The sequence below is a fragment of the Agrococcus sp. TF02-05 genome (genome assembly GCF_017565345.1).
Taxonomy (GTDB): domain Bacteria; phylum Actinomycetota; class Actinomycetes; order Actinomycetales; family Microbacteriaceae; genus Agrococcus; species Agrococcus pavilionensis.
On sequence record NZ_JAGEKO010000014.1, the window covers coordinates 1 to 54,363 of the forward strand.

Annotated in this window: 57 protein-coding genes, 1 pseudogene and 1 riboswitch (1 of these 59 only partly in view); of the genes and pseudogenes, 29 read left to right on the plus strand and 29 right to left on the minus strand. The window is 72.0% G+C overall.

Annotation, left to right across the window (positions count from 1 at the left end; all coding sequences use genetic code 11):
• Positions 1 to 737: glycosyltransferase family 2 protein (locus JQT67_RS12720; protein WP_208065127.1), on the plus strand; the 737-nt coding region annotated here is incomplete at its 5' end.
• A 125-nt stretch (positions 738 to 862) separates the two neighbouring features.
• Entirely contained in the window at positions 863 to 2,122 is a 1,260-nt protein-coding gene (gene nhaA / locus JQT67_RS12725) for a Na+/H+ antiporter NhaA (protein ID WP_208065128.1), read from the plus strand.
• A gap of 9 nt (positions 2,123 to 2,131) precedes the next feature.
• Here the strand turns inward: nhaA and JQT67_RS12730 are convergent, their stop codons facing one another.
• From JQT67_RS12730 to JQT67_RS12755, 6 genes are all read right to left on the minus strand, one after another.
• Positions 2,132 to 2,812, minus strand: a complete 681-nt coding sequence (locus JQT67_RS12730) for a DNA alkylation repair protein (RefSeq protein ID WP_208065129.1) — start codon at positions 2,810 to 2,812, stop codon at positions 2,132 to 2,134.
• 83 nt (positions 2,813 to 2,895) lie between these two features.
• A complete protein-coding gene (locus tag JQT67_RS12735; RefSeq protein ID WP_021010317.1) occupies positions 2,896 to 3,903 on the minus strand; it encodes a cation diffusion facilitator family transporter in 1,008 nt (335 codons plus the stop codon).
• Positions 3,900 to 4,364, minus strand: coding sequence for a transporter substrate-binding domain-containing protein (locus tag JQT67_RS12740; RefSeq protein WP_243756022.1), 465 nt, complete (start codon positions 4,362 to 4,364; stop codon positions 3,900 to 3,902). The genes JQT67_RS12735 and JQT67_RS12740 overlap by 4 nt, the downstream gene beginning before the upstream one ends.
• Positions 4,365 to 4,428: 64 nt before the next feature.
• Positions 4,429 to 4,995, minus strand: a complete 567-nt coding sequence (locus JQT67_RS12745; protein ID WP_208065131.1) for a hypothetical protein — start codon at positions 4,993 to 4,995, stop codon at positions 4,429 to 4,431.
• Positions 4,996 to 5,024: 29 nt separating this feature from the next.
• Complete coding sequence (locus tag JQT67_RS12750) at positions 5,025 to 6,173, minus strand: zinc-dependent alcohol dehydrogenase (RefSeq protein ID WP_208065132.1); 1,149 nt, start codon at positions 6,171 to 6,173, stop codon at positions 5,025 to 5,027.
• Between the two features lie 78 nt (positions 6,174 to 6,251).
• On the minus strand, positions 6,252 to 6,779 hold the full coding sequence (locus JQT67_RS12755; RefSeq protein ID WP_208065133.1) for an HNH endonuclease: 528 nt from the start codon (positions 6,777 to 6,779) through the stop codon (positions 6,252 to 6,254).
• Between the two features lie 163 nt (positions 6,780 to 6,942).
• Between JQT67_RS12755 and mgtE the strand changes: the two genes are divergently transcribed.
• Positions 6,943 to 8,316 carry a magnesium transporter gene (gene mgtE, locus JQT67_RS12760; RefSeq protein WP_208065134.1) on the plus strand — a complete coding sequence of 458 codons (1,374 nt, stop codon included), beginning with the start codon at positions 6,943 to 6,945 and terminating at the stop codon, positions 8,314 to 8,316.
• 11 nt (positions 8,317 to 8,327) lie between these two features.
• On the opposite strand, the gene JQT67_RS12765 is transcribed toward mgtE, so the two are convergent.
• From JQT67_RS12765 to JQT67_RS12800, 8 genes are all read right to left on the minus strand, one after another.
• Positions 8,328 to 9,830, minus strand: a complete 1,503-nt coding sequence (locus JQT67_RS12765) for a SulP family inorganic anion transporter (protein WP_208065135.1) — start codon at positions 9,828 to 9,830, stop codon at positions 8,328 to 8,330.
• 113 nt (positions 9,831 to 9,943) lie between these two features.
• Positions 9,944 to 10,153, minus strand: a complete 210-nt coding sequence (locus tag JQT67_RS12770) for a hypothetical protein (protein ID WP_208065136.1) — start codon at positions 10,151 to 10,153, stop codon at positions 9,944 to 9,946.
• Positions 10,154 to 10,240: 87 nt separating this feature from the next.
• Positions 10,241 to 11,362: an alanine dehydrogenase gene (gene ald, locus JQT67_RS12775; RefSeq protein WP_208065137.1), complete on the minus strand. Its 1,122-nt coding sequence runs from the start codon at positions 11,360 to 11,362 to the stop codon at positions 10,241 to 10,243.
• Between the two features lie 19 nt (positions 11,363 to 11,381).
• Positions 11,382 to 12,860 carry an NAD-dependent succinate-semialdehyde dehydrogenase gene (locus JQT67_RS12780; RefSeq protein ID WP_208065138.1) on the minus strand — a complete coding sequence of 493 codons (1,479 nt, stop codon included), beginning with the start codon at positions 12,858 to 12,860 and terminating at the stop codon, positions 11,382 to 11,384.
• Positions 12,857 to 14,155 (minus strand): aspartate aminotransferase family protein, encoded by a 1,299-nt coding sequence (locus tag JQT67_RS12785; protein WP_208065139.1) that lies wholly within the window; start codon positions 14,153 to 14,155, stop codon positions 12,857 to 12,859. Before JQT67_RS12785 ends, JQT67_RS12780 begins: the two co-directional genes overlap by 4 nt.
• Before the next feature lie 108 nt (positions 14,156 to 14,263).
• Positions 14,264 to 15,160 (minus strand): LysR family transcriptional regulator, encoded by an 897-nt coding sequence (locus tag JQT67_RS12790; RefSeq protein ID WP_208065140.1) that lies wholly within the window; start codon positions 15,158 to 15,160, stop codon positions 14,264 to 14,266.
• Between the two features lie 40 nt (positions 15,161 to 15,200).
• Positions 15,201 to 15,974 (minus strand): FadR/GntR family transcriptional regulator, encoded by a 774-nt coding sequence (locus tag JQT67_RS12795; protein ID WP_208065141.1) that lies wholly within the window; start codon positions 15,972 to 15,974, stop codon positions 15,201 to 15,203.
• Positions 15,975 to 16,061: 87 nt separating this feature from the next.
• Positions 16,062 to 17,405 carry an MFS transporter gene (locus tag JQT67_RS12800; RefSeq protein ID WP_208065142.1) on the minus strand — a complete coding sequence of 448 codons (1,344 nt, stop codon included), beginning with the start codon at positions 17,403 to 17,405 and terminating at the stop codon, positions 16,062 to 16,064.
• 152 nt (positions 17,406 to 17,557) lie between these two features.
• On the opposite strand from JQT67_RS12800, the gene JQT67_RS12805 reads away from it, so the two are divergent.
• From JQT67_RS12805 to JQT67_RS12820, 4 genes and pseudogenes are all read left to right on the plus strand, one after another.
• Entirely contained in the window at positions 17,558 to 19,195 is a 1,638-nt protein-coding gene (locus tag JQT67_RS12805) for an amidohydrolase (protein ID WP_208065143.1), read from the plus strand.
• Positions 19,196 to 19,221: 26 nt separating this feature from the next.
• Entirely contained in the window at positions 19,222 to 19,980 is a 759-nt protein-coding gene (locus JQT67_RS12810) for an SDR family NAD(P)-dependent oxidoreductase (protein ID WP_208065144.1), read from the plus strand.
• Between the two features lie 72 nt (positions 19,981 to 20,052).
• The gene (locus JQT67_RS12815; protein WP_208065145.1) at positions 20,053 to 21,783 is read left to right on the plus strand and encodes a nuclease-related domain-containing DEAD/DEAH box helicase; all 1,731 of its coding nucleotides are present in this window, start codon (positions 20,053 to 20,055) and stop codon (positions 21,781 to 21,783) included.
• Between the two features lie 81 nt (positions 21,784 to 21,864).
• Positions 21,865 to 22,209, plus strand: a pseudogene (locus tag JQT67_RS12820) (RidA family protein); the annotation flags it as partial.
• 39 nt (positions 22,210 to 22,248) lie between these two features.
• On the opposite strand, the gene JQT67_RS12825 reads toward JQT67_RS12820, so the two are convergent.
• Positions 22,249 to 23,022, minus strand: coding sequence for a hypothetical protein (locus JQT67_RS12825; protein ID WP_208065146.1), 774 nt, complete (start codon positions 23,020 to 23,022; stop codon positions 22,249 to 22,251).
• A gap of 131 nt (positions 23,023 to 23,153) precedes the next feature.
• Positions 23,154 to 23,241, plus strand: a riboswitch (SAM riboswitch).
• 90 nt (positions 23,242 to 23,331) lie between these two features.
• On the opposite strand from JQT67_RS12825, the gene JQT67_RS12830 reads away from it, so the two are divergent.
• From JQT67_RS12830 to dcm, 3 genes are all read left to right on the plus strand, one after another.
• Complete coding sequence (locus JQT67_RS12830; RefSeq protein ID WP_208065147.1) at positions 23,332 to 24,729, plus strand: MFS transporter; 1,398 nt, start codon at positions 23,332 to 23,334, stop codon at positions 24,727 to 24,729.
• The gene (locus JQT67_RS12835; protein WP_208065148.1) at positions 24,726 to 26,135 is read left to right on the plus strand and encodes an LLM class flavin-dependent oxidoreductase; all 1,410 of its coding nucleotides are present in this window, start codon (positions 24,726 to 24,728) and stop codon (positions 26,133 to 26,135) included. Before JQT67_RS12830 ends, JQT67_RS12835 begins: the two co-directional genes overlap by 4 nt.
• Positions 26,136 to 26,298: 163 nt before the next feature.
• Positions 26,299 to 27,525, plus strand: a complete 1,227-nt coding sequence (gene dcm, locus JQT67_RS12840; RefSeq protein ID WP_208065149.1) for a DNA cytosine methyltransferase — start codon at positions 26,299 to 26,301, stop codon at positions 27,523 to 27,525.
• Here the strand turns inward: dcm and JQT67_RS12845 are convergent.
• Both JQT67_RS12845 and JQT67_RS12850 read right to left on the minus strand, forming a co-directional pair.
• Positions 27,465 to 28,184, minus strand: coding sequence for a SinI family restriction endonuclease (locus JQT67_RS12845; RefSeq protein ID WP_208065150.1), 720 nt, complete (start codon positions 28,182 to 28,184; stop codon positions 27,465 to 27,467). The two genes, dcm and JQT67_RS12845, sit on opposite strands and share 61 nt — an antisense overlap.
• Before the next feature lie 174 nt (positions 28,185 to 28,358).
• Positions 28,359 to 29,273 (minus strand): hypothetical protein, encoded by a 915-nt coding sequence (locus JQT67_RS12850; RefSeq protein WP_208065151.1) that lies wholly within the window; start codon positions 29,271 to 29,273, stop codon positions 28,359 to 28,361.
• Positions 29,274 to 29,518: 245 nt separating this feature from the next.
• Here JQT67_RS12850 and JQT67_RS12855 point away from each other — a divergent pair, with 245 nt between their 5' ends.
• The 5 genes from JQT67_RS12855 to JQT67_RS12875 all read left to right on the plus strand — a co-directional run bounded on the left by JQT67_RS12855 (position 29,519) and on the right by JQT67_RS12875 (position 35,316).
• Positions 29,519 to 30,505, plus strand: a complete 987-nt coding sequence (locus JQT67_RS12855; protein WP_208065152.1) for a methionine ABC transporter ATP-binding protein — start codon at positions 29,519 to 29,521, stop codon at positions 30,503 to 30,505.
• Positions 30,502 to 31,314, plus strand: a complete 813-nt coding sequence (locus JQT67_RS12860) for a methionine ABC transporter permease (RefSeq protein WP_021010282.1) — start codon at positions 30,502 to 30,504, stop codon at positions 31,312 to 31,314. The genes JQT67_RS12855 and JQT67_RS12860 overlap by 4 nt, the downstream gene beginning before the upstream one ends.
• Positions 31,315 to 31,323: 9 nt before the next feature.
• The gene (locus JQT67_RS12865; protein ID WP_208065153.1) at positions 31,324 to 32,148 is read left to right on the plus strand and encodes a MetQ/NlpA family ABC transporter substrate-binding protein; all 825 of its coding nucleotides are present in this window, start codon (positions 31,324 to 31,326) and stop codon (positions 32,146 to 32,148) included.
• A gap of 160 nt (positions 32,149 to 32,308) precedes the next feature.
• The gene (locus JQT67_RS12870; RefSeq protein ID WP_208065154.1) at positions 32,309 to 34,003 is read left to right on the plus strand and encodes an HNH endonuclease signature motif containing protein; all 1,695 of its coding nucleotides are present in this window, start codon (positions 32,309 to 32,311) and stop codon (positions 34,001 to 34,003) included.
• Between the two features lie 86 nt (positions 34,004 to 34,089).
• Positions 34,090 to 35,316: an MFS transporter gene (locus JQT67_RS12875; protein WP_208065155.1), complete on the plus strand. Its 1,227-nt coding sequence runs from the start codon at positions 34,090 to 34,092 to the stop codon at positions 35,314 to 35,316.
• Between the two features lie 15 nt (positions 35,317 to 35,331).
• Here JQT67_RS12875 and JQT67_RS12880 read toward each other — a convergent pair whose 3' ends face one another.
• Both JQT67_RS12880 and JQT67_RS12885 read right to left on the minus strand, forming a co-directional pair.
• Positions 35,332 to 35,718 (minus strand): hypothetical protein, encoded by a 387-nt coding sequence (locus tag JQT67_RS12880; RefSeq protein WP_208065156.1) that lies wholly within the window; start codon positions 35,716 to 35,718, stop codon positions 35,332 to 35,334.
• A gap of 123 nt (positions 35,719 to 35,841) precedes the next feature.
• Positions 35,842 to 36,039 (minus strand): hypothetical protein, encoded by a 198-nt coding sequence (locus JQT67_RS12885; RefSeq protein WP_021009661.1) that lies wholly within the window; start codon positions 36,037 to 36,039, stop codon positions 35,842 to 35,844.
• Between the two features lie 390 nt (positions 36,040 to 36,429).
• Between JQT67_RS12885 and JQT67_RS12890 the strand changes: the two genes are divergently transcribed.
• On the plus strand, positions 36,430 to 37,716 hold the full coding sequence (locus JQT67_RS12890; protein ID WP_208065157.1) for a sensor histidine kinase: 1,287 nt from the start codon (positions 36,430 to 36,432) through the stop codon (positions 37,714 to 37,716).
• Between the two features lie 9 nt (positions 37,717 to 37,725).
• Here JQT67_RS12890 and JQT67_RS12895 read toward each other — a convergent pair whose 3' ends face one another.
• Positions 37,726 to 38,712 carry a cell wall-binding repeat-containing protein gene (locus JQT67_RS12895; protein ID WP_208065158.1) on the minus strand — a complete coding sequence of 329 codons (987 nt, stop codon included), beginning with the start codon at positions 38,710 to 38,712 and terminating at the stop codon, positions 37,726 to 37,728.
• Here JQT67_RS12895 and JQT67_RS12900 point away from each other — a divergent pair.
• Positions 38,702 to 39,382, plus strand: coding sequence for a response regulator transcription factor (locus tag JQT67_RS12900; RefSeq protein WP_208065159.1), 681 nt, complete (start codon positions 38,702 to 38,704; stop codon positions 39,380 to 39,382). The genes JQT67_RS12895 and JQT67_RS12900 overlap by 11 nt on opposite strands.
• Complete coding sequence (locus tag JQT67_RS12905; protein ID WP_208065160.1) at positions 39,375 to 39,743, plus strand: DUF2834 domain-containing protein; 369 nt, start codon at positions 39,375 to 39,377, stop codon at positions 39,741 to 39,743. The genes JQT67_RS12900 and JQT67_RS12905 overlap by 8 nt, the downstream gene beginning before the upstream one ends.
• 6 nt (positions 39,744 to 39,749) lie before the next feature.
• Here the strand turns inward: JQT67_RS12905 and JQT67_RS12910 are convergent, their stop codons facing one another.
• Positions 39,750 to 40,097, minus strand: coding sequence for a metalloregulator ArsR/SmtB family transcription factor (locus tag JQT67_RS12910; RefSeq protein ID WP_208065161.1), 348 nt, complete (start codon positions 40,095 to 40,097; stop codon positions 39,750 to 39,752).
• A gap of 206 nt (positions 40,098 to 40,303) precedes the next feature.
• Between JQT67_RS12910 and JQT67_RS12915 the strand changes: the two genes are divergently transcribed.
• Complete coding sequence (locus JQT67_RS12915; protein ID WP_208065162.1) at positions 40,304 to 40,714, plus strand: arsenate reductase ArsC; 411 nt, start codon at positions 40,304 to 40,306, stop codon at positions 40,712 to 40,714.
• Here JQT67_RS12915 and JQT67_RS12920 read toward each other — a convergent pair.
• Positions 40,706 to 41,584 carry a DUF72 domain-containing protein gene (locus JQT67_RS12920; protein WP_208065163.1) on the minus strand — a complete coding sequence of 293 codons (879 nt, stop codon included), beginning with the start codon at positions 41,582 to 41,584 and terminating at the stop codon, positions 40,706 to 40,708. The two genes, JQT67_RS12915 and JQT67_RS12920, sit on opposite strands and share 9 nt — an antisense overlap.
• A 108-nt stretch (positions 41,585 to 41,692) precedes the next feature.
• On the opposite strand from JQT67_RS12920, the gene JQT67_RS12925 reads away from it, so the two are divergent.
• The 8 genes from JQT67_RS12925 (at position 41,693) to JQT67_RS12960 (ending at position 47,808) form a co-directional block, all read left to right on the plus strand.
• Positions 41,693 to 42,043 (plus strand): metalloregulator ArsR/SmtB family transcription factor, encoded by a 351-nt coding sequence (locus tag JQT67_RS12925; RefSeq protein ID WP_307864338.1) that lies wholly within the window; start codon positions 41,693 to 41,695, stop codon positions 42,041 to 42,043.
• Positions 42,044 to 42,084: 41 nt separating this feature from the next.
• Positions 42,085 to 42,555 carry an SRPBCC domain-containing protein gene (locus tag JQT67_RS12930; protein ID WP_208065164.1) on the plus strand — a complete coding sequence of 157 codons (471 nt, stop codon included), beginning with the start codon at positions 42,085 to 42,087 and terminating at the stop codon, positions 42,553 to 42,555.
• A complete protein-coding gene (locus JQT67_RS12935) occupies positions 42,552 to 43,367 on the plus strand; it encodes an MBL fold metallo-hydrolase (protein WP_208065165.1) in 816 nt (271 codons plus the stop codon). Before JQT67_RS12930 ends, JQT67_RS12935 begins: the two co-directional genes overlap by 4 nt.
• A gap of 187 nt (positions 43,368 to 43,554) precedes the next feature.
• Positions 43,555 to 44,436 (plus strand): ABC transporter ATP-binding protein, encoded by an 882-nt coding sequence (locus JQT67_RS12940; protein ID WP_208065166.1) that lies wholly within the window; start codon positions 43,555 to 43,557, stop codon positions 44,434 to 44,436.
• Positions 44,433 to 45,578 carry an ABC transporter permease gene (locus JQT67_RS12945; protein ID WP_208065167.1) on the plus strand — a complete coding sequence of 382 codons (1,146 nt, stop codon included), beginning with the start codon at positions 44,433 to 44,435 and terminating at the stop codon, positions 45,576 to 45,578. Before JQT67_RS12940 ends, JQT67_RS12945 begins: the two co-directional genes overlap by 4 nt.
• Positions 45,579 to 45,800: 222 nt before the next feature.
• Positions 45,801 to 46,160, plus strand: a complete 360-nt coding sequence (locus JQT67_RS12950) for a GntR family transcriptional regulator (protein WP_026372818.1) — start codon at positions 45,801 to 45,803, stop codon at positions 46,158 to 46,160.
• A complete protein-coding gene (locus tag JQT67_RS12955) occupies positions 46,157 to 47,056 on the plus strand; it encodes an ABC transporter ATP-binding protein (RefSeq protein WP_208065168.1) in 900 nt (299 codons plus the stop codon). Before JQT67_RS12950 ends, JQT67_RS12955 begins: the two co-directional genes overlap by 4 nt.
• Before the next feature lie 11 nt (positions 47,057 to 47,067).
• Positions 47,068 to 47,808 (plus strand): hypothetical protein, encoded by a 741-nt coding sequence (locus JQT67_RS12960; protein WP_021009645.1) that lies wholly within the window; start codon positions 47,068 to 47,070, stop codon positions 47,806 to 47,808.
• A gap of 75 nt (positions 47,809 to 47,883) precedes the next feature.
• Here JQT67_RS12960 and JQT67_RS12965 read toward each other — a convergent pair whose 3' ends face one another.
• The 4 genes from JQT67_RS12965 to JQT67_RS12980 form a co-directional block, all read right to left on the minus strand.
• A complete protein-coding gene (locus JQT67_RS12965) occupies positions 47,884 to 48,066 on the minus strand; it encodes a hypothetical protein (protein ID WP_021009644.1) in 183 nt (60 codons plus the stop codon).
• A 124-nt stretch (positions 48,067 to 48,190) separates the two neighbouring features.
• A complete protein-coding gene (locus JQT67_RS12970; protein WP_208065169.1) occupies positions 48,191 to 48,472 on the minus strand; it encodes a hypothetical protein in 282 nt (93 codons plus the stop codon).
• A 106-nt stretch (positions 48,473 to 48,578) separates the two neighbouring features.
• A complete protein-coding gene (locus JQT67_RS12975) occupies positions 48,579 to 49,928 on the minus strand; it encodes a deoxyribodipyrimidine photo-lyase (RefSeq protein ID WP_208065170.1) in 1,350 nt (449 codons plus the stop codon).
• A 10-nt stretch (positions 49,929 to 49,938) separates the two neighbouring features.
• On the minus strand, positions 49,939 to 50,181 hold the full coding sequence (locus JQT67_RS12980; protein WP_208065171.1) for a hypothetical protein: 243 nt from the start codon (positions 50,179 to 50,181) through the stop codon (positions 49,939 to 49,941).
• A 129-nt stretch (positions 50,182 to 50,310) separates the two neighbouring features.
• On the opposite strand from JQT67_RS12980, the gene JQT67_RS12985 reads away from it, so the two are divergent.
• A complete protein-coding gene (locus JQT67_RS12985; RefSeq protein ID WP_208065188.1) occupies positions 50,311 to 51,369 on the plus strand; it encodes a low specificity L-threonine aldolase in 1,059 nt (352 codons plus the stop codon).
• Between the two features lie 57 nt (positions 51,370 to 51,426).
• On the opposite strand, the gene JQT67_RS12990 is transcribed toward JQT67_RS12985, so the two are convergent.
• Genes JQT67_RS12990 through JQT67_RS13000 form a run of 3 tightly spaced genes read right to left on the minus strand, consistent with a single transcriptional unit; the run spans position 51,427 to position 53,665 of the window.
• The gene (locus JQT67_RS12990) at positions 51,427 to 52,101 is read right to left on the minus strand and encodes a DUF3618 domain-containing protein (RefSeq protein ID WP_208065172.1); all 675 of its coding nucleotides are present in this window, start codon (positions 52,099 to 52,101) and stop codon (positions 51,427 to 51,429) included.
• Positions 52,098 to 52,568 carry a phage holin family protein gene (locus tag JQT67_RS12995; protein ID WP_307864340.1) on the minus strand — a complete coding sequence of 157 codons (471 nt, stop codon included), beginning with the start codon at positions 52,566 to 52,568 and terminating at the stop codon, positions 52,098 to 52,100. The genes JQT67_RS12990 and JQT67_RS12995 overlap by 4 nt, the downstream gene beginning before the upstream one ends.
• Positions 52,565 to 53,665, minus strand: coding sequence for a hypothetical protein (locus tag JQT67_RS13000; RefSeq protein ID WP_208065173.1), 1,101 nt, complete (start codon positions 53,663 to 53,665; stop codon positions 52,565 to 52,567). Before JQT67_RS13000 ends, JQT67_RS12995 begins: the two co-directional genes overlap by 4 nt.
• 166 nt (positions 53,666 to 53,831) lie before the next feature.
• Here JQT67_RS13000 and JQT67_RS13005 point away from each other — a divergent pair, with 166 nt between their 5' ends.
• A protein-coding gene (locus JQT67_RS13005) for a YdeI family protein (protein WP_208065174.1) crosses the window boundary here: on the plus strand, positions 53,832 to 54,363 show its 5' portion. Its footprint extends 173 nt past the window's final position; the window shows 532 of its 705 coding nt (coding positions 1–532); it begins with the start codon at positions 53,832 to 53,834; its stop codon lies beyond the right edge, outside the window.

Below are 54,363 nucleotides of genomic sequence, written 5' to 3' on the forward strand. Positions count from 1 at the left end.
TCTCGCTCGAGGGCATCCGCCGCATCCTCGAGATGAGCGACGAGAACCGCGAGCTGCGCGGCGACGTGCGCGCGCTCGAGTCGGCACTGGCGGATGCGGTGCGTCGCCTCGGGCAAGCGGGCATCGTCGCGCCCCAGAACCACTTCCGGCCGCTGCCGTGGCACGCGCGCTGGGACACCGCGCGCTCGCTCATCAACCGGGCGCTCGGCTCCGACTACCCCGGGACGCTCGTCGTGCGGCGCGAGCTCGCCGCCGGCGGCTACCGCGGCGACGTGCTGTTCGAGAACCTCGAGCTGCTGCGCACGGTCGAGGCGCGCGGCGGCCGCATCGAGTGGGCGAAGGACCTCTTCGTCGAGCGCCGCCCGCCGACGGCCGCGCACTTCCGGTCGCAGCGCATCCGCCAGGCGTACGACTCGTTCGCGCAGCCGGCGCGGCTCGCAGCGGAGCTCGCGCTGCTGCCGGCACTGCTGCTGCAGGCGCGACGCCCGCGCGGCTACCTGCTGTGGGCTGCGGTCGCAGTCGCCGTCGCCGAGCGCGGCCGCCGCATCGACGGCGGTCGGCACAGCTACCCGCGCACCAACGCGCTGTGGGCACCCGCGTGGGTCGCGGAGCGCGCCGTCACCGCGTGGCTCGCGCTCGGCTGGCGGGTGCTCGGCGGTGTGCCGTACGCCGGCGGCCGCTTGCGCGTCGCCGCGTCGTCGCGGCGGGCGCTGCGGCACGACGCTCACCGCAGCTAGCGCGGGACGCTCGACGCGCTTCCAGCCCGCGGGAGCGCGCTTGGCGTACCCTCGTAGGCGGTGTGCCGGGAAGCCTGGTCGGCGTGCCGCCGGGCACGAGGCTCGGTGGCGTCGAGAGGAGCCCCGTGGAGCCCACCCGCACCCCGACCGGCGCGCGGCGCGCGCGCCTCGCGCAAGCGCTGCGACTCGAGACGACGAGCGGTGTGCTGCTGCTGGTCGCCGCTGCCGCCGCACTCGTCTGGGCGAACTCGCCGTGGCGCGAGTCGTACGCATCCCTCATGGAGCTGCGCGTCGGCCCTGCTGCGCTGCACCTCGACCTGAGCGTCGCCGCGTGGGCGGCGGATGGGCTGCTCGCCGTCTTCTTCTACGTCGTCGGCGTCGAGCTCAAGCACGAGATCGTCGCGGGGAGCCTCCGCGATCCCAAGCGCGCGGCCGTGCCCGTGCTGGCCGCGATCGGCGGCATGGCGCTGCCGGCGGCCGTCTACGTCGGCATCGTCCTGGCTGCCGGCGACCCCGCGGCGCTCAGCGGCTGGGCGATTCCCGCCGCGACCGACATCGCGTTCGCGCTCGCGGTGCTCGCGATCTTCGGTCGCGGGCTGCCGGTCGGCCTGCGCACCTTCCTGCTGACGCTCGCGGTGGTCGACGACCTGCTCGCGATCGTCGTGATCGCCGTCTTCTACACCGCGGCCGTGCAGCTGTTCGCGCTGCTCGGCGCGGCCCTCGCCGTCACGGCGTTCGCGCTGCTCGTGCGCAGCCGGTTCGACTCGCCGTGGGTGCTGATCCCCATCGGGCTCGTGGCGTGGTGGCTCATGCATGAGTCGGGCGTGCACGCCACGATCGCGGGCGTGCTGCTCGGCGCGACCGTGCCGGCGGAGCGCCTCTACGGCGAGCGCGATCCCCGCACGCACCAGCACGAGGCGGCGGTGCGGCCGTGGTCGACGGCGATCGCGCTGCCCGTCTTCGCCTTCTGCTCCGCCGGCGTCTCGATCGCCGGCGGAGGCGGCATCGCGGAGCTCGCGGCGCAGCCGGTGCTGCTCGCGGTCGCTGCCGGGCTCGTCGTCGGCAAGCTGCTCGGCGTGCTCGGCGTCACCGCGCTCGTGACCCGCGTGACGCCGCTGCGGCTGCCCGACGGCATCGGCATCCGCGACCTGCTGCCCGTCGCCCTGCTCACTGGCATCGGCTTCACCGTCTCGCTGCTCATCACCGAGCTGTCCTTCGACGACGCCGGCCGCACCGACGCGGCGAAGCTCGCCGTGCTCGTCGGCTCCGGCATCGCGGCGCTGCTCGCCGCGCCGCTCCTGCGCTGGGATGCGCGCCGCGCGCGCAGCGCAGACGAGAACCGCGACGGCGTGCCCGACGCGCGGCAGGCGCGCATCGGCGACTGAGCCGGTCGGTCAGCGAGCGGCGCCCGCCGCCTCCTGCCGTCGCACGATCTCGGCGATCCAGGTCGGCGCGAACGGCGACGTGCAGTTCGGCGGCGTCGGGTAGTCCTTCAGCACCTCGAGCCGCTCGCCGATCGCGAGCGCCCGCGCGCGGTGCTCCGGATGCGCGATGCCGATCTGCGCGAGCGTCGTGTTCATCTCCCACTGCAGCCGGTCGGGCGCATCCCGCATCTCCGCCTCGATCGCGTCGAGCAGCCCGTCGAGGTCGAGACCGTCGCGGCGCTTGACGACCCGGTCGCTCGTCAGTGCCCAGCCCGCGCTCGCGACCACCGCATCCGGGTCGTCGAGCCACGCGAGTCGCAGCGGCTCGGCCTCCGGATGCTTCTTCACGACGTAGTTCACGAGCCAGTCGTGCACCTTGCGGGCGCGCGCCTCGCGCAGCATGCGGTCGAGCTCGTCGCGCGAGAACGACTTCGGGCGGCAGATGAGCAGCGCGAGGAGCCGCGCGGCGGTGTCGTCCGTCGCCCACAGCTCGAGCGCGAGCTCGTGCTGCGTCTTCAGCCGCTTCGCGATCGCCCGCAGCTTCGACAGGTTGACGCCGTGGTCGTCGCCGTGGCGCTCGTTGACCTCGCGCATGCGCGGGTCGTCGAGGGCGGCGAGCTCGGCGAGCAGCTCGGGGACGGTGTCGGTCATCGGGGCTCCTCCGCGGACAGCCTAGGACGGATGCGCGGATGCCTCGCGGGCGGTTCCGACTCGAAGGACGACCAACGGCGGCCTCAGCGGTTGCGCTCCGACTGGTGGTCGGCGCCGGCGCCACCGACCTCTTCGGGCAGCTCGTCGATCGGCACGAGCACGATGTCCTGGATCTTCCAGTCGAGGTCGATGCAGCCGTCGCGCGCGTCGAGCAGCTGCTGCATCGTCGGGTGCATGCCGTGCCGGGGCACGACGAACGACTCGACGTGGAACACGTGCCCCTGGTCGCGCACGCGCGAGCCGGCCTCCGCGACCCACGGGAGCCCGCGCAGGTAGTCGTCGATCTCGGCGGCATCGGGATGCGGCTTCCCGTCGTCGAAGGTCGTCGCGCGGGTATCCATCAGGTCGGTGATCGCCGCCTTCATGTTCTTCACGCCGTCCCAGAGGATGCTCACCGAGATGAAGAGGGCGGCCGCCGAGTCGGCCCACCAGAGCCCGAGCCCGATGCCCGCGACGCCGACGATCGAGCCGGCCGCGGTCATCCAGTCGGCCTTGTTCATGTCGGCGTCGGCGTAGAGCACCTTGTCGTGCAGCTCCTCGGCGAGCTGCATCTTCACCTTGCCGAACCAGATCGGCAGCGGGATGGTGAGCGCCATCACGCCCATCATGAGCCAGCCGAGCCAGAGCTGCTGCCCGAAGATCACGACCGTGCCGATCGGCGGGTGCTCCGCCATGAGCAGTCCCGAGACCGAGTCGTAGATGAGGAAGCCGCCCATCGCGAAGAGCGCGACACCGGCGACGAGGTGCGCGACCCCGACCGAGCGGTGGAAGCCGTAGGGGTACTTCCTCGTCGGCGTCTTGTTGACGAGCCGCACGGCGAGCAGGAAGGCGAACGGCGGCGCGAGCGAGAGGAGGTCCTCGATCCAGGCGGCCTTCATCGCCTGCGAGCCGCCCATCACGAGGCCGACGGCGGTGATGGCGACGGCGAGGAAGCCGATCGTCGCCCACTCGATGCGGATGGCGCGCTGGAGCGCCCGCTGCTGCCGCTCGGGCAGCTCGGTGCGACCGAAGCGATCGGTGCGAGCCTTCATGCGCCCGTCTCCTCGTGCAGGAACGTCTCGAGCTCGACGAGGAACGCGTTCTCGCCCATCGGCACGATCATGACGTGCTGCTCGGTGCTGCCGTCGGCGGTCTGCGCCTCGACGTAGGGCCGCGTGGTCGCGCCGTGCTCGGCCCACGGGGTGTCGTGCAGGAAGCCGCCGATCACGAGGTCGAGCTCGCCCTGCTCGAGCGCGTCGAGCAGCTCGGCCTCGCTCCCCGTCGTCCAGGCGATGTCGGCGTCGAGCCGCTCGGCGAACTCCTCGACCAGCGCGGGCTCCGAGCCGGTGGGCTCGTCGACGCCGTCGAGCTCGACGTAGGGGCGGTGCTCCGTTGCACCGACGCGCAGCACATCCCCCCGCACCCGCTCGAGCGTGCCCTCCGGATCGTTCGGGTACTGGATGCCGCACCCGGTCAGCGCGACCGCCGCGACCGCCGCGCTCGCGAGCGCCAACCGGATCCTCACCATGATCCGGACAGTAGCCCCGCAGTCGTAAAGCATGCTGGGGCGGGCGCACCTACCGCCGACGACGCAGCGCCCGCACTCCGGCCGCCGCACCGAGCCCGACGAGCACCCACGGCCCGGCGACGAGGATCGGGTCGATCCACTGGTGGTTGACGTCGGCGCGCTTCCGTCCGACGCGCGCCGTGAGCCCGTGCCGCAGCTCGCTCACGACGCCGGTCTCGGTGATGGGGTTGTCGGGGCGCAGGGTCGCGAGCGAGCGCACGTGCGCGCCCCACGCATCCACTCGGTCGCCCGCGATGAGGAGCAGCCAGTGGGCCGCGCGGCCCTCGCTGAAGCGGTCGTAGGCGAAGCGCCGGATGGCGCCCGAGACGCCGTGCAGCGGCGCGGAGGTGCCGAACACCGGCGGGAGCATGCCGTGCTCGATCGAGCGCTCGCGCGGCTGGTCGCCCTCCGGCTGCCGCTCGGGGAAGTCCCAATGGGCGCCGGTCGCGCCCGGGTCGAAGCGCTCGCGCGGCACCGAGGGCCGATCGGCGGGGTCGAGGTCGACGCCCCAGCCGGGGATGCGGGCGCGCAGCTCCTCGCGGCTCGGGGGCTCGGGCTTGTTCGCGGTGTAGGGCATGACAGCTCCTGCTCGGTGCTTCCTCGTACTCAGCGCTCGCCGACGACGACGAGCGGCTTGATGCAGTCGTCGAGCTTCGACGAGAAGATGTGGTAGCCCTCGGCGATGTGCTCGAGGGGGATGCGGTGGGTCACGATGTCGCTCGGCTTCAGGTGGCCGGCCTGGATGTGCTCGAACAGCCGCGGCCACTGGCGCTTCATCGGCGCCTGGTTCATGCGCAGCGTGAGCCCCTTGTTCATCGCGTCGCCGAACTTCACGGCGCTGAAGATCGGGCCGTAGGCGCCCATGACCGAGACCGTCGCGCCCTTCCGCACGGAGTCGATCGCCCAGTTGAGCGCGATCGGCGAGCCGCCCTGCAGCTTGAGCTTCGCGGCGGTGACGTGCTGGAGGAAGCTGCCGTCGGCCTCCGCCCCGACCGCATCGATCGCGACGTCGGCGCCGAACCAGTCCGTGATCTGCTTGAGGTGCACGACGATGTCGTCGTACTCGGTGAAGTTGTAGGTCTCGGCGTGTGCGAAGGTGCGGGCCTTCTCGAGCCGGTAGTCGAGGTGATCGATGACGATCACGCGGCCGGCGCCCATGAACCAGGCCGACTTCGCGGCGTAGAGGCCGACCGGGCCCGCGCCGAACACCACGACGGTGTCGCCCTCGCCGATGTCGCCCAGCTGGGCTCCGAAGTAGCCGGTCGAGAGCGCATCCGTCAGCATCACGGCGTCCTCGTCGTCGAGCCACTCGGGGATGACCGTCGGGCTGACGTCGGCGAAGGGCACGCGCACGAACTCGGCCTGCCCGCCGTCGTAGCCGCCGGTGGTGTGCGAGTAGCCGTAGAGCGCACCGACCGCGGTCGCGTTGGGGTTGACGTTGTGGCAGTTCGAGTAGAGCCCGCGCGCGCAGTAGAAGCACGAGCCGCAGTAGATGTTGGCCGGCACCATCACGCGGTCGCCGACCTTGAGGCTCTGCACCGAGGGGCCGACCTCGTCGACGACGCCGATGAACTCGTGCCCGAAGGTGGTGCCGACCCGGGTGTCGGGCATCATGCCGTGGTAGAGGTGCAGGTCGGAGCCGCAGATCGCGCCGAGCTGCACGCGGATGATCGCGTCGTTCGGGTGCTCGATCTTCGGCTTGGGCTTCTCCTCGACGCGCACCTTGTAAGGCCCGCGGTAGACCATCGCTCGCATCGGCTCGCCTCCTGAGGATCGGTGAGCCAGCGTCGCAGGGCCCCGCGCGCGCTTCAAGGCGTGGCGGCTGGGAATCCCTCACCGGTCGGTGGTCCTCGAGCGGATGCGTCGGCGAGGCTCCGGTGCGCGGGGCACGTGCCGCGCCGCGCGCTCCTCCTCGCTCATCCGTGCGAGCACGCGCACGTCGGCGCCCTCCGGGAAGTACCCGCGGCGGCTGCGCTCGAGCCGCAGGATGTACCACCAGGCCGGCACGCGCGCGGCCTTCGAGCGGTTGTGCGCCGCGCACAGCGCCTGCGCGTTGCGCTCGACCGTGGGGCCGCCGCGCGACCACGGGATGATGTGGTCGACCTGCGTCGCCCGAGCGCCGCAGCGCCCGACGAGGAAGAAGAGCGCCGCCTCGCAGCGACCGCCGGCGCGCTCGAGCACCGCAGCGCGAGGGCCGAAGCGGAACGTGCGCCACGGGTCGCGGCGAGGCGTGAGCGGAGCTCGCGTGAGCAGCGGCATCCGCAGCACCGCGACCGCGACGATCGCGCCGATGATCCACCACGTGTGCGGCGCGAGCCACTCGATCGACAGCTCGAGCACCTGCCATGCGATCGCGTCCACCGCATCCCCTCACCGCGTCCGGACCTCGGTGTCGCGCGCACTCCATCATGGCCGCTCACCGGCACCCCAGCCGAACCGCCCGTAGACTGCATCGGGCCCCGCGGCAGGCGCCGCGCAGCGCGCTCGCCGCGGTCGGCTCCGTGACGTGACGAGGAGGGGCGCGATGGCTGGATCCGAGTCGGTCCGCAGCGACGACGCATCGACCCGTCGACTCCGCCGCCTCGCGCGGGACGGGAAGCTGACGGCGCTTGCAGAGGACGCCGCCGCGATGCCCGCCCGCGAGCTGGTCGCCGTGCTCGAGCGGCTCTCCTTCCGCGACCGCGCGGTGGTCTTCCGGGTGCTGCCCAAGTCGCTCGCGATCGAGGTGTTCGACCGGCTCGACCCCGCGGTGCAGGCCGACGTCGTGCAGGGGCTGCACGAGGTCGAGGTCACCGACGTGTTCGGCGAGCTCGACCCGGAGGACCGCGCGGTGCTGCTCGACGAGCTCCCCGCGTCGGTCGCCAGCCGCCTCGTGCGAGCGCTGCCCGACGACGAGCGGACGCGCACGTCGGTCGTGCTCGGCTACCCGGCGCGCTCGATCGGTCGCCACATGAGCTCCGAGATCATCGTGCTGCGCGCCGACGACCCTGTGGCCGAAGCGCTCGTGCGCGTGCGAGCGCGCCTCGCCGACGCCGAGACCGTCTACACGATGCTCGCGGTCGACGACGAGCGGCGGCTCATCGGCACCGTCGCGCTGCGCGACGTGCTCGGCGCCGCAGAGGACTCGCCAATCGCGAGCATCATGCGGCCCGCCGACCTCGAGGCCGATGCCGCGACCGTCACGGAATCGGCGGAGCTCGCCGCTCGCCGCTGCGCCGACCGGAAGCTGCTCGCGCTGCCGATCGTCGACGCGGAGGGGCGCGCGGTCGGGATCCTCACGGTCGAGGATGCCCTGAGCCTGCTCGAGGACGCGGAGAGCGAGGACGTGGCCAGGTCGGCGGGATCCGAGCCGCTGCGCCGCCCCTACCTGTCGACGCCCGTGCGGAAGCTCGTGATCTCGCGCGTCGTCTGGCTCTTCGTGCTCGCGATCGGCGCGACGCTCACGGTGCAGGTGCTCGAGGGGTTCGAGGAGACCATCGCGCAGATGGTCGTCCTGTCGGTCTTCATCCCGCTGCTGATCGGCACCGGCGGCAACACCGGTAACCAGGCGGCGACGACCGTCACTCGCGCGCTCGCGCTCGGCGACGTCACGCCGCGCGACATCCTGGCCGTCCTCGCTCGGGAGTCGCGCACGGGGCTCAGCCTCGGCGTCGTGCTGGGCGGCGCGGGCTTCGCGGTCGCCTCGCTCTTCTACGGTCCGGGCATCGGCGCCGTCATCGGCCTCACGCTGCTCTGCATCTGCACACTCGCGGCATCGGTCGGCGGCGTCATGCCGCTCGTCGGGAAGGCGATCCGCGTCGATCCGGCGGTCTTCTCGAACCCGTTCATCACGACGTTCGTCGACGCCGCGGGTCTCGTCGTCTACTTCCTCATCGCCCGCGCGGTGCTCGGGCTGTAGCCGCCGGCGCGCTACTCCCCGCCGAGCCGCCCCGTCATCCGCCCGTGCATCTGCGTCGAGGCGGCGTTGAGCCCCTGCAGCTCGACCGTCTTGCCGAGCCGCGCGTACTTCGTCTCGATCGCGTCGAGCGCGGCGACCGTCGACGCGTCCCAGATGTGCGAGCGCGACAGGTCGATCACGACCCGCTCGGGGTCGTCGACGTACGAGAACTGCGTCGTCAGGTCGTTGGACGACGCCCAGAAGAGCTCACCCTCCACGGTGTAGTGCGCCGACGCATCCGTCGTCGTCCGGGTCACGGTCGCGAAGTGCGCGACCCGGCGCGCGAAGAGCACCATCGCGACGATCACGCCGACGATCACCCCGATCGCGAGGTTCTCGGTGACGACGACGACCGCGACCGTCGTCACCATGACGAGCGTCTCCGACAGCGGCATGCGCCGCAGCGTCGACGGCCGCACGCTGTGCCAGTCGAACGTCGCCCAGACGACCATGATCATGACCGCGACGAGCGCGGCCATCGGGATCATCGCCACGACATCGCCGAGCGAGACCACGAGCACGAGCAGGAAGACGCCGGCGAGGAACGTCGAGACGCGCGAGCGGGCACCCGAGACCTTGACGTTGATCATCGTCTGGCCGATCATCGCGCAGCCGCCCATGCCGCCGAAGAGGCCCGACAGCACGTTGGCGACGCCCTGGCCCCACGACTCGCGCGTCTTGTCGGAGCGCGTGTCGGTGACGTCGTCGACGAGCTTGGCGGTGAGCAGCGACTCCATGAGACCGACGAGCGCCATCGCGAACGCGGTCGGCCCGATGATGCCGAGCGTCTCGAGGGTCAGCGGCACGTCGGGCACGAACAGCGACGGCAGGCTCTCGGGCAGCTCGCCCTGGTCGCCGACGGTCGGCACGGCCCAGCCGAAGATCGCGACAGCCGCGGTGAGCGCGATGATCGCGATGAGCGGCGCGGGCACGGCCTTCGTCACCCGCGGCCAGAGCACGATGATGACGAGGCCGACGGCGACGAGCGGGTAGACGAGCCAGGGCACGCCGATGAGGTGCGGCAGCTGCGCGAGCAGCACGAGGATCGCGAGCGCGTTGACGAAGCCGACCATGACGCTGCGCGGGATGAAGCGCATGAGCTTGGCGACGCCGGCGACGCCGAGCAGCACCTGGATGATGCCCGCGAGGATCACGGTCGCGATGAAGTAGTCGAAGCCGTGCTCGCGCATGATCGGCGCGATGACGAGCGCGACCGCGCCCGTCGCGGCCGAGATCATCGCCGGCCGCCCGCCGAGGAAGGCGATCGAGACGGCCATCACGAACGACGAGAAGAGGCCGACGCGCGGGTCGACGCCCGCGATGACCGAGAACGCGATCGACTCGGGGATGAGCGCGAGCGCGACGACGAGCCCCGCGAGCACCTCGCGCGTGAGCAGTCGCGGCGTGCGCAGCACGGTGACGACGGATGGGTCGTCGCGGTAGCGCTCGCGGGCGACGGGGGCGGTGGTGGCCATGCGGCTCCTCGGCGGGCGCCTGCGCGGGCGCATCGGAGAACGGATGCGCGGCGACGCGCGGCGAAGGAGAGGGGACGTCGGAGAGCCCGACGACTCCAGCCTATCGTCGGCCGTCAGCGCTCCGAGGGAGTGCTCCTACGGAAGTGCTTCCGGATGCGATCGGCCTGCTCGGGCGTGAGGTGCCACTCCGTGCCGATCTCGTGCCCCTCGAACGGGCCCCCGCCGTCGGCGGGATTGCGCAGGAAGCCGCGGATCTGCTTGCCCTTGCGGTCCATGCCGAGCTCGCGCGACAGCTCCACGGGGGTGATCGTCGACTCGTCCATGTGCTGAGGCTATCGGCACTGCGAGCGCAGCGGACGAGCCGCCCGGCGCCATGCGGCGCGGGCGGCTCGTCAGGTGGTTGCGCTCGACTACGCGTGCGCGAGCGACCGGTCGTCGGCGCCCGCGGCCGGCAGGTCGGGGAACGCCTCCGCGACACCGGCGTGCACGATCCGGCCCGCGCGCGTGTTCACGCCGGCCGCGAGCATCCGGTCGCCGCCGATCGCCGCCTCGGCGCCCTGCTGCGCGATGCGCCGGATGTACGGCAGCGTCGCGTTCGTGAGCGCGCGCGTCGCGGTCTGCGGCACCGCGCCCGGCATGTTCGCGACGCAGTAGTGGCGGATGCCGTCGACCTCGAAGGTCGGGTCGGCATACGTCGTCGCGCGCGACGTCTCGAACGCGCCGCCCTGGTCGATCGCGACGTCGATGAGCAGCGCCGTGGGCTTCAGCAGCGCGAGCTGCGCGCGCGAGACGACCTTGGGCGCCGCGCGGCCCGGCACGAGCACCGCGCCGATCACGACGTCGGCCTGGGCGAGCTCGGCCTCGAGCGTCGCGACGTCCGACATCAGCACGCGGGCGCGGCCGTGCAGCAGCGCGTCGAGCTGACGGATGCGCGTGGGCGACATCTCGAGCACCGTCACCTCGGCCTGCATGCCGAGGGCGAGCTGCGCAGCCTGCGTGCCGACGGCGCCGCCGCCGATGATGAGCACGCGCGCCGGCGCGACGCCCGGGGCGCCGCCGAGCAGCACGCCCGGGCCGCCCGCGGGCCGCATGAGGTGCGCGGCGGCGGCGTGCGCCGCGAGGCTGCCGGCGATCTCGCTCATCGGCGCGAGCAGCGGCAGGCTGCCGCCGTCGCTGACCGTCTCGTACGCGATGCCGAGCGTGCCCGACTCGAGCAGCGCCTCGGTGAGCGGCCGATCGGCCGCGAGGTGCAGGTAGGTGAAGAGCGTGAGGTCGTCGCGCAGGAAGCCGTACTCCTCCGCGATCGGCTCCTTCACCTTCACGAGCAGCTCCGCCCGCGTCCACGCCTCCTCGCGCGACACGAGCTCAGCACCTCCGGCGAGGTACTGCTCGTCGGGGAACCCCGCGAGCTCGCCCGCGCCGCGCTCGACGAGCACCTCGTGGCCCGAGCGCACGAGGTCCTCGGCGCCCGCGGGTGTGAGCCCGACCCGCGCCTCGCCGGGCTTGATCTCCTTGACGACTGCGATCCGCATCCGCCTGTCCTCTCTCATCTCAGCTGCTCGCGCGTCGCGCGATGTTGTAGAAGCGCACCGACTGGTACTCCTCGACGCCCTCGGCGCTGCCCTCGCGGCCGAGGCCGGACTGCTTGACGCCGCCGAAGGGCGCGGCCGCGTTCGACGGCACGCCCTGGTTGATGCCGACGATGCCGCTCTCGAGCCGGTCGGCGACGTCGAGCGCGCGGTCGAGGCTCTCGGTGAAGACGTACGCCGCGAGCCCGAACTCGGTGTCGTTCGCCCGCTCGAGCGCCTCCGCCTCGGTCGAGAACCGCTGGATCGCGGCGATCGGCCCGAAGATCTCCTCGCGGGCGAGGTCGGCGTCGGCCGGCACGCGGTCGAGCACCGTCGGGGCGAAGAAGCGGCCGTCGCCGAGCGCCTCGCCGCCCGCGAGCAGCGTCGCCCCGCGCTCGACCGCGTCGCTCGTGAAGGCGCCCATCTGCTCGACAGCGCGGGTGTCGATGAGCGGGCCGAGCACGGTGCCGGCGCCGAGCCCGCCGCCCACCTTCACCTGGCGGAAGCGCTCGGCGAGCCCCTCGACGAACGCGTCGGCGATGCCCTCCTGCACGAAGAAGCGGTTCGCGCCGATGCACGACTGGCCGCCGTTGCGCAGCTTCGCCGCGAACGCCCCGTCGATCGCGCGCTCGATGTCGGCGTCGTCGAAGACGAGGAACGGCGCGTTGCCGCCGAGCTCCATCGACGAGCGCAGGACGTTGTCGGACGCGAGGCGCATGAGCGTGCGGCCCACTTCGGTCGAGCCGGTGAACGAGACTTTCCGCACGCGCGGGTCGCGGAGCACCGCCTCGCTGAAGCGCGACGAGCTCGAGGTCGTGACGACCTGCACGAGGTCGGCGGGCACGCCCGCCTGCACCGCGAGCTGCACGGCGAAGATCGTCGTGAGCGGCGTCGCGGTCGCGGGCTTCACGACCGCCGCGCAACCGGCGGCGAGCGCGGGCGCGATCTTGCGCGTCGCCATCGCGAGCGGGAAGTTCCACGGCGTGATGAGCACCGAGAGCCCGACGGGCGCGCGGCGCGTGAGGATGCTCGCACCGCCGTCGGGCGCGTCGCGGAACCCGCCCGCAGGCCGCACGGCCTCCTCTGCGTACCAGCGCACGAAGTCGGAGCCGTACTTCACCTCGCCGCGCGCCTCTGCGAGCGGCTTGCCCATCTCGCGCGAGATGAGGTGCGCGAGCTCCTCGGTGCGCTCGACGAGCAGCGCGTGCCACGCGTGCAGCACGTTCGCGCGCTCCCGCGGGGTCGTGCGCGCCCAGGCGCGACCCGCCGCATCCGCCGTCTCGACGACGCGCAGGGCGCCGTCGACGTCGATGTCGGCGATGTGAGCGATGCGCTCGCCGGTCGCGGGGTCGTCGACCCCGATGCCCTCCGCGTGCAAGTCGAGGCCCGCGATCACCGCGTCGGCGGTCGCGACGGCGGATGCGTCGTGCGCTATGAGCGCGTCGGTCGCGATGGCGCTCATCGGCCGGCCTCCTCGACGATGGCCTGCTCGATGGCGGCGACGTAGTCGACGACCTCGCGGTCGCTGACGATGAACGGCGGGCTCAGCTGCAGGGTGTTGCCGCGCAGCGGGCGCGTGATGACGCCGAGGTCGACCGCCCGGTCGGCGACACGCTCGTTGCCGAGCCGCTCGTCGAGCGAGATGCCGCCGAGGAAGCCCGCGACGCGCACGTCGACGACGGCCTCCTGGCGCTCGCGCAGGGCCTCGAGCTCGCGCCGCAGCACCTCCTCGAGCTCGCGCACGCGCGGCACGAGCCCGTCGCGCTCCAGGATGTCGAGGTTCGCGAGCGCGACGGCGGCCGCGGTCGCGTGGCCGGCGTAGGTGGCGCCGTGCCGGAAGACCGGCGTGTCGGGCGCGTCGACGTAGAACGGCTCCCACAGCCGCGGCGCGACGAGCACGCCGCCGAGCGGCGCGTAGCCCGAGGTGACGCCCTTCGCGAAGGTGACGAGGTCGGGCTCGATGCCGAAGCGCTCCGCCGCGAACATCTCACCCGTGCGGCCGAAGCCGGTGATGACCTCGTCGAGCACGAGCAGGATGTCGTGCTCGCGCGCGAGGCGCTGCAGGCCCTCGAGGTAGCCGGGCTCGGGCGGGTTGACGCCACCGGTGCCCTGCACGGGCTCGGCGACGATCGCGGCGATGCGGTCGGCGCCGAGGCGCTCGATCGTCTCCTCGACCTGCGCGAGGTCGTCGAAGGAGACGCGGGCGGTCTCAGGGACGAGCGACTCGGTGCCGTAGCCCTCCCGGTTGAAGGGCAGGCCCGCGATGCTCGTGCCGTAGGCGTGGAGGCCGTGGTACGCGTGCTCGCGGCTCAGGATGATCTGCTTCGTCGGGCGGCCCTGCTGCTGCCAGTGGCGGCGGGCGAGCTTGCACGCGACGTCGATCGCGTCGGAGCCGCCCGAGTTCAGGATGACCTTCGCGCGCTCCATCGGCGCGAGGGCGGCGAGCCGCTCGCCGAGCTCGAGCGCCTTGTCGTTCGAGTAGCGGGCGAAGATGTGGTACGTCTCGAGCCGCTGCATCTGCTCGAACGCGGCGCGCGCGAGCTCGGGGTGGGCGTGGCCGACGTTCGCGTGCCAGAGGCCCGCGGTGCCGTCGAAGAGCCGCTGGCCCTCGGTCGTGAAGACGTACGAGCCCTCGCCGCGATCGATGACGAGCTGGCGGCCGAGGATCGAGGGCATGTGCGCCTGCGCCGACCACAGCGCGGGCGCGTCGAGCACCCGGGCGGCGTCGGTGGCGGCGTGGGCATCGGTGAGCGTCATCGCATCTCCTTCTTCGCAGACGTGGATCGCGCGCCTCCGGCGGGCGCGCAGCTCCACGCTAGGCGGCAGCACCCGTCAGGTACAGCGACCCTTTCCGACGATGGATCGTCAGCTCTGCTGACGATCCGCGAGCGCCGCGGCGATCGCGTCGCGCACGACCCCGAACCACGGATGCGCGCCGGCGCCCGGGCGGACGAGGAAGAGGATGTCGCGCTCCTCGTTCGCGGGCAGCAGCGGGCTCGGCTCGAGCGCGGAGCCCGCCTCGCGCACGACGAGATCGGGCAGGAACGCCGCCGCGAGCCCCGCCTCGACGAGCCGCAGGTGGAAGAGCAGGTCGGAGGACTCATGCGCGACGAGCGGCTCGAGCCCGAGCTCGCGGCAGACGCGCATGGCCCACGCGGTCGACGGGGCCTCCCGGCGCTCCATGACCCACGGCATCCCCCGCATGTCGTGGAACGACGCGTCGGCGAACCGCTCGGGCAGGTAGCCGCGCACGGGGTCGCGGCCGATGACCGAGGCCTCGATGGCGCCGGTCGGGCTCAGCTGCGTGCCGGGGAACGTGTCGGTGACGACGGCGTCGACCTGCCGCGAGACGAGGCGAAGCACGGCCTCCTCCGGGTCGGCGCGCCGCAGCCGCACGTCGAGCCCGGGGTGCTCCTCCGCGAGCCGCTGGAGCGCGGTGGGCATGACGATGCGGCCGATCGAGGTGTAGACGGCGACGGTGATGACGCCGCGCGGCTGCTTGCGCGCGGCGGCGAGCTCGGCCTCGGCGTGCTCGAGCGCGGCGAGCACCGCCTCGGTGTTCTGCACGAGCTCGTGGCCGACGGGCGTCAGCCGCGCGGTGCGGCCGACGCGCTCGAGCAGCACGGCGCCGGTCTCGCGCTCGAGCAGCGAGAGCTGCTGCGAGATCGCGGAGTGGCTGTAGGAGAGCTCGCGCGCTGCCGCCGTGATGCTGCCGTGCAGGGCCACGGCCCGCAGCATGAGGAGTCGCGTGAGGTCGAGCACGCTCGAAGCCTATGCCGCGGTCTCGGCCAGGTCGCGCGCCTCAGGGCGCGGCGAAGTACGCCTCGGCGAAGGGGCGCTCGAGCAGGCCGACGCTGCTCGACGGACCCTCGAGCCCCTCGAAGTGCGCGCGCATCGCGGTCTCGGCGGCGTCCGCGTCGCCGAGGCGGAGCGCGTCGAGGATCGCGCGGTGCGCTTCGAGGTTCCAGTCGGCGGTCGTGCCGCGCCGCACCGAGGCGGTGCCGGTGAGCAGCGCGATCTTGTTCATCGGGTTGAGCATGAGCGCCAGTGCCGGCTGGTGCGTCGCGTCGAGGATGCCCGCGTGGAAGGCCGCGTGCTCTCGGTGCGCGGCGAGCTCGTCACCGGCCTCGATCGCCTCGAGGAGTGCGCGCTCGTGCTGCGCGAGCGCATCCCAGTCCTGCTCCGTGCCCGCGGTCGCCGCGAGCCGCACGAGCATGGTCTCGATCGCGATCCGGGCGTCCATGACGTCGGCGACCGTCACGGGCGAGCGCGAGAGGAGCGCGACCATCGCGTCGGCGAGCGCGCCGTCGCTCGGCTCGGTGACCATGGTGCCGCGGCCTTGCCGCACGGTGAGCAGGCCGCGGGCGACGAGCGCGCGGACGGCGTCGCGCAGCACGGTGCGGCTGACGCCGAGCGCGGCGCTCAGCTCCGGCTCCGTCGGCAGCAGGGTGCCGGGCGGCAGCTCACCGCTGAGGATCTGCGCCTCGAGCACGGCGCGGACGCGGTCGCTCTTGAGGTCGCCGACGGCATCCGAGGCCTCCGACCACGTCGCTCGCACCGCTTCGCTCACCGTCATGGCTTGCCTCCCGACCACTGGGTCGATCGTAGTGACGAGTGCCGCCGCTGCGCCGTGGCTCGGCGACGCAGCGGCGGCGACGGCAGCTCAGGCCGCGATCGTCTCCTCCTGGCGCGACAGCACTCGGCCGGCGATGAGTGCGCCGACGACGCACAGGCCCATGATGATGCCGAGCAGCACCGGGATGACCACGACGGCGCTGCCGACGGCGAGGGCGAACGCCGCGGCGATCGACGGGACGAAGCCGCCGATGAGGCCGCCGATGTTGTACGAGACCGCGACGCCCGAGTAGCGGTAGCGGGCGCTGAAGAGCTCGGAGAGCATCGTGCCGAGCGGGCCGTAGGGGATGCCGAGCGCGCCGATGCCGATCGCGACGCCGGCGATCACGAGCACCTCGATGCCCGAGCCGAGCATGAAGGCGATCGGGATGACGAGCACCGCGGCGGCTGCACCGCCGATGGCGACCGTCTTCCACGCGCCGATGCGGTCGCCCATGCGGGCGCCGATGTAGATGCCGATGGCCTCGAGCACGGCGCCGACCATCGTCGCGACGAGCAGCTTCCACAGCTCCATGCCGAGCTCGCCGGTGCCGAAGTTCACCGCGTACGTCGTCATGAGGAAGAAGCCGCCCGAGGCGAACAGCACCGTCGCGACGACGATGAGCACGCGGCCGCCCGCGTGGCGGAAGACCTCGATGAGCGGCAGCTTCGTCGCCTTCGGCTGCTCGGCGCGCTGCACCTGCACGACGTCGGTGAACACCGGCGACTCCTCGACCTTGAGGCGCATGTAGAGCGCGATCGCGAGGAAGACGAAGGAGAGGAGGAAGGGGATGCGCCAGCCCCACGCGAGGAGCTGATCGTCGGGCAGCAGCGTGACGAGCGTGACGATGCCCGAGGAGAGGAGGGTGCCGGCGGGCGAGCCGTACTGCGGCATCGCGCCGTAGAAGGCGCGCTGCTTCGCCGGAGCGTGCTCGACCGCGAGCAGCACGGCGCCGCTCCACTCGCCGCCGAGCGAGAGGCCCTGGATGAAGCGCAGCGTCGTGAGCAGGATCGGGGCGGCGAAGCCGATGGCGTCGAAGGTCGGCAGCAGGCCGATGATGCCGGTCGAGAGCCCGATGACGAGCAGCGTCACGATGAGCGTCTTCTTCCGCCCGATGCGGTCGCCCAGGTGGCCGAAGATGATCGCGCCGACCGGGCGGGCGACGAAGCCGATGCCGAAGGTCAGCAGCGACAGCACGGTGCCGACCGCTGGGTCGAAGCTCGGGAAGAAGAGCTCGTCGAACACCAGCGCGGCGAAGAGGCCGTAGATGAAGTAGTCGTACCACTCCATCGCCGTGCCCATGAACGAGGTCGTCGCGACCCTCCGCAGGCGCTTGAGGTCCTGTGCCTCGCGGCTCGTCGGCCGCTCGGTCGCTGCTGGCGTCGTTGCCATGGCTGTGCTCCGTCCAAGGGGATTCGGCGGCGGCTGCTCTGCCACTCGCCATCGTTAGGTCATACATACTATGTTTGAGATCGACACGGATCGCAAGCATCCTGCTCCCAGGGCGCCGACGGTCCGACGACACCGACGTCGGAGGAGCTGCCATGAAGGTCGACCTGATCGTGCGGAACGCGCGCATCGACACCCGCGACGAGCAGCGGCCGATCGCGAGCGCGCTCGCCGTGCTGCACGGCCGCATCGTGGCGCTCGACGAGGAAGTCGAGGGACTCGCGGCGCGCGAGACGCTCGATGCGAAGGGCCTCGCCCTGCTGCCGGGCTTCAACGACGTGCACGCGCACTCCGTCTGGTTCGGCACGACGCTCATGGAGGCCGACCTCTCGGGCGTCGCCTCGCTCGACGACATCTACGAGCGCATCGAGGCGCAGGCGGCAGACACGAAGCCGGGCGAGTGGGTCGTCGGCGCGGGCTACAACCCCGTGCTGCTGCAGGGCGCGGTGCCCGATCGGGATGCCCTCGATCGCGCGAGCGGCGGCCGTCCCGTCTGGATCAAGCACGCATCCGGCCACTCGGGCCAGGCGAGCAGCGCGGGCCTCGCGGCGGCGGGCGTGCCCGATCGCGACGTGCCCGAGCTCGACGGCGGCAAGGTCGTCGTCGACCGCGACGGCCGCCCGACGGGCGTGCTCGAGGAGCGGGCGATGGCGCTCGTGCAGGAGATCCTGCTCCCCTACCCGCTCGCCTCCCTCGAGCAGGCGCTCGAGCTCGCGACCGCGCAGTACGCGCGCGAGGGCATCACGAGCGTGACGGATGCGGGGGTCGCCGGGGGCTGGATCGGTCACGCTCCCGCCGAGCTCGCGGCCTACCAGGCGGCGCGCGATGCGGGGCGCCTCCGCACCCGCATGCAGGTGATGCCCGTGATGGACGCGCTGCACGAGCTGCCGGGGCACGACGACGAGCCGGCGCGACGCGGCTTCGGCGCCGGCATGCGCACGGGCTGGGGCGACGAGTGGCTGCAGCTCGGCCCGGTCAAGGTCTTCACCGACGGCTCGATCCTCGGCCGCACCGCGCACATGCGCGAGGAGTACGAGCACTGCCCCGGCTACCACGGCTACCTGCAGGACGATCCCGAGGCGATGCGCACCCGCATCCGCGAGGCGGCGGCGGCCGGCTGGGCGCTCGCGCTGCACGCGGTCGGCGATGCCGCGCTCGACTTCGCGCTCGACGCGATCGAGGAGGCGGTGCGCGCGAACGGGCAGCCGCCCGTGCCGAACCGGGTCGAGCACGGCATGGTCGTGCGCCCCGACCAGCTCGAGCGGCTCACGCGCCTCGGCGTCGCGTGCGTCGTGCAGCCGAGCTTCATCACCGCCTTCGGCGAGGGCATCCGCGGCCCCGTCGGCAAGCGCCGCGGCGAGATGTCGATCCGGGCGCGCAGCCAGCTCGACGCCGGCATCCCGCTCGCCTTCTCCTCCGACCGACCCGTCGCACCCGGGGCGCCGCTGCTCGGCATCCAGTCGTTCGTGCGGCGCATCAGCGAGGAGGGGCTCGTCTACGGCGAGCACGAGCGCATCTCGGTCGACGAGGCCGTGCACGCGGCGACCGTCGGCTCGAGCGAGGTGACCGGCCAGCAGGCGCACAAGGGCCGGCTCGCGCCGGGCCAGCTCGCCGATATGGTCCTGCTCGAGGCGCACCCGCGTGACGTCGACGCGGCCGAGATCGGCGCGATCCCCGTGCGGGCGACGATCGCGGGCGGCCGCTTCACGAACCGCGACGCCGACGTGGACTGACGCTCTCGACCGTGGGAAGGCATCCGATGACCACTCCAGAAGACACCGGCGCGCGCGTCGCGCTCGTGACCGGCGGCACCTCGGGCTTCGGCGTCGAGATCGCCGCGAGGCTGCGGGCCGATGGCATGCGGGTCGCCGTCACCGGCCGCCGGGCGCCCGTCGGCGAGGCCGCCGAGCGGCTCGGCGACGCGCTGTTCGTCGCCGGCGACCTCACCGAGCGCGGTGCGCCCGAGCGCATCGTGGGCGAGGTGGTGGATGCCTTCGGCCGGCTCGACGTGCTCGTCAACAACGCGGGCAGGCGGCACGCGGGCCTCATCATCGACAACCCGGTCGAGGAGCTCGCCGACGTCTTCGCCCTCAACGCGATCGCGGCCATGGCGATGACGGCGGCGGCCGCGCGGGCGATGATCCCGACCGGCGGCGGCGCGATCATCAACATGCTCTCGCGGCTCGCGTCGTCGGGCGTGCCGACGCTCACGACCTACACGGCGTCGAAGGGGGCGCTCGCCGCCTACACGCAGGGTGCCGCCGTCGAGCTCGCGCCCCACAACATCCGCGTGAACGCCGTCGCGCCCGGCATGGCGCGCACGCCGCTCATCGAGGACTGGCTCGCCGACCAGCCCGACCCCGATCGCGCGCTCGCCGACACGCTGCGCGACATCCCGCTCGGCCGGCTCGCGACGCCCGAGGACGTCGCGGCGGCCGTCTCGTACCTCGCCTCGCCCGAAGCCGCCTACGTCACCGGCGCGAGCATCGCGGTCGACGGCGGCTACACGGCGCGGTAGCGCGCTCCTGCGGCTCCGACGGCGCGGGCGGTCGCGCGCAGCCGCGGCCCGCCATCCGGCTACGTTGAGCCCATGGCCACGATGATCCCCGGCGCACTCCGCCCCGGCGCCCCGCCCGGCGAGGCGAAGGTCTTCGAGGCGCTCCGCGACCACCCGGGCACGAGCGACTGGATCGTCTGGCACGGCCTGCCCATCCGCCACCACGAGACGCAGGTCGAGGGCGAGGCCGACTTCGTCATCGTGATCCCGGGCGAGGGGATGCTCGTGGTCGAGGTGAAGTCGCACGAGCGCGTCGAGGTCGGTGACGACGGCCTCTGGAGGCTCGGGAGCCAGGAGCCCACGTCGCGCTCGCCCTACGACCAGGCGATCGAGAACGCGAGGAGCCTGCGCTCGTGGATCCTGCGGCGCGCCTACGACCCGCGGTACCCGATCTGGCACGCGGTGTGGTTCCCGAACCGCGGCGGCGAGCTCGTCAAGCAGCTCGAGGCGCGCATCGACGTCACGCCCGACGCGACGCTCACGCGCCCCGACCTGCAGTTCGACCGGCTGGTGACGAGCCTCATCAAGGCGCTGCGGGCGGGCGAGCGCGAGCTGCGCGCGCGAGGCGTGCGCTACGAGGAGGGGCGGCCGACCCAGGCTGACCTCGCCGAGGCCCGCGACCTGCTGACGCCGCCCGTGACGTGGCAGCAGGCGAGCGCCGACGCGCGAGCCGCTCGCGAGCGCGACCTGCGCGAGGCGACCGAGCGGCAGGAGGAGGCGCTGCAGTACTTCGCGCACTACCCGCGGCTCGTCGTCGAGGGCCCCGCAGGCACCGGGAAGACGAACATCGCCGTGCGCGCGGCCCTGCAAGCCGCCAACCGGGAGGAGCGCGTGCTGCTGACGTGCTTCAACCGGAAGCTCGAGGCCGAGCTGCGTCACCGACTGCGGGATCGCGAGGAGGTCACGGTCGCGCGCGTCCACCACCTCATGCTCGCGATCACCGGCATCACTCCCCCACCCGACGCCGATGACGCCTGGTGGAACGGCACCCTGCCAGACGCCACCCTGGCGATCACTCGCGCACCCGGCTTCTCGCCGCCCTACTCGTGCCTCGTCGCCGACGAGGCGCAGGACCTCGCGCGCGACTCGACGCTCGACGTGCTCGACAGCCTGCTCGAGGGCGGCCTCGCCGGCAGCCGGGTCATCGTCGCCGGCGACTTCGACGGGCAGGACATCTACCGCCCACGCCACGCTCGCTCGTCGAGTAGCCCGGCGGAGCCGGGCGTATCGAGACGAGAGACGCTCCTCGCCCGCCTCTCCGACGCCGGCCGCATGGCCGTGACCCGCAACGTGCGCCAGCGCCCCGAGCTCGCCGCCTTCGTCGAGGAGCTGCTCGGCGACGACGTCTACGAGCAGTACGACCGCGCCGAGCTCGGCTGCGAGTGCGGTCAGGTGCTGCGGTTCGACTCCGCCGCCCAGCAGCAGGCGCAGCTGCAGCAGGTGCTGCGAGCCCTGTGGGAGGAGGGCTGGGAGCCGCGCGACATCCTCGTGCTCTCGCCTCGCCGCGCGTCGGCGGCCCGTCACGCGACGGGCTCGGTGGCGGACGCGCTGGCCCCCGACGACGCCGACGGTCCCGGCATCCGGTGGGGCACGGTGCACCTCTTCAAGGGGCTCGAGGCGCCGGTCGTCGTGCTCACCGACGTGGACGGCGCCACGCCGGGCTGGCGCGACCTGCTCTACGTCGGCGCCACGCGGGCTACCGAGCGGCTCGTCGTGCTCACGTCGCTCGACGAGATCGCAGACCGCGCGCCGCTCCCGCACTGACCCCTCGCGCGCCGGGAAGGCCGGGTCTACCGTCCGGAGCATGACGAGGCGGATCATCACGACGAGCGACGCCCCCCCGGCTCCGCACTCTTCGCTCAGGGCGTCCGCGTCGGCTCCACGATCTACGCGTCCGGGATGGTCGGCATCGACCCGCAGACGGGCCAGCTCGCGGGAGCGTCGATCCAGAGCCAGACCACGCAGACCCTGCACAACTGCGCATCGATCCTCCAGGCCGCGGGCTGCACGCTGGACGACGTCGCGATGGTGACCGTGCTGCTCGCGGATCCGGACGACTTCGCCGGCATGAACGAGGCCTACGCGGCCGTGTTCGCTACCGACCCGCCCGCTCGCGCAGTCGCCCGGCTCGGTCCGGAGCCGCCCGGCGTGCTCGTGTCGATCGCGCTGACTGCGCACGTCGGCCGCTGACCAGCACGACCGCGAGCACTCGCGATCCTGTCCGCCAGTTCAGGCGTCACTCGCTCCCGTGTCCCGAGACCCTGGATAGCCGTCGAGGAAGCGCCGGTACATCACCTGATTGGGGAAGGCGTCTCGGACCTGGGTGCCGAGCAGATGCGCGAGCTCGGGTGCTGGGTCACCGATGAAACCCCACCTGTCCTTGCCCTCGTCCCACGGCATCTCCGACGGGAACCACGAATCGACTCGGTACGCGCCGCGCACGATGCCGTAGGCGATGCCCAGTGCGTACGCCGCCCGGTCGCGGACCCATCCGGCGATCTTCCAGTGACCGCGCGTCGCGTCGTAGATCTCCCTCTCGTTCATGTCGGCGCGCCAGCCGTTCTGGATCTTGAGCATGATCACCGGCTCAGGGATCGGCGGGCACGGCTTGGCCTGGTGCCGCGCGACGACAGCGGGCAGTGTAGCGAGGCCGTGCTGGCCCGAGTGATGACCGCGAACGAGGTTCGTGAGCGGGTGATGGTCGGCGTGGAAGGCGTCGATGACTGCCTGCTCGACGATGAACGCCGTGTGCTCGTCCTCGATGCCGGTGCGGAGGAACAGCAGGTCGACCGGCTGGCCGCTGGCCTCGATCTCGTTGATCGTCCGGATCTTGGCCCGCTCGGAGGCGAGGTCGGCGCCCGCTTCCCGAACGTGGGCGTTGATGCGGTCGCCGATGCCCTTGCCGACGTAGAAGACCTTGCCGTCGCGCGGATCGCGGAGCGCGTAGACGTAGTGGCGCAAGACGTCCGCGACCTCACCCGGAATGCGAGCGTCGGCCGACATGCTCGAATGCTACTGAGCGGCTGACACTCCACTGCCGTGTCCGGCGGCGCCAGCATGTCGCGCATCCGCTCTGTTACCGACCATGACGGGCCACCCGTGCGCTCCCCGCTCGGCGCTCCTACCTTGAGAGCACACCATCCAGAGCGGCTGAGAGACCTGGCTCGACGACGCCGCAGCAACCCGTGATCGCGCGGGTGCTTCCGCCAGGACCGATGGATCTCCCGCATCGAGACCGGCCGAGGCCGGCATCGACCGAGCCCGCTGCGCGTGCCCGGATGCGGCTCCCTTGGGCTACGAGAGGACCACCGCATGACCAGCATCGATTGGGGCGCGCAACGACGGCGCGTGCTCGCATCCTCCTTCGTCGGCACCACGATCGAGTGGTACGACTTCTACCTCTACGGCACCGCATCCGCCCTCATCTTCAGCACGCAGTTCTTCCCCGAGGGCAGCGCGCTCGCCGGCACGATCGCGTCGTTCGCGACGCTCGCCGTCGGCATCGTCGTGCGGCCGCTGGGCGGCATCATCGCCGGCCACCTCGGCGATCGCATCGGCCGCAAGGCGCTGCTCGTCGCCTCGCTGCTGCTCATGGGCGTCGCCACGACCATCATCGGGCTGCTACCGAACTTCTCGGTCATCGGCTGGTGGGCCGTCGCCGGGCTCATCGTGCTGCGCGTGCTGCAGGGCCTCTCGGCGGGCGCCGAGTGGGGCGGCTCGGCGCTGCTGAGCGTCGAGCACGCGCCCGCCAGGCATCGAGGGCTGTTCGGCTCGTTCACGCAGCTCGGCTCCTCGGCGGGGATGCTCCTCGCGACCGGTGCCTTCTTCATCGTGCAGCACGTGCTGAGCGCCGAGCAGTTCGCCGACTTCGGCTGGCGCATCCCGTTCCTCATCTCTGCACTGCTCGTCGCCTTCGGCCTGTGGATCCGACTCGGCGTCGAGGATGCGCCCGAGTTCGAGGAGCACCGCTCCACCGGCGTCACGCGCGCCCCGGTCGCCGAGCTGCTGCGCAACCACCGCCGCCCGCTGCTCATCACGATCGGCCTGCGGCTCGGGCAGAACGCCATCTACTTCCTCATCACCGTCTACATGCTCAGCTACCTCGCGAGCGAGCGCGGCGACACGACCTCCGGCGTCACCGCCGTGATGATCGCCTCCGCGCTCGGGCTCGTCGCGACGCCGCTGTGGAGCTGGCTCTCCGACCGCGTCGGCCGCCGCCGCGTCTCGATCTTCGGCTACGCCTCGATCGGCGTCTTCGGCTGGGCGCTCTTCGCGTTCCTCGACGCCGGCCCGCTCGCGCTGCTGCCGCTCGTCGTCGTGATCGGCGTCAACATCACCCACGACCCCGTCTACGGGCCGCAGGCGGCGTGGTTCGCGGAGCAGTTCCCGGTGCACGTGCGCTACTCGGGCGTGAGCCTCGGCTACCAGATCGGCTCCGTGCTCGGCGGCGGCCTCATGCCGATGATCGCGGCGCTGCTCTTCTCCGCGGGCGGCAACGAGCCGTGGCTCATCGCCGGCTACCTGTCGGTGCTCGCGGCGCTCTCGATCGCCGCGGCCCTGTTCGCCGCCGATCCCGCGCGCGACCGGCCCGGCACCGACCTGGGCGACCTGCACGGCGCGCCCGAGCGCATCCGCACTGAATCCGACCCGGAGACCACCCTGACCGACGCCGAGCCCGTGCTCGCCGCGACCGAGAGGACCGACCGATGACCCGACCGCTGCTGCTGAGCGCCTTCGAGATGCTCGTGCCCAACCACCAGTCGCCGGGCCTCTGGCGGCACCCCGAGTCGCAGGCGCGCGACTTCGACAAGCTGACCTACTGGACGGAGCTCGCGAAGACCCTCGAGCGCGGCGGCTTCTCGGCGCTGTTCCTCGCCGACATCCCGGGCGTCTACGACGTCTACGGCGACGGCATCGAGGCGACCGCGCGCGGTGGCGTGCAGTACCCGGTGCTCGACCCGCTCGTCGCGGTGCCGGCGATGGCGGCGGTGACCGAGCGGCTCGGCTTCGGCGTCACGGCCTCGGTCACCTACGAGTCGCCCTACCTGCTCGCGCGTACGCTCACGACGCTCGACCACTTCACGGGCGGCCGCATCGCCTGGAACATCGTCACCTCCTACCAGGACTCCGCAGCGCGCAACCTCGGCTACGACAAGCAGCTGCCGCACGACGTGCGCTACGACCGCGCCGACGAGTACATGCAGGTCATGTACAAGCTCTTCGAGGGCTCTTTCGAGCCGGATGCGGTGGTGGCGGACAAGCAACGGGGCGTCTGGGTCGACCCCGACCGCGTGCACCCGATCGGGCACGAGGGCGAGTGGTTCGAGGTGCCGGGCTACGCGCTCGCGCACCCGGGGCCGCAGGGCACGCCCTACCTCTTCCAGGCGGGCGCGTCGAGCCGCGGGCAGGCGTTCTCGCTCGATCACGCCGAGGCGATCTTCTTCTCGGGCTCGACGCCGCAGCTCGTGCGGCGCTGGGTCGACGGTGTGCGGGAGGGGCTCGCGGAGCGGGGCCGGTCGGCGGATGCGGTGAAGATTCTGACGATCGCGACCGTGATCGTCGCCGAGACCGACGAGGAGGCGCAGGCGCGACTCGAGGAGTACCGGCAGCACGTCGACATCGAGGGCGCGCTCGCGCTCTTCGGCGGCTGGACCGGCGTCGACCTCTCGGGTCTCGACCCGGATGCGACGCTCGAGCACGTGCAGACGGAGGCGAACCACTCGGCCCTGGCGTCGTTCACGACGCTCTCGACCGGCCGGAAGTGGACAGTGCGCGACCTCGCCGAGTTCGTGGCGATCGGCGGCCGTGGCCCGGTCATCGTCGGCTCCCCCACGACGGTGGTCGACGAGCTCGAGCGCTGGCGAGAGGAGTCGGGCGTCGACGGCTTCAACATCACGGCGGCGGTGCGGCCGGCAGACATCGAGCGCTTCGTCGAGTTCGTGACACCGGAGCTGCGGCGGCGGGGACTGCTGCCTGAGGCGGGCGAGGAGCCGAAGGGGCTGACGCTGCGCGAGCTACTAGCCGGCGCCACTTCCCAACTGCCGCCGGATCACCTCGGTGCGAGCTTCCGACGCGAGGGAGCACGCTTCAGCACCAATCCATCTCGACGCAGTTGAAGCGCCGCGTGGGTGCATAGTTGTAACGGTCAGGCGCGACATACGCGGACGAGCCGAGACATCCACAAGTCTGCGTCACGTCAAGACAGCGGCGCTCCACCGGAGCCAGGGCGCAGCCTTGTGGGCGCTCATGTGGGCGCTCAGCAGTACGGTGGAGACCAGCATGCAACACAACCCAGCCCTTGCCTCGCCATCGATTCGTTCCCGCCCGGACAACGGCCCAGGCAACGAGCCGCCACTGCGGGTTCTGAGCTTCTTTTCTGGTGCGATGGGCCTTGATCAAGGTCTGGAGCTCGCCGGCTTGCAAACGCTTCTGGCTTGCGAGAACGACCGCGCGAGCAGGGCAACCATCGCGGCTAACCGGCCGGACATCCCGATCCTCGAAGACATCAACAAGTACTCCGCGTCGGACGTGCGGGCCGCAGCGGGGTTGACCTCGGACGAGCCGATCGATGTGGTCGCAGGAGGCCCCCCCTGTCAAGCGTTCAGCACCGCGGGCGCTCGGCGCGGATTCAGCGACGATCGAGGAAACGTCTTCCTGAAATTCATTTCTCTGGCGTCTGAGTTGGATCCAGAGTTTGTAGTAATAGAGAACGTTCGGGGCTTGCTTTCGATGCCCGCCGCGAACGCCGGCAGTGCGGGAGATCGATACAATCATCGGTTCGGCGCGATCGAGTTGGTATCGGATCGACTTCGTGACGCAGGCTACGAGGTGACTTTCAACTTGTACAACGCGGCTAACTTTGGAGTTCCGCAGGTGCGTGAGCGAGTCGTGCTAGTTGCTGCGCGAGGTCGTCGTTTGCCCTACCTCATGCCGACTCACAGCAATGACCCTTCGTTCGGTCTCGCGCCGTGGCAAACGCTTCGCGAGGCGATTTCCGACCTAAGCGGGCGGTCTCACCAGCACGAGGAGTTCCCCGAGAAGCGTCTCAGGTTCTTTCGACTCCTGGGGGAGGGTCAGTACTGGCGACACCTCCCAACTGAGTTGCATGCCGAAGCAATGGGGAAGAGTCTTATGCTGGGCGGCGGAAAGACGGGCTTCTATCGACGCCTCGCATGGGACAAGCCGTCCCCGACGCTAGTTACGAGTCCCACGATGCCGGCGACCGATCTCGGACATCCGGAAGATCTGCGACCCCTCAGCGTCGAAGAGTATCGACGTATTCAGCAGTTCCCTGACTCCTGGCATATCGAAGGCAAAATTCGCGATAAGTATCGTCAGCTCGGCAACGCTGTGCCCGTGGGGCTCGGACGAGCCATCGGCGACCTCATCGTTCGAGCCCGGCGAGGTCAGTATATGGATCCTCCAGCGAGCTTCCCGTTCTCGCGCTACAAACTCACCTCGGATCGTGACTTGCTGGCGAACTTCTCGCCCGCGGCGCGAACATAGGCACGGAAACCTTCCTCCGACAGCGTGCCGGCAGCCTCGACAGGGAACGAGTCCCAGTTGGTTCTGCCTTTCTTAGCATGGAAGCGCCACCACTTCGAGATATCGGTTCCCTTGCGGATCGCAGAACTGGATGAATTTTCAGTATTGTTACGGCTCTTCACCTGTAGGGCATGCCACTCTGTGCGCCCGTCAGGGGTGTGCTTGATGAAGTCGACCGCTCGAACCGAGCTTCCAGAGCACCAGACCCATCCGAGCGGCTCGAGCTCTTGAGCGATGTAGCGCTCAAGTAGTTCGCCGGAGAGGTTCTCTGCGACCATCGCGAGACGGTGAGATTGCACCGCGCGCGGCAGCTCCGCGGGGGCGAATCCATAGAAGGTCTCCAGGATGTCGTCCATCAGAGGATCCTCGGCGGTGCCGGGCTGCGCGGGCGCGAGCACTGCGCGCCCCGCTCGGAACTTGTTGCCCAGATTGACCACGTACCCGACCGAGCCCGGCTTCGGAGCCATTGCACCTCTGCCCACCGAAGGCATCAAGGCAGGCGAGTAGTCGAGGAAGTCCAACACAACTTCAAACTTGGAGCGCAGGACACCGTCGAACTTGAGTCGCTGAAGCGCCTGCTCGATGGCGCTGGATGACAGAGATGACAGCACGCTCACCATCGACGCTCCACTATCTCGATGCGCCTTGGCGCACGTCCGCAAAGAGAGATCTCTTGCTGACTCCCATACTACGTGAGCATGCGTCACTAATCAAGCGCGTCAGCAGTGTTCGGTCACCGCCCGGCGTGGATCTCGCCCAGTCCGGAGAAGACCTCGGGCGCGGTCGTGCTGCAACTACGAGGCGTCCGAGGGCAGCTCGTACTCGAACTGAAGGTTGCGGAGCTGCCAATCTTCGGGGTACCAGTCTTGCCAGCGCCTGAGCTCGCCCCCATAGCAGACATACTGCTGATCATCGTCTTTCTCGAACTGTATGGCATCCACCACGACGAGGTCGGTGTAAGGGTAAACCCGAGCATTTTGCACTTCGTTCGAAGTGAGTAGCACGGTTCCAACCTTGGGGAGCGAGGATCCTTTAACCTCTACGCGCCGGATCTTGCTGGCCAGCGTCAACTCGAGGTCGTACGGCTTGCCCAGCTCAATGACATCTCGCGCACCACGCCGCTCATACCACTGACGCGCTGCCGTCACCGAGTACCGCTCGATCGCAAGACGAAGCTGAGTGTCGGACAAGAATCGCGGCCCGCCCCTTGTTGCGGTCGTTGGAACGCGTGGCAACGCCTGGCCGGTCTTAACGTCGAATGCTACGGGAAGCTCCAGTCCCACGAGCGCAAGAATTTCGAAGAGCTCCACAGGGAACTTGGTAAAGTACGCCTGGTGGGCCCGCAACGATCGGTATGGCGAGAAGTTGAATGGGAAGTACTTGTAATTGTCGTAGGCTGATTCAAGGACTGCCTGTGCGCGCATCAACTGCGCCTCAACCTCACGCACGTCGGTCAGCGAGATGACTCGCTCGAACGCCTCGAATTCTGCTAGCGGTACAATCCAACACTCCTGAGCCCGGCCGGCCCAAACCCTGTTTCCGACACTGGCGCCCTCCAGGACGACTGACGTCCCGATGAAGCCTTCCCCGCTGCGCCAGTGCAGCACCACGTCGCCCGGCATCACGAACTGCAGCAGCTTGTGTGACCAGTTCTTCGATATCGGGGCGAACAGTTCCTCCCCCTGCAGCGGTCGGCTCAGCTTCTCCATCCAATATCTTTGCGCTGGATAGTTCTTCCACCATGCATGCATAGCGGCAGCATAGAGGCGCCGCGCGCGAGCCCCGGACGCGCGCAACCTTTCGACCCGAGCGTCACCTGCGTCTCATCCGCGCGCGAGTCCGGACGCGCAACCTTTTCGGCCCGAGTGTCACACTCCGTCACATCCCGCCGCGCTATCTGACAGCGTGAGACCATGGAAGGCGACCCTCCGCATCCGCACCGGGAGCCTCCCCCATGATCACGATCGACCACGTCAGCCGGCGCTTCGGCGACGGCCCCGACGCCGTCGTCGCGCTCGACGACGTCTCCATCGAGGTGCAGCGCGGCGAGATCTTCGGCGTCGTCGGGCAGTCGGGCGCCGGCAAGTCGACGCTGCTGCGCACCGTCAACGCGCTCGAGCGGCCCGACTCCGGCACCGTGACTGTCGACGGCACCGTCATCACCGGGCTCGAGGGCCAGGCGCTGCGGCAGGCCCGCCACAAGATCGGCATGGTCTTCCAGCACTTCAACCTCGTCGGCAACCGCACGGTCGCGCAGAACGTGGAGTTCGCGCTCGAGGCGGTCGGCGTCAAGGGCGACGAGCGCCGCCGCCGGGCGCTCGAGATGCTCGACCTCGTCGGGCTCGCCCACCGCGCCGACGACCGGCCCGCGCAACTGTCCGGCGGCCAGCGCCAGCGCGTCGGCATCGCTCGCGCGCTCGCCTCGCAGCCCGACGTGCTGCTGAGCGACGAGGCGACGAGCGCGCTCGACCCCGAGACCACTCGGCAGATCCTCGACCTCATCAAGCGCCTCTCGGGCGAACTCGGCCTCACCGTGCTGCTCATCACCCACGAGATGGACGTCGTCAAGCGCATCTGCGACTCCGCCGCCCTCATGGAGCAGGGCCGGGTCGTCGAGCAGGGCGCGCTCGAGCAGCTCATCCGCACGCCCGGCTCGCGCGTCGCGGCCGAGCTCTTCCCGGTCGGCGAGGCGCACTACACGCCCGGCCACCGCATCATCGACGTCACCTACACGGGGCTGAGCGCCGACCGACCGGTCATCGCGCAGCTCTCGCGCGACTTCGGCCTCGACGTGTCGATCCTGGGCGCCGCACTGGAGACGATCCGCGGCCATCAGGCCGGCCGCACGCGCCTCGCCGTGCCCGGTGACGCATCCGTCGCCCTCAAGGTGATCAACCGGCTCACGTCGCAGGGCGTGACCGCGTGGGAGGTGCACCCGTGATCGACCCCGCCGCGCCGGAGTTCTGGCCGCAGCTCTTCGCCGTGCTCCTCGAGGGCACGTGGGAGACGCTCTACATGACGGCGATCGCGATGGCGATCACGTTCGTCGTCGGGCTGCCGCTCGGCATCGTGCTCGTCGGCACCGAGCCCGGCCGCTTCCTCGAGGCGCCGCTCGGGCAGCGCTGGCTCGGCCGCGCGATCAACGCGGTGCTCGGCTTCGTCGTCAACCTCGGCCGCTCGGTGCCGTTCATCGTGCTGATGATCGCGCTCATCCCGGTGACGCGCTGGCTGCTCGGCTCGTTCATCGGCACCGGCCCCGCGATCGTGCCGCTCACGCTCGTCGCGATCCCCTTTTTCGTGCGCGTCGTCGAGATCGCCGTGCGCGAGGTCGACCCGGGCCTGTTCGAGGCGGCCGAGTCGCTCGGCGCCTCCCGCTGGCTCGTCGTGCGGCGCGTGCTGCTGCCGCAGGCGTGGCCGGCGATCGCGCTCGGCACCGCCACGACCGTCACCTCGATCATCAACTTCTCGGCGATGGTCGGCGTGGTCGGCGGCGGCGGCCTCGGCAACGTCGCCCTCACCTACGGCATGCAGCGCTACAGCGCGCTCCACATCGTCTTCGTCGTCATCATCCTGTTCGTCATCGTGCAGGTCGTGCAGTGGCTGCTCACTCGGCTCGCACGACGCCTCAGCGGCGCCACCCCCGCCGCCGGCCGCACCGCCCGACGGACCGAGCGCGCCGCGCTCGACCTCGACGACGCATCCATCGTCTCCGCGCCGACGCGCGGCGACACCGACTCCCCCACTCGTTAGGAACCGCCCATGGCCAAGCGCCGCTCCCTGCTCACCGCCCTCGCCGCCGGCGCGACCGTCGTCGCGCTCACCGCCTGCTCCTCCGGCGCCGCCGACACCGCCGCCCCCGAGGACGGATCGCTCGGCACCGTCCGCGTCGGCGCGCTCCCCGTGCCGGCCGGCGACATCCTGAACTGGGTCGACGAGAACCTCGCGGATGCCGAGGGTCTCGACATCGAGTACGTCGAGTTCACCGACTACAACACCCCGAACCCCGCACTCACCGACGGCTCGACCGAGGCGAACCTCTTCCAGAACGCGACGTTCATGGAGACCTACAACTCGCAGGCGGGCGGCTCGCTCGTCTCGGTGGGCGAGGTCTACCTGCCGGCCGCCGCCTTCTACTCCGACTCGCTCACCTCGATCGACGAGCTCGGCGAGGGCGCGACGATCGCCATCCCGAACGACCCGACCAACGAGGCGCGCGCGCTCGAGATCCTCGCGGCCGAGGGGCTCATCGAGATCGCCGAGGGCGCGACGAACCTCGACGGCATCACCGCGAACCCGTCGAACTTCCGCTTCACCGAGGTCGAGAACGCGACGCTGCCGCTCGCGATCCCCGACAACGACGCGGTCTTCGTCACCGCCTCGTTCGCGCTGCCGGCCGGCCTCACGCAGGACCAGGCGATCCTCACCGAGGGCGACGACTCGGAGTACTTCAACGTGCTCGCCACGACGCCCGAGCTCGAGAGCGACCCGCGCATCGCGAAGCTCTACGAGCTGCTGACCTCGGAGGAGACGCAGGAGTACATGCTCGAGACGTGGGGCGGGCTGATCGTGCCGATCGCCGGCTGATCCACCGCCTTCTTCCCACCGCGCCGCGTGCTCTGAGCACGCGGCGCGGTCGTCGTCGTGGGGCGCGTTGGCATGTCAGTGGTCACCCCTAGTCTTCGCGCAACGAGGTCGGGAGTGGATGTGGGAGGCCCCATCTACCCTCCTCGCAAGGGAGGCAGCGATGTCGAGCACCGAGCGGGCAGGAGCGGCGGTCCAGGCCGCTCGCGCGCTGCTCGCCGACGCTCCGTCCTTCCCCTCCGCGCCGCGCGATGACGTCATCGAGATGCTCGGGAGGGTTGCCGAGCTCTCCCGCATCGTCGACACGCTCCAGGTGCGGCTCGCGCACGAGGTCGAGGAGCGCTCGCAGGGCCCGACTGACGAGCCGCTGTGCCTCGTGCTTGGCGCGCGGCATGCGAAGGAGGCCGTCGGCCGCGCGTTCGGCGTCCGCCCCGGCCGCGCGCTCGAGCTGCTCGTCATGGCCCGCGCGACCTCCGCCTCGCTCGGCCTCACCGGCGCCGAGATCGCCGCGAAGTACCCGGCCATCGCGGCCGCGCTCGCCGATGCCGAGCTGTCGTTCGCGCAAGCGCACGCGATCCTGACCACGCTCGATCCGGCCGCGGCCCGCGCGGACGGCGAGCAGTTCGCGCTCGCCGAGCAGACGCTCGTGCGGCACGCGACCGACCCCGCGATGCCGCTGCCGCCGGAGCAGCTCACGGCGCTCGCCCGCCGCTGCGTCGCGATCCTCGACCCCGACGGGGTACTCCCGAACGACGAGAAGCAGCGGGCGCTGCGGTCCCTGCGCATCCGGCAGCAGCCCGACGGCTCGTGGCTGACGGTCATCCGCTCCCCCGCAGAGGACGGCTCGAAGCTCAAGGCGATGACGGATGCGTTCAGCGGCCCGCGCGTCAAGGTCGCCTTCCACGACGACCGCTGCGCGCGGGCCGGCTGCGACGGCACCGACTGCGACGCCGAGGGCTCCCTCGATGACCGCAGCCCCGAGCAGAAGGCGCACGACGCGCTCATCGCCGCCGTGAGCGCGTACGCCGCCTCCGGCGACGCGCCGCTCGCCGGCGGCGAGCCGCCCGTGCTCACCTACGTCGGGACGATCGACGCCTACACCGCCCATGTGCAGGGTGTGCCGCATCACGAGCGCACGCTCACGATCGAGCACACGGGCAGCCTCGTCCCGATCGAGGGCGTCGACCAGCTGCTCTGCTTCGCCGACGTCAACCGGCTCATCGTCGACGAGGACGGACACCCGCTGTGGCTGAGCCGCGCGAAGCGGCTGTTCACGAGGGCGCAGAAGCGGGCCCTCGCCAAGCGCGACAAGGGCTGCCGCGTGCCCGGCTGCGGCATGCCGGTCGCCTGGTGTGAAGCGCACCACATCATCCCCTGGCAGCTCGGCGGCAAGACCGACATCGACAACGGCATCCTCGTCTGCGCGTACCACCACCACGAGATCCACGCCGGCCGATTGCGGGTCGAGAAGGCCGGGCCGCGGCCGGGCCAATGGCGCATCGTCGCCGAGCTGCAACCCGCGCGCACCCGCACCGCCGTCCTCGCGTTCGCGGGTCTGCAGACACCGTCTGAGAGCGCGCGAAGCCTCGCCGCAGCCGCGCCCGCATCGCTCGCGGTGAAGGTGCCTGAACTGCCCGAGCGCGGCAGCGAGCTGCGTGTCGCGCCCCCGACTGAGCCGGCTGCTCAGGGCTCGGGCGGCCAGGTCGAGCGCTCCATCCGGCCACCGCGGCGGCACCGGCAGCCGAGCATCGTGACCGGGCACCGGCTCCGCGCCCTGCTCGAGCGGCATGGCCGTGCTCGGCAGCACCGCGCCCGCGCCGACGTGCTGCCGAGACCGGGAATCGTGCTCCGCCGCTGATCGATTTCGCTGATCGAACGGCCCCGCTCTCGGCGTGCGCACCGCGCATCCCACTCCATGCAGCGCGCGAGGGGCATGCTTGAGGGATGCACTCCCCTCGTGACGCCGGTCGGCACCCGTCTGCGTCCGCTTCGTCGGCCGCCCGAGTGACGGCGCACGAGGGCAAGGCCGCCGGCATGCGGCAGCTCGCCGCCTCGGTGCCGATCCGCACGGCCGCGAGCGGCGCGCAGATCGCCATCCCGATCCTCGTCGTCTCGATCACGGGCGACATCGCGCTCGGGGCCGCGCTCGCAGCGCTCGCGCTCGTGCCGAGCATCATCGCCGCGCCGCTCGTCGGCGCGATCCTCGACCGCGTGCACCGGCCAAGGCCGCTCATGATGGGCGCGGCCGCCGGCACCGCCGTCGCGTACGGCCTCGCGGCCGCGCTCGACCCGCTGCCGGTGTGGCTCGTCGCCGTCGCGCTCGTCATCAGCGGCCTGCTCAACCCGTTCGGCTTCGGCGGGCTCTCGAGCTTCGTCGCGCCCGCGGGCACCGACGCGCGCCGCGCGTACGCGCTCGACGCGCTCAGCTACAACCTCTCGGGCGTCGCCGGGCCCGCGCTCGTCGCGCTGCTCGCGCCGACGCTCGGGCCCCGCTGGGCGCTCGCCGCGATGGCGGTGATCGGGCTCGTCTCGCTCGTGGCCTACCCGCTGCTGCGCATCGAGCGGCGCGAGGCGGAGCGCAAGGGCCTGTGGCGCTCGATCGGCGCGGGGCTCGTCGCCCTCTCGACGCACCGGCCGCTCGCGACGATCACCGTCTCGGGCACCCTCGTCGAGTTCGGCCGCGGCATCATGCCCATCGCCGCGATCGGCATCGCCCTCATCGCGACGGGCGACGCTGCCGCGAGCGCGTTCATCGTCACCGCCTTCGCGATCGGCGCGCTCATCGGGGCGCTCATCGAGCCCATCCGGCGCACGAGCGCGTCCGCGCAGGCGACGATGCTCGTCGGATTCGGCCTCACGGGGCTCGCGACGCTCGCCGCCGCGCTCGACCTCGGCTTCTGGTGGACGATCGTGCTCGTCGGCCTCTCCGGCGCCTGCAGCGCCGCGCCCACGGCGGCGATGCTGACGCTGCGGCGCCTCGAGAGCCCCGACGACGTCGTCGCGCAGGTCTTCACCGTCGGCTCGGCGCTGCGCACGACGGCGAGCGCGGGCGGCACTGCTGTCGCCGGGCTGCTCGCCGGGCTCGACCCGCTGCTGCTGCTCGCGGCCTCGGGCGCCGTGTGGATCGTGGGCGCGCTCACCATGCTCGCGTTCCCGCGCCGCGCGCGCTGACGCGCGGGGTCCCGCTCAGGCCGCGGGGACCTCGGCAGGCGGCACGGCCTCGGGCTGTCCGTCCGCGGCGACGGCTGCAGCCGCGCGACCGCGCGGCGCGTCGTCGGCGGGCGACCACGGCGTGACGCCCGCGGTCTCGTGGAAGCGCGTGAACGCATCCGCCGTCACCCCTTGGCGCTCGAACTCGGCCGCGAGCGTCGCCCACGAAGCGAGCTCGGGGAGGGCGCGCCGCAGCGTCCAGTCGTGCCAGAGGACGAGGCGCAGCATGGGCGAGATGGCCGCCGCGCCCTCTCGTCGGGGGAAGGCGAGCAGCGCTTGCGCCCAGGCCTCGGCGTCCGTACGGCGCCATCCGACCCACACGCTCGGCTCGGGCACCGTGCGTGCCCGGTCGTCCTGCAGCATCCGTCTTCTCCCTCGAGCGGCGCGACGTGCGCCATGGGTGACAGTACGGGCTACCGGTGACGACACTCAACCGAAACTGAGGAAATTCGCGCCTCACATCGAGATGCACGCGCGAAATCGGTGCTAAGCGGGCTCCGCATCGTGATTCGTGCGCGCCGCCGCCGGCGGGTCCACCTCTGCTGGAGCAGGCGCGAGCTCGGGGTTGCGGCGGGCGACGATGCGACGCAGCACGGCCACGCCGATCACGACGACGATGGGGAAGGCGACGGCGATGCCGACCGCCTGCAGCACAGCGGGGTCGAGCAGCTCAGCGAGAGTCATGATCACGCGCCCGCTTCCAGGCGCCGTCGACGAGCGTCAGCTCGATCGATCCGCCGTGCTCAGCGGGGCACGCGAGGCGCACGGACGTCATGCCCGCGCCTGCGATGAGGTGTGCGATGTCTAGGTTGGGCTTCGAGGAGATGAGGGCCGAATGAGTGCGACCGCGGACGGAGGCGTTGAGCTCGGCGAGGATCTCGTCGATGTCTGCATCCGTGTAGACGACGTTCTTGACTGAGTCGATGCTGATGGATCGAGCGTACCCCAATGGGGTACACAGGTGGTCGATAGGTTCTCAGCTCTCCGCCCTCCCCCGCGCGACGGAGCGCAGACGGCGCCTCTGCCCGCCGCACGGCTGAGGCACCGCCTCGACGGCCCGCCTAGGCTCGACGCATGCCCGTGCGCAAGGCCCCCGACGCGACCTCGATGCGCGCCGACGCCATCCTCGCCGGCGTGCTCGCCGCCGTCGGCTGCCTCATGGTGGCGCTCACCGACATGACCGGTCTCCAGTTCGAGAGCACGCCCATCTGGGCGCCGCTGCTGGCCGCGATCGTGCTGCCGCTGCCGCTCGTCTGGCGGCGGCGGTTCCCCGTGCCGGTCGCGATCGCGCAGATCGTCATCTACGTCGCCGCGGGCGAGGCGGGCGCCCTCGAGCTCTACGCGTCGCAGGTCGCCCTCTTCCTGGGGTTCTACTCGATCGGTGCGTGGGATCCCGACCGGCGGCGCGCGTTCTGGTCGCGCGTCGTGATCTCGCTGCTGATGGCGGCGTGGCTCGCGGCCTCGGCGGTGCGCGGCTTCTTCGACCCCGAGACCGGCGAGCGCGGCGTCTCGGCGTTCTTCGCGCTGCTCATAATCCAGGTGGTCGTCAACGCCGCCTACTTCGGCGGCGGGTGGATCTTCGGCGACCGCGCCTGGCGCTCGGCGATCGAGCAGGAGCGGCTCGCCGCCGCCCACGCCGAGATCGGGGCGCAGCAGGCGCAGCTCGCCGACCAGGCCGTCTCGCTCGAGCGGCTCCGCATCGCGCGCGAGCTGCACGACGTCGTGGCGCACCACGTGTCGGCGATGGGCGTGCAGGCCGGCGCCGCGCGCCGCGTGCTCGCGACCGATCAGGAGAAGGCGGCGGATGCGCTCCGGCACGTCGAGGCGTCGGCACGGGAGGCGATCACCGAGCTGCGCTCGCTCGTCGTCACGCTCCGCTCCGAGGACGAGGGCGCGGCCGCGGCGCCCGAGCTCGACGCGCTGCCCTCGCTCGTCGAGTCGGCGCGCGCGAGCGGGCAGCGGGTGACGCTCTCGACGATCGGCGAGGAGCGCCCGGTGACGCCCATGGTCGGTCTGACGGCGTTCCGCATCGTGCAGGAGGCGCTCACGAACGCGCGCAAGCACGCCGGCCCGGTCGCCGAGGTCGACGTGCGCGTGCGCTACCTGCCCGACGAGCTCGAGGTCGAGATCGCCGACGACGGCCACGGCGGCGGCGCGGGTGAGCACGGTGCGGGCGCCGGCGTGCTCGGCATGCGGGAGCGCGTCGCGGCGCTCGGCGGCGCGCTCGAGGTGGGGCCGCGCTCGCGCGGCGGCTGGCTCGTGCGGGCGCGGATCCCGGCGCACGGCGGCCGCAGCGCGGCGACCGACGGGATCGCGGAGGAGCTCGAGGAGCCCTCGTCCACCGCGGCGTCCGCCGGCTGACCGCGGCGATCAGGGGCAGCGCGCGTAGCTCGCGGCCGGCTGGCTGATCGTCGGGAGCCCGCCGAGCACGAGCACCTCGTCGGGCTCGGCGGTGATGAGCGCGCTGCGCGTGGCCGCCGGCATGCACCACTGCCGCGACAGCAGCAGCGGCGCACCGTCGGCGCCGGCCGCGGCCGCACCGGCGAGCGCATCGGGGAAGCCGGTGCCGCTCGCGAGGTAGGCGGTGTCGACGACGCCGAACTCGCGCGCGAGCTGCCCCGCGGTCGCGAAGCGGTCGGCGCCCGCATACCGCGCGACGTCGATCCGCGCGCTCGAGAGGCCCGCGGCGATGCCGGTGGAGACCGAGCTCGCGTCGCCGACGACCCCGACCCATCCGACCCCGAGCCGGTCGAGCGTCTCGCGCGTCGCGGCGTCGAGGGTGCTACTGCCGCCGTTCACCAGCAGCACGGGGCCTTGGCGGCGCGCCGCGACCGGGCCCGCCGCGAGCGCGTCGGGGAACTTGAGACCCGTCGCGACGAGGGCGGAGCCTGCGGAGTCGAAGGCGTGCTCGGCGATGAGCCGGCTCGTGTGGAAGCGGTCGGTGCCGCCGAGCCGCACGACCGTGCGCGCCGGAGCGAGCCTCCGCACCGCCGTCTCGACCGCCGCCGACACCGAGGGCTCGGCGCCGACGATCACGACCTCCGTCGGCTGCAGGCGCTGGATCTCCTGCAGCACCGCGGCGGGCGCGCTGCCACGGGGCGTGAGGAGCACGGAGCCACCCTGCGCCGCGGCCGCGGGGCCGGCGGCGAGGCCGTCGGGGAAGCTCTCGCCGCTCGCGAGGTGGACGACCTGCGCCCGCTGCGGGAACGCGCGGCCCGAGATCCGACGAGCGCGGCGATGAGGCTGGCGACGATCGTCCGTGATCTTGCGCGCATCCGTCGTCCTCCATCGGGCAGCGGGGTCCGGCTCAGCATGCGGGTGCGCATCGCGCGGGTAGCGTTGAGGGGTGACGCGCATCCTGCTGGTGGACGATCAGGCGCTCGTGCGCGCGGGCTTCGAGACCATCCTCTCGTCGGAGCACGGCTTCGAGGTCGTCGGGCAGGCGAAGGACGGCGCCGAGGGCGTGCGGCTCGCCGCCGAGCTGCAGCCCGACGTGATCTGCATGGACGTGCAGATGCCCGTGATGGACGGGCTCGAGGCGACGCGCGCGATCTGCGCGAGCGACTCGCACGCGGCCGTGCTCATGCTCACGACCTTCGACCGCGAGGACTTCCTCTTCGAGGCGCTCTCGGCCGGCGCCTCGGGCTTCCTGCTCAAGACCGCCGAGCCCGAGCAGCTCATCGACGCCGTGCACGCGCTCGCCCGCGGCGACGCGCTCCTCTCCCCCGAGGTCACGCGGCGCGTGATCGAGCGGTTCGCGGCGCAGACCGCGCCCGCGGGCGCCGGGTCGCGCCCGACGGCGCCCGACGCATCCGCCGATCTCTCCCCGCTCACCGACCGCGAGCGCGAGACCCTCCTGCTGCTCGCCCGCGGCAGGTCGAACGCCGAGATCGCGAAGGAGCTCTTCGTCGGCGAGGCGACCGTGAAGACGCACGTGTCGAACGTGCTGCTGAAGCTCGGCATCCGCGACCGCATCCACGCCGTCATCTGGGCGTACGAGCACGGGGTGATCGCGCCCCGTGGCTGACCGGGCCGAGCACCGGCGCCGCATCCCCGCGGTCGCGGTGCTGTGGTTCGCGCTCTCGGCCGCCGGCCTCGTCGGCACGATGTGGTTCAACGTCGCGTTCGTGCTCGAGTCGGGCGGCGCCGACTACTTCGGCGCGTGGTTCGCGAACGCGGCGACCGCCTCGGCCTCGACCGATCTCGTCGTCGTCGCCGTCGCGGCGGCGATCTTCATGGTCGTCGAGGGCACGCGGCTCGGATGGGCGAAGCGGGCCTGGGTGCTCGTCGCGCTGAGCGCCGTCACGGCGATCGCGTTCACGTTCCCGCTCTTCCTCGGGCTGCGGGCGGTCGCGCTCGCGAGCCGCGACGCCGAGGCCCGCGCCTGACGCGGATCAGGGGTTGGCGAGCAGGCCGGCGACCTGGTCGAGCGCGCCCGGCACGAGCCGGTAGTACGCCCAGGTGCCGCGCTTCGAGCGCGTCAGGAAGCCGGCGTCGACGAGCACCTTGAGGTGGTGCGACACGGTCGGCTGCGAGAGGCCGAGCGGCTCCGTCAAGTCGCACACGCACGCCTCGCCATCGGCGTGCGCCGCGACCATCGACAGCAGGCGCAGCCGTGCCGGGTCGGCGAGCGCCTTGAGCGCGCGCGAGAGCGTCGCTGCGGCATCCGTGACCATCACCTCGCGGGTGACGGGCGAGCAGCACGCCTGCAGGTCGGTCAACGGGAGCGCGGCGGTCGGCATGCATCCATCGTGGCACATGCATTGACATCCGTCGATGGATGCGATCAGAATGCATCGACGATGATCGATGGAAGGAGGTGCGCGATGGATTCCGAGACGCTGTGCGGCGAGCTGGGCTGCCCGCCCGAGCTCGACCAGGACTGCTGCTGAGCAGACCGGCCGCTCCTGCGTGCACCAGGGGCGGCCCTTGCTCGAGAATGGAACCGATGACCGATACGAAGCCCACCGTCCTGTTCGTCTGCGTCCACAACGCCGGCCGCTCGCAGATGGCCGCCGGCTACCTGCAGCACCTCGCGGGCGACCGCGTCGAGGTGCGCTCCGCGGGCTCGGCCCCGAAGGACACCATCAACCCGGTGGCCGTCGAGGCGATGCGCGAGGAGGGCATCGACATCGCCGCGAACCGGCCGAAGGTGCTCACGACGGATGCGGTGCGCGAGTCCGACGTCGTCATCACGATGGGCTGCGGCGACGCGTGCCCGATCTTCCCCGGCAAGCGCTACGAGGACTGGGAGCTCGACGACCCCGCCGGGCAGGCGCTCGAGGCCGTGCGCCCGATCCGCGACGACATCAAGCGGCGCGTCGAGGCGCTGCTCGCCGAGCTCGCGCCCTCAGCCTGACTCGGGCCAGCGCTCGACGCGAGCCCCGAGCGCGACCGCGTCGTGCGGCGCGTGGCCGTGGATGTCGTTGTCGAAGTACACGTAGACGTCGCGCGGGCGTCCGTCGGGCGTCGCCGCACCGCTCGTCCAGCCGCGGATGCGCTCGGCCCAGCCGTCGAGCTCGGCCGGCGTGTAGCCGCTCGCGTAGAGCTCGCGCGAGCCGTGCAGGCGGATGTAGACGAAGTCGCTCGTCACCTCGCCGAACGCGGGCCAGCGCCCCGCGGTGTCGGCGACCGCGAGCGCCACGTCGTGCGTGCGCAGCAGCTCGGCCGCCTCCGGGGTCTCGAACGAGCGCGCGCGAGGTTCGAGCACGTGCCGGAGGGGCGCATCCGTCACCTCCTCGACCCACGCGCGGCCGACCATGCGCTCGTCGTGGCGCCGCGCGAGCGCGAGCGCCTCGGCCGTCGAGCGCGGCAAACCGGCGAAGAACGCCTCGAGCACCTCGACGTCGAGCTCCTGTCGCTCGGGCAGCTGCCACAGGATCGGCCCGAGCTTCGCGCCGAGCGCGAGCACACCGGAGGCGAAGAAGTTGGCCATCGCCGTCTCGACGTTCCGGAGCCGCAGCATGTGCGTGATGAAGCGCGGCCCCTTGACGGCGAAGACGAAGCCCTCCGGCACCGCGTCGCGCCAGCGCTCGTAGCTCGCCGGCCGCTGCAGTGAGTAGAACGAGCCGTTGAGCTCGACGCTCGACATGCGCTCGCCGACGTACTCGAGCTCGCGCCGCTGCACGAGGCCCTTCGGGTAGAAGTCGCCGCGCCAGCTCGCGTAGCGCCAGCCCGAGATGCCGACGCGCGCCCGACCGGAGGGCTCGCTCGGGCGGGTCGGCGTCATGCCGCCACTCTCGCACCCGCGCGTCCGAGCGGTCTGAGCGCTCCCCTTGACACGACGGATGCGTCGGCGCACCATGTAAGCAGTTGCTTACGCAGAGGAGGTGGCCGGGTGCCGATCGCGACCGATCCGCTCTCGCGCATCTTCTTCGCGCTCGCCGACCCGACGCGGCGGGCGATGCTCGAGCGGCTCGCCGCCCGGACCCAGACCGTGGGCGAGCTCGCGGCGCCGTTCGCCGTCAGCCGCCCGGCGATCTCGCAGCACCTCGGCGTGCTCGAGGAGGCCGGGCTCATCGAGCGCACCCGGCAGGGCCAGTGGCGCTCGTGCGCGCTGCGACCCGAGGGGCTCGACGACGCCGAGGCGTGGGTCGCCGAGCACCGCGCCGCGTGGCAGTCGCGGTTCGACCGCCTCGACGAGGTGCTCGCCGACCTCGCCCGCGGTCACGACGCATCCGAAGCCTGACGCGGACGCCCCGTCCGCACCCACACCGCAAGGGAGCAGTGATGGACACGAGGAAGCAGTTCACGATCACCCGCGAGTTCGCGGCGCCGCGCGAGGCCGTGTGGCGCGCGTGGACCGATCCGGCGATCGCGGCGCAGTGGTGGCACCCGCACGAGGTCGTCACGCCGCCGGCGTCGGTGCGGATCGACCTGCGGGTCGGCGGCACGTACGAGTACCTGATGATCGCGCCGGACGGGAGCGAGTACCCGACGGGCGGGCAGTACCTCGAGGTCGACGAGCCGTCGCGGCTGCGGTTCTCGTGGGCCGACCCCGGCGACTCGGTCGAGGAGGCGATGCTCATCACGATCGATCTCGCCGAGCTCGACGGCGGGCGGTGCGAGATGACCTTCCACCTGCAGGGCGTGGACGAGGACCGCGTGAGCGCGACGAGCGTCTCGCAGGGCTGGGCCGAGGCCTTCGAGGAGCTCGACGACGCGCTCGCGAGCACCGCGGGAGAAGCGGTCGCGCGATGACGCTCGAGCCGATCGCCGAGGGCGTGCTCGTGCACGAGAGCGAATGCATCCAGAGCCGCGCGACCGTCGTGCTCGGTCCCTCGGGCGCGCTCGTCGTCGACCCGGGCATCACGCGCGCCGAGCTCGCCGGGATCGCGGCCGCGCTGCGCGGGCTGCGGCAGCCGGTCGTCGCCGCCTTCGCGACCCATCCCGATTGGGACCACGTGCTGTGGCACGCCGAGCTCGGCGAGGCGCCGCGCTTCGGCACGGCGGCGTGCGCGGCGGCGACGGCCGAGCTGCTCGCGCGACCCGGCTGGCAGGAGGAGCTCGCACCGTGGCTGCCGCCGGAGTTCATCGACGACATCCCGATGGAGCTGCTCGGCCTCATCACCCCGGTGCCGGATGCGTCGACGCACGTCCCATGGGATAGCACGGCAGTGCGGATCCTCGAGCACCGCGGGCACGCCGCGGGCCACGCGGCGCTGCTCGTGGAGGAGCGCGGCGTGCTCGTCGCGGGCGACATGGTCTCGGACATCCTCGTGCCCTTCCTCGACCTGGGCGCGTCGGATCCGATCGGCGACTACCTCGCCGGCCTCGACGTGCTTGAAGGCGTCGCCGCGGCGGTGAACGCCTTCGTGCCGGGCCACGGCTCGGTCGGCGACGGCGCCGAGCTGCGCGCGCGGATCGCACTCGATCGCGCCTACGTGACGGCGCTCCGCGACGGCGAAGAGCCCGCCGACCCGCGCATCGGCTCGTCGGCGCCACTCGACTGGATGGTCGACGTGCACCGCGCGCAGGCCGACGCCCTCGCGGGTCGACCGCTCGTCGAGTAGCGCGGGCGCGCTCATCGAGACGGAGCGGATCGGTCTCGATACGCCGCCTTCGGCGGCTGCTCGGCCAGCGGCGGGATGCGCTGCTCAGCGGTGGAGGGGCGGGGGACACCGCTCCCCCGCTCGGCGGAGCGCGAAGTCCAGCCGTCGGGGGGAGGTGCGGCGCCGGGCGGATTCGTAGATTCGAAGCATGCTCTCCATCCGCTCCATCTCCCGCTCGTTCAAGGGGCACCAGGCGCTCAAGGACGTCTCCTTCGACGTGCGCGACGGCCTGATGACCGGCTTCGTGGGCGCCAACGGCGCCGGCAAGACCACCGCCATGCGCATCATCCTCGGCGTGCTCTCGCCCGACTCGGGCGAGGTGCTCGTCGACGGCCGCCCCGTGACCGCCGACGACCGCGCCCAGTTCGGCTACATGCCCGAGGAGCGGGGCCTCTACCCCAAGATGAAGGTGCACGAGCAGCTCGTCTACCTCGGCCGCCTCCACGGGGTCTCCTCGGCGCGCGCCGCCGCTCGCGCCGACGAGCTGCTCGAGCAGCTCGGCCTCACCGAGCGCCGCGACGACAAGCTCGAGTCGCTCAGCCTCGGCAATCAGCAGCGCGCGCAGATCGCCGCCGCGCTCGTGCACGAGCCGACCGCGCTCGTGCTCGACGAGCCCTTCTCCGGCCTCGACCCGATGGCCGTCGAGACGACGCTCGGCGTGCTGCGCGACGTCGCGCGCACCGGCGCTCCCGTGCTCTTCTCGAGCCACCAGCTCGACCTCGTCGAGCGCCTGTGCGACTCGCTCGTCATCCTCGCGCACGGCCAGGTGCGCGCCGCCGGCACCCGCGAGCAGATCCGCGCCGCGCACACGCGCCCCGAGTGGCTGCTCGAGACCGACGACGCCGGCTTCGTGCGCGGCATCCCGGGCATCGAGGTCATCGACTTCGACGGCGGCCACGTGCGCTTCGCCGCCGACTCCGACGCGCACGCCGACCGCGTGCTCCGCGAGGCGCTCGAGCGCGGCACCGTCCGCAGCTTCGCCCCCTCCATCCGCCCGCTGACCGAGATCTTCCAGGAGGTCGTCCGATGACCACCACCGCTCCCCGCCCGAGCGCGCCGGGCCGCGCCGACGCATCCGTCGCCAACGACCGCGGGCGCACGAGCTTCGCGCAAGCGGCCGGCATCGTCGCGCAGCGCGAGATCATGGTGCAGCTGCGCTCGAAGGCCTTCATCATCTCGACGCTCATCACGCTCGCGCTCGTCTTCGGTGCGGTGCTGCTCTCGTCGATCGGCCCCGAGCTGTTCGACGAGGACACCGAGGTCGCCACGACCGCCGAGATCGCGCCGACCCTCGAGGCGCTCGACGGCCTCGCCGTCGTGCCGGCGGACGACGCGGATGCGGTGCGCGAGGCCGTGCGCGACGGCTCGGCCGACGCGGGCGTCATCGCGGGCGACGGCCCCTCGGGCCTCGTCGTCGTCGGCGACCGCGAGGCTGACGGCGGCCTCATCCAGCTGCTGAGCGTCACGCCCGAGGTCGAACTGCTCGACCCGAACGCGCCCGACCCGATGCTCACCTACTTCATCGGCCTCGCGTTCGGCCTCGTGTTCTTCATGTCGGCGATGACCTTCGGCCAGACGATCGCGCAATCGGTCGTCGAGGAGAAGCAGTCGCGCATCGTCGAGATCATGCTCGCGACGGTGCCGGCCCGTGCGATCCTCGCCGGCAAGGTGCTCGGCAACTCGGTGCTCGCGTTCGGGCAGATCGCGCTCATCGCGGCCGTCACGCTCATCGGCGGCGCGCTCACCGGCTCGCAGCTGCTGCTCGACGGCCTCGGCATGCCGATCGTCTGGTTCGTCGTGCTCTTCACCGTCGGCTTCATCATGCTCGCGGCGCTCTACGCGGCGGCGGCGGCGCTCGTCTCGCGCGCCGAGGACCTCGGCTCGGCCACGAGCCCGCTCATCTTCCTCGTGATGATCCCGTACTTCCTCGTGATCATCTTCAACAACAACCCGCTCGCGCTGCAGATCATGTCGTACGTGCCGTTCTCGGCGCCGGTGGCCGTGCCGATGCGCGTCTACCTGCAGACGACCGAGTGGTGGGAGCCCTACCTCTCGCTCGGCGTGCTCGCGCTCTCGACGGTGCTCGCCATCGCGATCGCGTCGCGGATCTACGAGCGCTCGCTGCTCAAGACCGGCTCGATGGTGAAGTGGCGGGATGCCCTGAAGCGGTAGCTCCGCACTCCAGCACGACGCAAGCCCGTCCGCGCGGTCTCGCGGCCCATCCGCTCGTGTCGAGCGCAGGGCCCGCACGCCGTGCGTGGCGGGCTTGCGTCGTGCCCGGCGGATGCGTTCCTCAGTCGAGGTTGACACGGCGGCGGTTCGGTGGTTCATTAGTCGAGTAATGAACCAACGGAGTGCGATGCGCAGCGCTCTCCCGACCACTAGGAGGCAGGCATGCTCGACGACAGCAAGCCGCTCTTCGTCGCGGTAGCCGAGCAGATCGAGGACGGGATCCTCGACGGCAGCTACCCGGAGGATGCGGCGGTGCCCTCGACCAACGAGCTCGCCGCCTTCCTCCGCATCAACCCTGCGACCGCCGGCAAGGGCCTCGGGCTCCTCGTCGACGCGGGCGTGCTCATCAAGAGGAGAGGGATCGGCATGTTCGTCGCCCCCGGCGCCCGAGCGGCGCTCCGCGAGCGCCGCAAGCTCGCGTTCGAAGACCAGTTCATCGCACCCCTGCTTCGCGAGGCAGCAGCCCTGGGCATCGGCCCGGAGGAGCTCGCGAACATGATCACGAAGGAAGTCGCACGATGACCGCCATCGTCACCACCGACCTCACCAAGCGCTACGCCGAGGTCGACGCCCTCGACGGCGTGACGCTCTCGCTCGAGGAGCACCGCATCCACGGGCTGCTCGGCCGCAACGGCGCCGGCAAGACCACCCTCATGAAGCTGCTCACCGGCCAGGTCTTCGCCTCGAGCGGCTCGATGGAGGTGCTCGGCGGCGACCCGGTCGAGAACGTCGACGTGCTCTCGCAGACCGCGTTCATCCAGGAGAGCCAGAAGTACCCCGACACCTTCCGGCCGATCGACGTGCTGCGCATCGCCGCGGGCGCCTACCCCAACTGGGACCAGGCCTACGCCGACCGGCTCGTCGAGCGGTTCCAGCTGCCGACGAAGCGCCTCATCAAGAAGCTCTCGCGCGGCCAGCTCTCGTCCATCGGCATCGTCGTCGGGCTCGCGTCGCGAGCGCCGCTGACGTTCTTCGACGAGCCCTACCTCGGCCTCGACGCCGTCGCGCGCCGCATGTTCTACGACGAGCTGCTGCACGACTTCGCCGAGCACCCGCGCACGGTCGTGCTCTCGACGCACCACATCGACGAGGTCGCGAACCTGCTCGAGCACGTCGTGATCCTCGACCAGGGCAAGGTGCTCCTCGACGCCGACACCGACGAGCTGCACGACGCGGCACTGACCGTCTCTGGCCGAGCGGACGACGTGGATGCGTTCCTCGCCGGCCGCGAGCCGCTCGAGCACACCCGGCTCGGCTCCCTCGCGACCGCGACGCTCGCCGCGCGCGACGGCGACGAGCGCGCCGCGCGCGAGGCGGGGCTCGACATCTCGCCCGTCTCCCTCCAGGCGCTGTTCGTGCACCTCACGACCGCCAACGCATCCGCCACCGACCCCGCGACCCCGGTCGCGACCGCTTGAGAGGAGTGACCATGCGCATCCGCAACGTCATCCAGCTCCACACCGTCAACCGCATGCAGGCCTTCGGCTGGCCGCTGCTGATCATGCTCGTGTCGCTCGCGATCGTGCTCGTGATCGGCGGACTCGTGATCAACGTCGCGACCTCCCAGGGGGCGGAGTCGCTCACCGAGGCCCGGCAGGGCATGAACACCGGCATGATGTTCAACGGCGCGATCTTCGCGCTGCTCGGCCCGCTCATCGGCTTCGGCTTCACCGCGATGGGGCAGTACTTCCCGCTCGCGCTCGGCCTGGGCCTCACGCGGCGCGAGTTCGCCACCGGCACCGTGCTCGTGTTCGTCTTCAACGCCGCCTTCTACGCCGTCATCGTCACGGTCGGCAAGGTCATCGAGGTCGCGACCGGCGGCTACGGGCTCGGCGTGCGCTTCTTCGACGTCGTCTACACCGGCGTCGGCGAGTGGTGGCAGACACTCATCCAGACCTTCATCCTCATCCTGGGCGTCGCGCTCGTCGGTGCGGCGATCACCACCGCCTTCCACCGCTGGGGCCAGCCGTTCCTCTGGGTCTTCTGGATCGCGCTCGCCGTCGTCGTCGTCGGGATCCTCGCCGGTGCGCTGCTCTCGGAGGGCTTCCGCGGCCTCGTCGTCGACGTCGCCGCGATGGGCTGGGTGCCCTGGATGGTCGTGGCCGCCGGCATCGGTGCCATCGGCGGCGCGATCTGGCTCGCGCTCGTGCGACGGGCGCAGGCTCGGTAGCAGCAGTCTCGGGGCGCAGCGAGAGGGCCCGCCCGCGAGTCGACTCCGACTCGTGGGCGGGCCCTCTTCGCGACTTCAGCCGAGCGGGTCCGCCTGCTGCGGGAGGCCGCCGGGCGGCTGCTCGCCGGCATCGAGGTGCCGCGTCGTGCCGGGCACATCGGCGTCGCCCTTCGGCTCGATCCCCTCGCCCACCGGGGGGATGGCGTGGGCCTCCTCCGGGATCGCGGTCATCGAGCCCGTCTGGGGCGCGTCCGTCATCTGGAACTCCTTCCAGCTGCGCGGGCGGCACCGGCTGGCGCCGCTGGTTCCGCGTCCGACAGTCTCGTCCCCCAACCTGGTGGGCGACTGTGGAGCGCTCCAGAGATTCCGCCGACTCCGCGCGTCAGGGCTGCGCGTCGGCGCCGTCGTCGCTCGCGCCGTCCTGCATCACCTGGCCGGCGCCGCCGAGCTCCGGTCCCGTCGCGCCCTCGGCAGGTGCGCCGGAGCCCGCGAGCGGGTCGTGGATCCCGCCGCTCACCGGGCGCTCGGCGCCGGTGGGCGAGCTCCCGTCGAGCGCCTCGTCGAGCGCGTCCTGCGACTCGGCCGCGACCTGCTGCTCGCCGCCGTCATGCTCGGCGCCGGTCGTGCCGCCGGGCTGCAGGCCGTCGTCCGTTGCATCCGTCATCGGGATCTCCCTCGCTCCGAGCGGGCGACACCGGGCGGCACCGCTGACTCCGCTCCCGCGATCCTCGCCCGCGCACCTGGATCGCGACTGAGCGGCCGCTGGCTCGTCACGCCGAGACGGCCGCGAGCCGGTCGAGCGCCTCGCGCCGCTCGACGGCGTGGTCGAGGATGCGCTGCGGGTAGCCGTGCGCGAGGCCGTCGGGCACCTTCCACGGCTCGTGCACCGCGGCACCGGCGACGTGCCGGAGCTCGGGCACCCAGCGGCGCACGTAGTCGCCGTCGGGGTCGTACCGCTGGCCCTGCAGCACCGGGTTGAAGACCCGGAAGTAGGGCGCCGCATCCGTGCCGGTGCCCGCGACCCACTGCCACCCGTGGCTGTTGGAGGCGAGGTCGCCGTCGGCGAGGTGCTCGAGGAAGAAGCGGGCGCCGTAGGGCCACCACACGTGCAGGTCCTTCGTCAGGAAGCTCGCGGTCACCATCCGCACCCGGTTGTGCACCCAGCCCTCGGCGAGCAGCTGCCGCATGCCGGCGTCGACGAGCGGGAAGCCCGTTCGGCCGGCGCACCAAGCCTCGAAGAGCGGGCCGGGCTCGTCGTAGGCGATGCCGCGCAGCTGGGCGCCGAGGTCGCGCCACGCGGAGGAGGGGTGGCGGAGCAGCACGTCGGCGTAGAACTCGCGCCACGCGAGCTCGGCCTGGAAGCGCTTCAGGGAGCGCTGCGCCGACCGGCCGCGTCGCGGCGCGACGGCGTCGAGGTCGGCGAGCAGCGTGCGCGGGTGCACGGCGCCAAGCTTGAGCGCGATCGAGAGGCGCGAGGTGCCGTCGAGATCGGGGCGATCGCGCGCCGCGTCGTAGTCGTCGATCGGCCCGTCGAGGAACGCGCGCCAGCGCTCGAGCGCGCCCTCCTCACTCGCCCACGAGAGCTCGGCGCTCGTCGCGGGGGGCGCAGGCAGAGGCTCTCCCTCGACGCGCCGCACCCAGCGCGCGCTCGGCCGCTCGGCGGGCGCGCGCCAGCCGTGCTCGAGCCATGCCCGCGAGAAGGGCGTGAAGACGCGGAAGGCCGAGCCGTCGCCCTTCCGTACCCGGCCGGGCGTCACGGCGTAGGGCGAGCCCGTCGCGACGAGCGGCACGTCGAGCGCCGCCTCGACGCGCGCGTCGCGCCGCCGCCCGAACGGGGTCGACTCGCCCGACACGTGCACCGCATCCGCCCCCGCCTCGCGCACGAGCGCCGGGATGACCTCCTCGGGCCGCCCGGATCGCACCACGAGCGCACCGTCGGTCGCCTCGTGCAGCGCGCGCAACGCCGTGCGGAGCGCCGCGGTGCGCGGCGCGCCCGCCCCGCTGAACGCCGGGTCGGGGACGAACACCGGCAGCACCTCGCCGGCGGCGGCCGCCGCGGCGAGCGCGGGGTGGTCGCGCACGCGCAGGTCGCGGCGGAACCAGACGAGCTGGGCTGGCATGCCGCGGCCGCTACGAGTCGCTCGGCGTCAGGTCGCCGTCATCGCTCTCGCGCGCCATGCCCGTCGGCTCGCGCTCGGCCCGCTGCTCCTCGGCAGCCTCCTCCGCCGCGGAGCCGTGCATCGAGCCTTCGACCTCCGCGCGCCCGTGCGGCTCGTCGGCCTCGCCGGCCGGCCACTCCGCGGCACCGAGGCTCGCGTCGCTCGCCGCCGGGTCGACGCCATCCTGGGCGCTGCGCTCCTGCTCGTCGGCCATGGGCTCCTCCGCTCGTCGGGCGGCGTCTGGCGCCGCGCATCCGGCCGCCAGTCTCACCGCGCGACCTGGAACCGCACTGAGGATCGACGCGGATGCGCTCGCGCGCCCTGCGAGGATGGATCCGTGCAGATGCTCCACGACGCTGACCTCCGCGGCTTCGCCTCCGACAACTACTCCGGCGTGCACCCCGAGGTGCTCGACGCGATCGCGGCCGCGAACGGCGGCCACCAGTCCGCCTACGGCGCCGACGCCTTCACCGCGCGCCTGCAGCAGGTCGTGCGCGAGCACTTCGGCGAGGCCGCCGAGGCGTTCCCCGTCTTCAACGGCACAGGCGCGAACGTGCTCGCGCTGCAGGCGCTCCTGCCGCGCTGGGGTGCGGTCGTCTCGGCGAAGACCGCCCACATCAACGTCGACGAGGGCGGCGCGCCCGAGCGGGTCGGCGGCATCAAGCTCCTCACGGTGCCGACGCCCGACGGCAAGCTCACCCCCGAGCTCATCGACCTCGAGGCGTGGGGCTGGGGCGACGAGCACCGCGCGCAGCCGCTCGCCGTCTCGATCACGCAGTCGACCGAGCTCGGCACGCTCTACAACGCCGAGGAGATCCGGGCGATCGCCGACCACGTGCACGAGCGCGGCATGCTCCTGCACATGGACGGCGCGCGGCTCGCGAACGCCGCGGTCGCGCTCGACGCGCCGCTGCGCGCCTTCACGACCGACGCGGGCGTCGACATCCTCTCGCTCGGCGGCACGAAGAACGGCGCGATGGGCGCCGAGGCGGTCGTCGTGCTCTCGAGCCGCGCGAGCGAGCAGCGCGTGGGCGAGGCGCTCGTCTACCTCCGCAAGCTCAACATGCAGCTCGCCTCGAAGATGCGCTTCATCTCGGCGCAGCTCGTCGCCCTCTACGACGGCGACCTGTGGCGGCGGAACGCCGAGCACGCGAACGCGATGGCGGCGAGGCTCCGCGCCGCGGTCGAGGACGTGCCGGGCGTCTCCTTCGCCTACCCGACCCAGTCGAACGGCATGTTCGCGCGACTGCCCGAGGGGGTCGCCGACCGCGTGCGGCAGAGCTTCTTCTTCTACGACTGGGACGCATCCGCCCTCGAGGTGCGCTGGATGTGCACGTGGGACACGACCGAGGACGACGTGGATGCGCTCGCGCGCGCCGTGCGGGAGGCCGCAGGCGCGTAGGGCGCACGACGAGGCCCCGGCGGTGCTCCGCCGGGGCCTCGGGTCGTGCAGCGCGGGTCAGGAGCCGGACTGCCCCTGCACGCGGTCGCGCGCCTGCTCCGCGTCGGACTTCACGTCGTCGGCGGCGCCCTGCGCCTCGCCCTTGACGTGCTCGCCGGCGCTCTGCGCGGTCTCCTTGAGGTGCTGCGCCGCCTCCTGGGCGGGCTCCTTGAGGTTCTCGGCAGCCTCCTTGGCGACGTCCTTCGCGCCCTCCACGAGCGGCTCAGCGCCCTCCTTGACCTTCTGCGCAGCCTGCTTCTCGGGCTCGCTCGCAGGGATGAGGGAGGCGATGAGCGCACCGACGCCGAACGCGATGAGGCCGACGGCGAGCGGGTTGCCCTTGGCCTTCCGCACGGCCATGTCGGCACCGTGGCGGACGCTGTCGCTCGCGTGCGAGACCGTGCCGCGCACGCTGTCGCCCGCGTGCGAGACCGTGCCGCGCACGCTGTCGCCCATGTGGCCGACGGCACCGCGGACGTCGTGGCCGGCCTGGCCCACGACGCCGTGGTCGTCGCTGTCGTCAGAGCCGAACAGTCGCTCCTTCACCGCGTTCACCTTGCCCTTCACTCGCTCGGTCTCCCGGCCGACGATGCCGCTCGGCGACACCTTCTCGGCCAGCGCGTCGACGTCCCCGCTCACGCTCTCGCGCGTGCGATCGATCCGCGCGCGGATCTCCTCGGGTGTCTCGGTCATCGGTTCTCCTCCTTGGTGTGCAGTGCGTCTGGGATGTGCTTGACGGAGTCGACCGTCTCGGGCATGGGCTCGACCTCCTTGAGGGCCTTGCGGCCCATCGAGTAGAGGATCGCCGCGACGATCGCCCACAGGACGCCGACGATGAGGGCTCCCCAGCCGAGGTGGTCGAGGAGGTCACCGAGCACGAACATGAGCGCGAGGGACAGGAACAGCACCAGCAGGTGGCCCGCATACCCGGCGCCGCCGAGCATGCCCGCACCCTTGCCGAAGCGCTTCGCCTGCTCCGTGCCCTCCGCCTTCGCGAGTGCGATCTCGTCGCGCATGAGCTGCGACATGTCGCGCATGAGGTCGCCGACGATGTCGCCGACCGACTGGCTCGCCGCGCGCGTCTCTGCGGGGGTGTCCGCGGCGATCACCGCGGGGTCCTCCGGCGAGTGGCGCCCGGTGGCGTTGAACTCGGAGCTCACAGCCCGCTCTCCCCCCGCGTGCCGGGCTGGCGGTCGGCGGGGCTGCCGGACTCGTCGCTGCCCGGGTAGGCCGTCTCGGCGTCGTAGCCGCCGATGGCCGGGTCGGTGCCGCTCGTCTGCGCGTCGGTCGCGCCCTGGCCCACCCCGTACGTGCTCTCGGGCGAGGGGTTGGTGCCGTAGCCGCCGGTGGCGGCCGAGCCGTGCACGCCGGAGCCCGCCGTGCCGCTCGTGTAGCCCGCGGTGCTGTAGCCCGAGGAGCCGGTGCCCGTCGTGCCGTAGCCCGCGGTACCCGTGCCGGCGCCGGTGCCGTACGCCGTCGTCCCGGTCGCACCGTCGTCGTAGCCGCTCGTGCCGTAGCCGTAGCCGCTCGTGCCGGTCGCGCCGTAGGCGCCCGAGGGCGTGCTGCCGTAGGAGCCCGCCGAGCCGCGCTCGCGCTCGTGCTCGGCCTTCGCCTGGCTGATCATGCCCGCCGTCAGGCGGCCGACCACGAGGCCGGCGACGCCGGCGATCGCGATGAAGGTGCCGGGGCGACGACGCGCGAACGACTTCACCTCGTCGAGCAGGTCGCTCGGCTCGCGGTCCTCGAGCCAGCGGCCGGCCGCCTCGACGCGGTCGCCGATCTCGGTGACGAGCTGCGCGGCGAAGCCGTCGCCGCCGCCCGATCCGTCGACCATCCCGCGCAGGTCGCCGGCGAAGGTGCTGATGCCCTCGGCCGCGCGCTGCTGCTGTGCCTTCGTCTGCGACGACGCCTCGTGCATCGCCTGGTCGAGCAGCCGCTTGCCCTGCGTCTTCGCCTCCGAGGCGACGTTGTGGGCCTCCTCCTTCGCGGTGCCCGCGACGCGCCGCCCGGCGTCCTTCGCGGAGCCGCCGAGCTTCGAGGCCTCCTCCTTCGCCGCGTCGGCCTTGCCGCCGCCGCTCGAGCTGCTGCCGGAGCCGCTGCTGCCGCTGCCTGCCGCGTGGGCCCCGCTCGTGGTGCCGGTGGTCGCGCTGGTGGTTCCGCCGGCGGTCGTCTGGCCGGGCATGCCGGTTCCCGACGCTGCTCCGCCGACCGTCGTGCGGTCCTCCGTGGGGCCGCCGGGCTGCTGCACGTTCGTCATCGTCCGTCCATCCTGATTCGGGCGGAGGCGTACCTCCGCTGCGGTGTGTTGCCGTGCCCCGACGATGTACCCCGAACCTGGGAGCAGGCGGCGAATGGGCCGGATGCGCCTCAAGGGTCACCTGAACGTCGCGTGCTATGTGGGTCCGTGCTGTCACGCTGTTCGCATGGACGACGATCGGCCGGGCACGCCCGGCGGCACGGCGGAGCGCCCTGCCACCTTCTTCCGCGATGCCGCCGAGTTCCGCTCCTGGCTCGAGGCCAACCACGAGACCGCGACGGAGCTGTGGATGGGGCTCAACGCGAAGCACGTCTCGCCTCGGGGCCTCACGTGGGCGGAGGCGGTGCCGGAGGCCCTGTGCTTCGGCTGGATCGACTCGCTCTCGCAGCGCATCGACGACGACTCGCGCCGCCAGCGCTGGACGCCGAGGAAGCGCGGCTCGAACTGGTCGGCCGTCAACGTCGCGCACGTCGAGCGGCTCACTGCAGAGGGGCGCATGCGCCCGGCGGGCATCGCCGCGTTCGAGGCGCGCCAGCCCGAGCGCACGGCGGTCTACGCCTACGAGAACGCCGAGAGCGCGCTCCCGCCCGAGCTGCAGCGCCACCTCGACGAGCGCCCCGCGGCGCTCGCGTTCCTCGCCGAGGCGACCGCGACGTACCGTCGCGCGGCGATCGCGTGGGTGCTCGGCGCGAAGCGCG

Bases quoted from the DNA above. Each gene is read 5' to 3' on its own strand.
- JQT67_RS12730 (WP_208065129.1), bottom strand. From the start codon at position 2,812: ATGACCGACACCGTCCCCGAGCTGCTCGCCGAGCTCGCCGCCCTCGAC.
- JQT67_RS12735 (WP_021010317.1), bottom strand. From the start codon at position 3,903: ATGAAGGCTCGCACCGATCGCTTCGGTCGCACCGAGCTGCCCGAGCGG.
- JQT67_RS12745 (WP_208065131.1), bottom strand. From the start codon at position 4,995: ATGCCCTACACCGCGAACAAGCCCGAGCCCCCGAGCCGCGAGGAGCTG.
- JQT67_RS12750 (WP_208065132.1), bottom strand. From the start codon at position 6,173: ATGCGAGCGATGGTCTACCGCGGGCCTTACAAGGTGCGCGTCGAGGAG.
- mgtE (WP_208065134.1), top strand. From the start codon at position 6,943: ATGGCTGGATCCGAGTCGGTCCGCAGCGACGACGCATCGACCCGTCGA.
- JQT67_RS12765 (WP_208065135.1), bottom strand. From the start codon at position 9,830: ATGGCCACCACCGCCCCCGTCGCCCGCGAGCGCTACCGCGACGACCCA.
- JQT67_RS12770 (WP_208065136.1), bottom strand. From the start codon at position 10,153: ATGGACGAGTCGACGATCACCCCCGTGGAGCTGTCGCGCGAGCTCGGC.
- ald (WP_208065137.1), bottom strand. From the start codon at position 11,362: ATGCGGATCGCAGTCGTCAAGGAGATCAAGCCCGGCGAGGCGCGGGTC.
- JQT67_RS12780 (WP_208065138.1), bottom strand. From the start codon at position 12,860: ATGAGCGCCATCGCGACCGACGCGCTCATAGCGCACGACGCATCCGCC.
- JQT67_RS12785 (WP_208065139.1), bottom strand. From the start codon at position 14,155: ATGACGCTCACCGATGCCCACGCCGCCACCGACGCCGCCCGGGTGCTC.
- JQT67_RS12795 (WP_208065141.1), bottom strand. From the start codon at position 15,974: ATGACGGTGAGCGAAGCGGTGCGAGCGACGTGGTCGGAGGCCTCGGAT.
- JQT67_RS12800 (WP_208065142.1), bottom strand. From the start codon at position 17,405: ATGGCAACGACGCCAGCAGCGACCGAGCGGCCGACGAGCCGCGAGGCA.
- JQT67_RS12805 (WP_208065143.1), top strand. From the start codon at position 17,558: ATGAAGGTCGACCTGATCGTGCGGAACGCGCGCATCGACACCCGCGAC.
- JQT67_RS12810 (WP_208065144.1), top strand. From the start codon at position 19,222: ATGACCACTCCAGAAGACACCGGCGCGCGCGTCGCGCTCGTGACCGGC.
- JQT67_RS12815 (WP_208065145.1), top strand. From the start codon at position 20,053: ATGGCCACGATGATCCCCGGCGCACTCCGCCCCGGCGCCCCGCCCGGC.
- JQT67_RS12825 (WP_208065146.1), bottom strand. From the start codon at position 23,022: ATGTCGGCCGACGCTCGCATTCCGGGTGAGGTCGCGGACGTCTTGCGC.
- JQT67_RS12830 (WP_208065147.1), top strand. From the start codon at position 23,332: ATGACCAGCATCGATTGGGGCGCGCAACGACGGCGCGTGCTCGCATCC.
- JQT67_RS12835 (WP_208065148.1), top strand. From the start codon at position 24,726: ATGACCCGACCGCTGCTGCTGAGCGCCTTCGAGATGCTCGTGCCCAAC.
- dcm (WP_208065149.1), top strand. From the start codon at position 26,299: ATGCAACACAACCCAGCCCTTGCCTCGCCATCGATTCGTTCCCGCCCG.
- JQT67_RS12845 (WP_208065150.1), bottom strand. From the start codon at position 28,184: ATGGTGAGCGTGCTGTCATCTCTGTCATCCAGCGCCATCGAGCAGGCG.
- JQT67_RS12850 (WP_208065151.1), bottom strand. From the start codon at position 29,273: ATGGAGAAGCTGAGCCGACCGCTGCAGGGGGAGGAACTGTTCGCCCCG.
- JQT67_RS12855 (WP_208065152.1), top strand. From the start codon at position 29,519: ATGATCACGATCGACCACGTCAGCCGGCGCTTCGGCGACGGCCCCGAC.
- JQT67_RS12865 (WP_208065153.1), top strand. From the start codon at position 31,324: ATGGCCAAGCGCCGCTCCCTGCTCACCGCCCTCGCCGCCGGCGCGACC.
- JQT67_RS12870 (WP_208065154.1), top strand. From the start codon at position 32,309: ATGTCGAGCACCGAGCGGGCAGGAGCGGCGGTCCAGGCCGCTCGCGCG.
- JQT67_RS12875 (WP_208065155.1), top strand. From the start codon at position 34,090: ATGCACTCCCCTCGTGACGCCGGTCGGCACCCGTCTGCGTCCGCTTCG.
- JQT67_RS12880 (WP_208065156.1), bottom strand. From the start codon at position 35,718: ATGCTGCAGGACGACCGGGCACGCACGGTGCCCGAGCCGAGCGTGTGG.
- JQT67_RS12885 (WP_021009661.1), bottom strand. From the start codon at position 36,039: ATGACTCTCGCTGAGCTGCTCGACCCCGCTGTGCTGCAGGCGGTCGGC.
- JQT67_RS12890 (WP_208065157.1), top strand. From the start codon at position 36,430: ATGCCCGTGCGCAAGGCCCCCGACGCGACCTCGATGCGCGCCGACGCC.
- JQT67_RS12895 (WP_208065158.1), bottom strand. From the start codon at position 38,712: ATGCGCGTCACCCCTCAACGCTACCCGCGCGATGCGCACCCGCATGCT.
- JQT67_RS12910 (WP_208065161.1), bottom strand. From the start codon at position 40,097: ATGCCGACCGCCGCGCTCCCGTTGACCGACCTGCAGGCGTGCTGCTCG.
- JQT67_RS12915 (WP_208065162.1), top strand. From the start codon at position 40,304: ATGACCGATACGAAGCCCACCGTCCTGTTCGTCTGCGTCCACAACGCC.
- JQT67_RS12920 (WP_208065163.1), bottom strand. From the start codon at position 41,584: ATGACGCCGACCCGCCCGAGCGAGCCCTCCGGTCGGGCGCGCGTCGGC.
- JQT67_RS12930 (WP_208065164.1), top strand. From the start codon at position 42,085: ATGGACACGAGGAAGCAGTTCACGATCACCCGCGAGTTCGCGGCGCCG.
- JQT67_RS12935 (WP_208065165.1), top strand. From the start codon at position 42,552: ATGACGCTCGAGCCGATCGCCGAGGGCGTGCTCGTGCACGAGAGCGAA.
- JQT67_RS12940 (WP_208065166.1), top strand. From the start codon at position 43,555: ATGCTCTCCATCCGCTCCATCTCCCGCTCGTTCAAGGGGCACCAGGCG.
- JQT67_RS12945 (WP_208065167.1), top strand. From the start codon at position 44,433: ATGACCACCACCGCTCCCCGCCCGAGCGCGCCGGGCCGCGCCGACGCA.
- JQT67_RS12950 (WP_026372818.1), top strand. From the start codon at position 45,801: ATGCTCGACGACAGCAAGCCGCTCTTCGTCGCGGTAGCCGAGCAGATC.
- JQT67_RS12955 (WP_208065168.1), top strand. From the start codon at position 46,157: ATGACCGCCATCGTCACCACCGACCTCACCAAGCGCTACGCCGAGGTC.
- JQT67_RS12960 (WP_021009645.1), top strand. From the start codon at position 47,068: ATGCGCATCCGCAACGTCATCCAGCTCCACACCGTCAACCGCATGCAG.
- JQT67_RS12965 (WP_021009644.1), bottom strand. From the start codon at position 48,066: ATGACGGACGCGCCCCAGACGGGCTCGATGACCGCGATCCCGGAGGAG.
- JQT67_RS12970 (WP_208065169.1), bottom strand. From the start codon at position 48,472: ATGACGGATGCAACGGACGACGGCCTGCAGCCCGGCGGCACGACCGGC.
- JQT67_RS12975 (WP_208065170.1), bottom strand. From the start codon at position 49,928: ATGCCAGCCCAGCTCGTCTGGTTCCGCCGCGACCTGCGCGTGCGCGAC.
- JQT67_RS12980 (WP_208065171.1), bottom strand. From the start codon at position 50,181: ATGGCCGACGAGCAGGAGCGCAGCGCCCAGGATGGCGTCGACCCGGCG.
- JQT67_RS12985 (WP_208065188.1), top strand. From the start codon at position 50,311: ATGCTCCACGACGCTGACCTCCGCGGCTTCGCCTCCGACAACTACTCC.
- JQT67_RS12990 (WP_208065172.1), bottom strand. From the start codon at position 52,101: ATGACCGAGACACCCGAGGAGATCCGCGCGCGGATCGATCGCACGCGC.
- JQT67_RS13000 (WP_208065173.1), bottom strand. From the start codon at position 53,665: ATGACGAACGTGCAGCAGCCCGGCGGCCCCACGGAGGACCGCACGACG.